General features: G+C 66.9%; 85 protein-coding genes (1 of these 85 running past the window's edge). 4 read left to right on the top strand and 81 right to left on the bottom strand.

Annotated elements, in window-relative coordinates; all coding sequences use genetic code 11:
• The 22 genes from AWB94_RS03595 to AWB94_RS03495 all read right to left on the bottom strand — a co-directional run.
• Window positions 1-47: the 5' portion of a hypothetical protein gene (locus tag AWB94_RS03595; RefSeq protein WP_085122327.1), read on the bottom strand. 283 nt of this gene lie to the left of the window's left edge; 47 of the gene's 330 nt are visible here — the first part of the coding sequence; it begins with the start codon at window positions 45-47; its stop codon lies off the left edge, out of view.
• 49 nt (window positions 48-96) lie between these two features.
• The gene (locus tag AWB94_RS03590; protein ID WP_085122325.1) at window positions 97-633 is read right to left on the bottom strand and encodes a hypothetical protein; all 537 of its coding nucleotides are present in this window, start codon (window positions 631-633) and stop codon (window positions 97-99) included.
• Window positions 634-723: 90 nt separating this feature from the next.
• A complete protein-coding gene (locus AWB94_RS03585; RefSeq protein ID WP_085122345.1) occupies window positions 724-1,779 on the bottom strand; it encodes a hypothetical protein in 1,056 nt (351 codons plus the stop codon).
• A 105-nt stretch (window positions 1,780-1,884) separates the two neighbouring features.
• On the bottom strand, window positions 1,885-2,316 hold the full coding sequence (locus tag AWB94_RS03580; RefSeq protein ID WP_085122323.1) for a hypothetical protein: 432 nt from the start codon (window positions 2,314-2,316) through the stop codon (window positions 1,885-1,887).
• Window positions 2,313-2,690 (bottom strand): HK97-gp10 family putative phage morphogenesis protein, encoded by a 378-nt coding sequence (locus tag AWB94_RS03575; RefSeq protein ID WP_085122321.1) that lies wholly within the window; start codon window positions 2,688-2,690, stop codon window positions 2,313-2,315. The genes AWB94_RS03580 and AWB94_RS03575 overlap by 4 nt, the downstream gene beginning before the upstream one ends.
• Window positions 2,687-2,941: a hypothetical protein gene (locus tag AWB94_RS03570; RefSeq protein ID WP_085122319.1), complete on the bottom strand. Its 255-nt coding sequence runs from the start codon at window positions 2,939-2,941 to the stop codon at window positions 2,687-2,689. Before AWB94_RS03570 ends, AWB94_RS03575 begins: the two co-directional genes overlap by 4 nt.
• Window positions 2,941-3,300 carry a hypothetical protein gene (locus AWB94_RS03565; RefSeq protein ID WP_085122317.1) on the bottom strand — a complete coding sequence of 120 codons (360 nt, stop codon included), beginning with the start codon at window positions 3,298-3,300 and terminating at the stop codon, window positions 2,941-2,943. The genes AWB94_RS03570 and AWB94_RS03565 overlap by 1 nt, the downstream gene beginning before the upstream one ends.
• The gene (locus tag AWB94_RS03560; RefSeq protein ID WP_085122315.1) at window positions 3,297-3,563 is read right to left on the bottom strand and encodes a hypothetical protein; all 267 of its coding nucleotides are present in this window, start codon (window positions 3,561-3,563) and stop codon (window positions 3,297-3,299) included. The genes AWB94_RS03565 and AWB94_RS03560 overlap by 4 nt, the downstream gene beginning before the upstream one ends.
• Window positions 3,560-3,949: a hypothetical protein gene (locus tag AWB94_RS03555; protein ID WP_234811607.1), complete on the bottom strand. Its 390-nt coding sequence runs from the start codon at window positions 3,947-3,949 to the stop codon at window positions 3,560-3,562. Before AWB94_RS03555 ends, AWB94_RS03560 begins: the two co-directional genes overlap by 4 nt.
• On the bottom strand, window positions 3,946-4,185 hold the full coding sequence (locus tag AWB94_RS03550) for a hypothetical protein (protein WP_085122313.1): 240 nt from the start codon (window positions 4,183-4,185) through the stop codon (window positions 3,946-3,948). Before AWB94_RS03550 ends, AWB94_RS03555 begins: the two co-directional genes overlap by 4 nt.
• A gap of 14 nt (window positions 4,186-4,199) precedes the next feature.
• Window positions 4,200-4,766 (bottom strand): hypothetical protein, encoded by a 567-nt coding sequence (locus tag AWB94_RS03545; protein ID WP_085122311.1) that lies wholly within the window; start codon window positions 4,764-4,766, stop codon window positions 4,200-4,202.
• A 7-nt stretch (window positions 4,767-4,773) separates the two neighbouring features.
• Window positions 4,774-5,187, bottom strand: a complete 414-nt coding sequence (locus tag AWB94_RS03540; protein WP_234811606.1) for a hypothetical protein — start codon at window positions 5,185-5,187, stop codon at window positions 4,774-4,776.
• The gene (locus AWB94_RS35475; protein WP_085122307.1) at window positions 5,187-5,588 is read right to left on the bottom strand and encodes a hypothetical protein; all 402 of its coding nucleotides are present in this window, start codon (window positions 5,586-5,588) and stop codon (window positions 5,187-5,189) included. Before AWB94_RS35475 ends, AWB94_RS03540 begins: the two co-directional genes overlap by 1 nt.
• Window positions 5,589-5,706: 118 nt before the next feature.
• Entirely contained in the window at window positions 5,707-7,182 is a 1,476-nt protein-coding gene (locus AWB94_RS03530) for a phage major capsid protein (protein WP_085122305.1), read from the bottom strand.
• An 11-nt stretch (window positions 7,183-7,193) separates the two neighbouring features.
• Window positions 7,194-8,228 (bottom strand): HK97 family phage prohead protease, encoded by a 1,035-nt coding sequence (locus AWB94_RS03525; protein ID WP_234811605.1) that lies wholly within the window; start codon window positions 8,226-8,228, stop codon window positions 7,194-7,196.
• Window positions 8,225-9,742 (bottom strand): phage portal protein, encoded by a 1,518-nt coding sequence (locus AWB94_RS03520; RefSeq protein WP_234811604.1) that lies wholly within the window; start codon window positions 9,740-9,742, stop codon window positions 8,225-8,227. The genes AWB94_RS03525 and AWB94_RS03520 overlap by 4 nt, the downstream gene beginning before the upstream one ends.
• Window positions 9,739-9,942, bottom strand: a complete 204-nt coding sequence (locus tag AWB94_RS34485; protein ID WP_133058209.1) for a hypothetical protein — start codon at window positions 9,940-9,942, stop codon at window positions 9,739-9,741. Before AWB94_RS34485 ends, AWB94_RS03520 begins: the two co-directional genes overlap by 4 nt.
• The gene (locus tag AWB94_RS03515) at window positions 9,939-11,588 is read right to left on the bottom strand and encodes a terminase large subunit domain-containing protein (protein ID WP_085122303.1); all 1,650 of its coding nucleotides are present in this window, start codon (window positions 11,586-11,588) and stop codon (window positions 9,939-9,941) included. Before AWB94_RS03515 ends, AWB94_RS34485 begins: the two co-directional genes overlap by 4 nt.
• 1 nt (window position 11,589) lies before the next feature.
• On the bottom strand, window positions 11,590-12,057 hold the full coding sequence (locus AWB94_RS35665; protein ID WP_234811603.1) for a hypothetical protein: 468 nt from the start codon (window positions 12,055-12,057) through the stop codon (window positions 11,590-11,592).
• Window positions 12,058-12,315: 258 nt separating this feature from the next.
• On the bottom strand, window positions 12,316-13,041 hold the full coding sequence (locus AWB94_RS35660; RefSeq protein ID WP_234811602.1) for an AAA family ATPase: 726 nt from the start codon (window positions 13,039-13,041) through the stop codon (window positions 12,316-12,318).
• Between the two features lie 8 nt (window positions 13,042-13,049).
• Window positions 13,050-13,331 carry a hypothetical protein gene (locus AWB94_RS03500; RefSeq protein ID WP_085122301.1) on the bottom strand — a complete coding sequence of 94 codons (282 nt, stop codon included), beginning with the start codon at window positions 13,329-13,331 and terminating at the stop codon, window positions 13,050-13,052.
• On the bottom strand, window positions 13,331-13,711 hold the full coding sequence (locus tag AWB94_RS03495; RefSeq protein WP_085122300.1) for an Acb2/Tad1 domain-containing protein: 381 nt from the start codon (window positions 13,709-13,711) through the stop codon (window positions 13,331-13,333). Before AWB94_RS03495 ends, AWB94_RS03500 begins: the two co-directional genes overlap by 1 nt.
• A gap of 447 nt (window positions 13,712-14,158) precedes the next feature.
• Between AWB94_RS03495 and AWB94_RS03490 the strand changes: the two genes are divergently transcribed.
• The 3 genes from AWB94_RS03490 to AWB94_RS03480 all read left to right on the top strand — a co-directional run bounded on the left by AWB94_RS03490 (window position 14,159) and on the right by AWB94_RS03480 (window position 15,412).
• On the top strand, window positions 14,159-14,395 hold the full coding sequence (locus AWB94_RS03490; RefSeq protein WP_085122298.1) for a hypothetical protein: 237 nt from the start codon (window positions 14,159-14,161) through the stop codon (window positions 14,393-14,395).
• Entirely contained in the window at window positions 14,392-14,928 is a 537-nt protein-coding gene (locus tag AWB94_RS03485) for a hypothetical protein (RefSeq protein WP_085122296.1), read from the top strand. Before AWB94_RS03490 ends, AWB94_RS03485 begins: the two co-directional genes overlap by 4 nt.
• A gap of 238 nt (window positions 14,929-15,166) precedes the next feature.
• Complete coding sequence (locus tag AWB94_RS03480) at window positions 15,167-15,412, top strand: hypothetical protein (RefSeq protein ID WP_062659680.1); 246 nt, start codon at window positions 15,167-15,169, stop codon at window positions 15,410-15,412.
• Here AWB94_RS03480 and AWB94_RS03475 read toward each other — a convergent pair.
• The 23 genes from AWB94_RS03475 to AWB94_RS03360 form a co-directional block, all read right to left on the bottom strand.
• A complete protein-coding gene (locus tag AWB94_RS03475; protein ID WP_085122294.1) occupies window positions 15,409-15,789 on the bottom strand; it encodes a hypothetical protein in 381 nt (126 codons plus the stop codon). The genes AWB94_RS03480 and AWB94_RS03475 overlap by 4 nt on opposite strands.
• Window positions 15,790-15,816: 27 nt before the next feature.
• Window positions 15,817-16,455, bottom strand: coding sequence for a hypothetical protein (locus AWB94_RS03470; RefSeq protein ID WP_085122292.1), 639 nt, complete (start codon window positions 16,453-16,455; stop codon window positions 15,817-15,819).
• Window positions 16,452-16,634: a hypothetical protein gene (locus AWB94_RS03465; RefSeq protein WP_085122290.1), complete on the bottom strand. Its 183-nt coding sequence runs from the start codon at window positions 16,632-16,634 to the stop codon at window positions 16,452-16,454. The genes AWB94_RS03470 and AWB94_RS03465 overlap by 4 nt, the downstream gene beginning before the upstream one ends.
• Window positions 16,631-16,837, bottom strand: coding sequence for a hypothetical protein (locus tag AWB94_RS03460; RefSeq protein WP_085122288.1), 207 nt, complete (start codon window positions 16,835-16,837; stop codon window positions 16,631-16,633). The genes AWB94_RS03465 and AWB94_RS03460 overlap by 4 nt, the downstream gene beginning before the upstream one ends.
• On the bottom strand, window positions 16,834-17,016 hold the full coding sequence (locus AWB94_RS03455) for a hypothetical protein (RefSeq protein ID WP_085122286.1): 183 nt from the start codon (window positions 17,014-17,016) through the stop codon (window positions 16,834-16,836). The genes AWB94_RS03460 and AWB94_RS03455 overlap by 4 nt, the downstream gene beginning before the upstream one ends.
• 16 nt (window positions 17,017-17,032) lie before the next feature.
• Window positions 17,033-17,437 carry a hypothetical protein gene (locus tag AWB94_RS03450; protein WP_133058208.1) on the bottom strand — a complete coding sequence of 135 codons (405 nt, stop codon included), beginning with the start codon at window positions 17,435-17,437 and terminating at the stop codon, window positions 17,033-17,035.
• Window positions 17,438-17,654: 217 nt separating this feature from the next.
• Window positions 17,655-19,523, bottom strand: coding sequence for a TROVE domain-containing protein (locus AWB94_RS03440; protein WP_308213640.1), 1,869 nt, complete (start codon window positions 19,521-19,523; stop codon window positions 17,655-17,657).
• 732 nt (window positions 19,524-20,255) lie between these two features.
• Complete coding sequence (locus tag AWB94_RS34970) at window positions 20,256-20,423, bottom strand: hypothetical protein (RefSeq protein ID WP_165766685.1); 168 nt, start codon at window positions 20,421-20,423, stop codon at window positions 20,256-20,258.
• Window positions 20,424-21,621: 1,198 nt separating this feature from the next.
• Complete coding sequence (locus AWB94_RS03425; RefSeq protein ID WP_085122276.1) at window positions 21,622-22,110, bottom strand: dATP/dGTP pyrophosphohydrolase domain-containing protein; 489 nt, start codon at window positions 22,108-22,110, stop codon at window positions 21,622-21,624.
• Window positions 22,111-22,259: 149 nt separating this feature from the next.
• Window positions 22,260-22,544 carry a hypothetical protein gene (locus tag AWB94_RS03420; RefSeq protein WP_133058206.1) on the bottom strand — a complete coding sequence of 95 codons (285 nt, stop codon included), beginning with the start codon at window positions 22,542-22,544 and terminating at the stop codon, window positions 22,260-22,262.
• Between the two features lie 47 nt (window positions 22,545-22,591).
• A complete protein-coding gene (locus tag AWB94_RS03415) occupies window positions 22,592-22,849 on the bottom strand; it encodes a hypothetical protein (protein ID WP_234811601.1) in 258 nt (85 codons plus the stop codon).
• On the bottom strand, window positions 22,839-23,495 hold the full coding sequence (locus AWB94_RS03410; RefSeq protein WP_085122272.1) for a hypothetical protein: 657 nt from the start codon (window positions 23,493-23,495) through the stop codon (window positions 22,839-22,841). The genes AWB94_RS03415 and AWB94_RS03410 overlap by 11 nt, the downstream gene beginning before the upstream one ends.
• Window positions 23,492-23,629 (bottom strand): hypothetical protein, encoded by a 138-nt coding sequence (locus AWB94_RS34965; protein ID WP_165766684.1) that lies wholly within the window; start codon window positions 23,627-23,629, stop codon window positions 23,492-23,494. Before AWB94_RS34965 ends, AWB94_RS03410 begins: the two co-directional genes overlap by 4 nt.
• Before the next feature lie 13 nt (window positions 23,630-23,642).
• Window positions 23,643-24,041, bottom strand: coding sequence for a helix-turn-helix domain-containing protein (locus tag AWB94_RS03405; protein ID WP_133058205.1), 399 nt, complete (start codon window positions 24,039-24,041; stop codon window positions 23,643-23,645).
• The gene (locus tag AWB94_RS03400) at window positions 24,038-24,235 is read right to left on the bottom strand and encodes a hypothetical protein (RefSeq protein ID WP_085122269.1); all 198 of its coding nucleotides are present in this window, start codon (window positions 24,233-24,235) and stop codon (window positions 24,038-24,040) included. The genes AWB94_RS03405 and AWB94_RS03400 overlap by 4 nt, the downstream gene beginning before the upstream one ends.
• The gene (locus tag AWB94_RS03395; protein WP_131805412.1) at window positions 24,235-24,549 is read right to left on the bottom strand and encodes a hypothetical protein; all 315 of its coding nucleotides are present in this window, start codon (window positions 24,547-24,549) and stop codon (window positions 24,235-24,237) included. Before AWB94_RS03395 ends, AWB94_RS03400 begins: the two co-directional genes overlap by 1 nt.
• Before the next feature lie 74 nt (window positions 24,550-24,623).
• Window positions 24,624-24,941 (bottom strand): hypothetical protein, encoded by a 318-nt coding sequence (locus AWB94_RS03390; protein WP_062659558.1) that lies wholly within the window; start codon window positions 24,939-24,941, stop codon window positions 24,624-24,626.
• Window positions 24,938-25,483: a hypothetical protein gene (locus tag AWB94_RS03385; protein ID WP_085122267.1), complete on the bottom strand. Its 546-nt coding sequence runs from the start codon at window positions 25,481-25,483 to the stop codon at window positions 24,938-24,940. The genes AWB94_RS03390 and AWB94_RS03385 overlap by 4 nt, the downstream gene beginning before the upstream one ends.
• Window positions 25,480-26,736 (bottom strand): hypothetical protein, encoded by a 1,257-nt coding sequence (locus AWB94_RS03380; protein ID WP_085122265.1) that lies wholly within the window; start codon window positions 26,734-26,736, stop codon window positions 25,480-25,482. Before AWB94_RS03380 ends, AWB94_RS03385 begins: the two co-directional genes overlap by 4 nt.
• Window positions 26,736-27,161: a hypothetical protein gene (locus tag AWB94_RS03375; protein WP_085122263.1), complete on the bottom strand. Its 426-nt coding sequence runs from the start codon at window positions 27,159-27,161 to the stop codon at window positions 26,736-26,738. The genes AWB94_RS03380 and AWB94_RS03375 overlap by 1 nt, the downstream gene beginning before the upstream one ends.
• Entirely contained in the window at window positions 27,158-27,463 is a 306-nt protein-coding gene (locus AWB94_RS03370) for a hypothetical protein (protein ID WP_085122261.1), read from the bottom strand. Before AWB94_RS03370 ends, AWB94_RS03375 begins: the two co-directional genes overlap by 4 nt.
• 480 nt (window positions 27,464-27,943) lie before the next feature.
• Window positions 27,944-28,360 (bottom strand): hypothetical protein, encoded by a 417-nt coding sequence (locus tag AWB94_RS03365; RefSeq protein ID WP_062659684.1) that lies wholly within the window; start codon window positions 28,358-28,360, stop codon window positions 27,944-27,946.
• Window positions 28,357-28,908, bottom strand: coding sequence for a hypothetical protein (locus AWB94_RS03360; protein WP_085122260.1), 552 nt, complete (start codon window positions 28,906-28,908; stop codon window positions 28,357-28,359). Before AWB94_RS03360 ends, AWB94_RS03365 begins: the two co-directional genes overlap by 4 nt.
• Here AWB94_RS03360 and AWB94_RS34960 point away from each other — a divergent pair.
• A complete protein-coding gene (locus tag AWB94_RS34960; RefSeq protein ID WP_165766683.1) occupies window positions 28,889-29,056 on the top strand; it encodes a hypothetical protein in 168 nt (55 codons plus the stop codon). The genes AWB94_RS03360 and AWB94_RS34960 overlap by 20 nt on opposite strands.
• A gap of 40 nt (window positions 29,057-29,096) precedes the next feature.
• Here AWB94_RS34960 and AWB94_RS03355 read toward each other — a convergent pair whose 3' ends face one another.
• The 36 genes from AWB94_RS03355 to AWB94_RS03190 form a co-directional block, all read right to left on the bottom strand.
• Window positions 29,097-29,669 (bottom strand): Clp protease N-terminal domain-containing protein, encoded by a 573-nt coding sequence (locus tag AWB94_RS03355; protein ID WP_133058204.1) that lies wholly within the window; start codon window positions 29,667-29,669, stop codon window positions 29,097-29,099.
• Window positions 29,662-30,102: a hypothetical protein gene (locus tag AWB94_RS34955; protein ID WP_165605407.1), complete on the bottom strand. Its 441-nt coding sequence runs from the start codon at window positions 30,100-30,102 to the stop codon at window positions 29,662-29,664. The genes AWB94_RS03355 and AWB94_RS34955 overlap by 8 nt, the downstream gene beginning before the upstream one ends.
• A complete protein-coding gene (locus AWB94_RS34950; RefSeq protein WP_165605406.1) occupies window positions 30,099-30,452 on the bottom strand; it encodes a hypothetical protein in 354 nt (117 codons plus the stop codon). Before AWB94_RS34950 ends, AWB94_RS34955 begins: the two co-directional genes overlap by 4 nt.
• Before the next feature lie 64 nt (window positions 30,453-30,516).
• Entirely contained in the window at window positions 30,517-30,741 is a 225-nt protein-coding gene (locus tag AWB94_RS34480; protein ID WP_133058203.1) for a hypothetical protein, read from the bottom strand.
• Between the two features lie 19 nt (window positions 30,742-30,760).
• Window positions 30,761-31,408, bottom strand: coding sequence for a hypothetical protein (locus tag AWB94_RS03345; RefSeq protein WP_085122256.1), 648 nt, complete (start codon window positions 31,406-31,408; stop codon window positions 30,761-30,763).
• Window positions 31,405-32,079: a hypothetical protein gene (locus AWB94_RS03340; RefSeq protein WP_085122254.1), complete on the bottom strand. Its 675-nt coding sequence runs from the start codon at window positions 32,077-32,079 to the stop codon at window positions 31,405-31,407. Before AWB94_RS03340 ends, AWB94_RS03345 begins: the two co-directional genes overlap by 4 nt.
• Entirely contained in the window at window positions 32,072-32,614 is a 543-nt protein-coding gene (locus tag AWB94_RS03335; protein ID WP_085122252.1) for a hypothetical protein, read from the bottom strand. Before AWB94_RS03335 ends, AWB94_RS03340 begins: the two co-directional genes overlap by 8 nt.
• On the bottom strand, window positions 32,607-33,722 hold the full coding sequence (locus AWB94_RS03330; RefSeq protein ID WP_085122250.1) for a hypothetical protein: 1,116 nt from the start codon (window positions 33,720-33,722) through the stop codon (window positions 32,607-32,609). Before AWB94_RS03330 ends, AWB94_RS03335 begins: the two co-directional genes overlap by 8 nt.
• A complete protein-coding gene (locus tag AWB94_RS03325; RefSeq protein WP_133058202.1) occupies window positions 33,722-34,345 on the bottom strand; it encodes a hypothetical protein in 624 nt (207 codons plus the stop codon). The genes AWB94_RS03330 and AWB94_RS03325 overlap by 1 nt, the downstream gene beginning before the upstream one ends.
• On the bottom strand, window positions 34,342-34,710 hold the full coding sequence (locus tag AWB94_RS35655) for a DUF6283 family protein (protein WP_234811600.1): 369 nt from the start codon (window positions 34,708-34,710) through the stop codon (window positions 34,342-34,344). Before AWB94_RS35655 ends, AWB94_RS03325 begins: the two co-directional genes overlap by 4 nt.
• On the bottom strand, window positions 34,703-35,170 hold the full coding sequence (locus AWB94_RS03315) for an ASCH domain-containing protein (RefSeq protein WP_085122246.1): 468 nt from the start codon (window positions 35,168-35,170) through the stop codon (window positions 34,703-34,705). The genes AWB94_RS35655 and AWB94_RS03315 overlap by 8 nt, the downstream gene beginning before the upstream one ends.
• Window positions 35,158-35,475 (bottom strand): hypothetical protein, encoded by a 318-nt coding sequence (locus AWB94_RS03310; protein WP_085122244.1) that lies wholly within the window; start codon window positions 35,473-35,475, stop codon window positions 35,158-35,160. The genes AWB94_RS03315 and AWB94_RS03310 overlap by 13 nt, the downstream gene beginning before the upstream one ends.
• Window positions 35,472-35,735: a hypothetical protein gene (locus AWB94_RS34475; RefSeq protein WP_133058201.1), complete on the bottom strand. Its 264-nt coding sequence runs from the start codon at window positions 35,733-35,735 to the stop codon at window positions 35,472-35,474. The genes AWB94_RS03310 and AWB94_RS34475 overlap by 4 nt, the downstream gene beginning before the upstream one ends.
• A gap of 154 nt (window positions 35,736-35,889) precedes the next feature.
• Window positions 35,890-36,252 carry a DUF4326 domain-containing protein gene (locus tag AWB94_RS03300; RefSeq protein ID WP_064961409.1) on the bottom strand — a complete coding sequence of 121 codons (363 nt, stop codon included), beginning with the start codon at window positions 36,250-36,252 and terminating at the stop codon, window positions 35,890-35,892.
• Complete coding sequence (locus AWB94_RS03295) at window positions 36,245-36,481, bottom strand: hypothetical protein (protein ID WP_085122240.1); 237 nt, start codon at window positions 36,479-36,481, stop codon at window positions 36,245-36,247. The genes AWB94_RS03300 and AWB94_RS03295 overlap by 8 nt, the downstream gene beginning before the upstream one ends.
• Window positions 36,474-36,725, bottom strand: a complete 252-nt coding sequence (locus tag AWB94_RS03290) for a hypothetical protein (RefSeq protein WP_085122238.1) — start codon at window positions 36,723-36,725, stop codon at window positions 36,474-36,476. The genes AWB94_RS03295 and AWB94_RS03290 overlap by 8 nt, the downstream gene beginning before the upstream one ends.
• Window positions 36,726-36,729: 4 nt before the next feature.
• Window positions 36,730-37,707 (bottom strand): rRNA methyltransferase, encoded by a 978-nt coding sequence (locus AWB94_RS03285; protein WP_085122236.1) that lies wholly within the window; start codon window positions 37,705-37,707, stop codon window positions 36,730-36,732.
• A gap of 35 nt (window positions 37,708-37,742) precedes the next feature.
• Window positions 37,743-38,864 (bottom strand): phage Gp37/Gp68 family protein, encoded by a 1,122-nt coding sequence (locus AWB94_RS03280; RefSeq protein ID WP_207626212.1) that lies wholly within the window; start codon window positions 38,862-38,864, stop codon window positions 37,743-37,745.
• Complete coding sequence (locus AWB94_RS03275; RefSeq protein ID WP_085122232.1) at window positions 38,857-39,456, bottom strand: 3'-5' exoribonuclease; 600 nt, start codon at window positions 39,454-39,456, stop codon at window positions 38,857-38,859. The genes AWB94_RS03280 and AWB94_RS03275 overlap by 8 nt, the downstream gene beginning before the upstream one ends.
• A gap of 43 nt (window positions 39,457-39,499) precedes the next feature.
• Complete coding sequence (locus tag AWB94_RS03270) at window positions 39,500-40,897, bottom strand: DNA-methyltransferase (protein ID WP_085122230.1); 1,398 nt, start codon at window positions 40,895-40,897, stop codon at window positions 39,500-39,502.
• A complete protein-coding gene (locus tag AWB94_RS03265; protein ID WP_085122228.1) occupies window positions 40,894-42,423 on the bottom strand; it encodes a DNA cytosine methyltransferase in 1,530 nt (509 codons plus the stop codon). Before AWB94_RS03265 ends, AWB94_RS03270 begins: the two co-directional genes overlap by 4 nt.
• A 152-nt stretch (window positions 42,424-42,575) precedes the next feature.
• On the bottom strand, window positions 42,576-42,989 hold the full coding sequence (locus AWB94_RS03260) for a DUF7736 domain-containing protein (RefSeq protein WP_085122226.1): 414 nt from the start codon (window positions 42,987-42,989) through the stop codon (window positions 42,576-42,578).
• Window positions 42,986-43,879, bottom strand: a complete 894-nt coding sequence (locus AWB94_RS03255) for a DUF2303 family protein (protein WP_085122224.1) — start codon at window positions 43,877-43,879, stop codon at window positions 42,986-42,988. Before AWB94_RS03255 ends, AWB94_RS03260 begins: the two co-directional genes overlap by 4 nt.
• A gap of 3 nt (window positions 43,880-43,882) precedes the next feature.
• Window positions 43,883-44,239, bottom strand: a complete 357-nt coding sequence (locus tag AWB94_RS03250; protein ID WP_085122222.1) for a YfdP family phage-associated protein — start codon at window positions 44,237-44,239, stop codon at window positions 43,883-43,885.
• Between the two features lie 68 nt (window positions 44,240-44,307).
• Entirely contained in the window at window positions 44,308-44,571 is a 264-nt protein-coding gene (locus AWB94_RS03245; protein ID WP_062660498.1) for a hypothetical protein, read from the bottom strand.
• 7 nt (window positions 44,572-44,578) lie between these two features.
• Window positions 44,579-45,484 carry an SPFH domain-containing protein gene (locus tag AWB94_RS03240; protein ID WP_085122333.1) on the bottom strand — a complete coding sequence of 302 codons (906 nt, stop codon included), beginning with the start codon at window positions 45,482-45,484 and terminating at the stop codon, window positions 44,579-44,581.
• A 5-nt stretch (window positions 45,485-45,489) separates the two neighbouring features.
• Window positions 45,490-46,512 carry a hypothetical protein gene (locus tag AWB94_RS03235; protein WP_109790500.1) on the bottom strand — a complete coding sequence of 341 codons (1,023 nt, stop codon included), beginning with the start codon at window positions 46,510-46,512 and terminating at the stop codon, window positions 45,490-45,492.
• Complete coding sequence (locus AWB94_RS03230; RefSeq protein ID WP_085122220.1) at window positions 46,509-47,390, bottom strand: PD-(D/E)XK nuclease-like domain-containing protein; 882 nt, start codon at window positions 47,388-47,390, stop codon at window positions 46,509-46,511. The genes AWB94_RS03235 and AWB94_RS03230 overlap by 4 nt, the downstream gene beginning before the upstream one ends.
• Window positions 47,387-47,725, bottom strand: coding sequence for a hypothetical protein (locus AWB94_RS03225; protein WP_131805411.1), 339 nt, complete (start codon window positions 47,723-47,725; stop codon window positions 47,387-47,389). The genes AWB94_RS03230 and AWB94_RS03225 overlap by 4 nt, the downstream gene beginning before the upstream one ends.
• 11 nt (window positions 47,726-47,736) lie before the next feature.
• Window positions 47,737-48,027, bottom strand: coding sequence for a YegP family protein (locus tag AWB94_RS35470; protein ID WP_062659555.1), 291 nt, complete (start codon window positions 48,025-48,027; stop codon window positions 47,737-47,739).
• Window positions 48,024-48,713, bottom strand: coding sequence for a hypothetical protein (locus AWB94_RS03215; protein ID WP_085122218.1), 690 nt, complete (start codon window positions 48,711-48,713; stop codon window positions 48,024-48,026). Before AWB94_RS03215 ends, AWB94_RS35470 begins: the two co-directional genes overlap by 4 nt.
• 86 nt (window positions 48,714-48,799) lie before the next feature.
• Window positions 48,800-49,432 (bottom strand): exonuclease domain-containing protein, encoded by a 633-nt coding sequence (locus AWB94_RS03210; RefSeq protein ID WP_085122216.1) that lies wholly within the window; start codon window positions 49,430-49,432, stop codon window positions 48,800-48,802.
• A gap of 4 nt (window positions 49,433-49,436) precedes the next feature.
• A complete protein-coding gene (locus tag AWB94_RS03205) occupies window positions 49,437-49,820 on the bottom strand; it encodes a hypothetical protein (RefSeq protein ID WP_085122214.1) in 384 nt (127 codons plus the stop codon).
• 75 nt (window positions 49,821-49,895) lie between these two features.
• Complete coding sequence (locus AWB94_RS03200) at window positions 49,896-50,255, bottom strand: hypothetical protein (RefSeq protein WP_234811599.1); 360 nt, start codon at window positions 50,253-50,255, stop codon at window positions 49,896-49,898.
• A 3-nt stretch (window positions 50,256-50,258) separates the two neighbouring features.
• On the bottom strand, window positions 50,259-50,465 hold the full coding sequence (locus tag AWB94_RS03195) for a hypothetical protein (protein ID WP_062659556.1): 207 nt from the start codon (window positions 50,463-50,465) through the stop codon (window positions 50,259-50,261).
• Between the two features lie 71 nt (window positions 50,466-50,536).
• Window positions 50,537-50,912, bottom strand: a 376-nt coding sequence (locus tag AWB94_RS03190; RefSeq protein WP_207626211.1) for a hypothetical protein, incomplete at its 5' end; no start/stop codon positions are given.

Raw genomic sequence — 50,912 nt, 5'->3', positions numbered from 1 at the left:
TCGTCGATCGTGACGCCGAACAGCTCCAGCAGCTCGAACGATGACATTGCGCCGGAATGCCAATCGGCAATCCGACGGTGGAAGAACCGCTGAAGGTCAGACGCTATCCGGCGCGGGAACAGCCGCCAGAACGCCAGTGCTTCCCACACTTTTGTCGTCGGCATCAGCTCGCTTCGCTACGCCGTTGCGCAGGTCCTTGAGTAGTTGCACGAGTTCGGAGGGTGATCCGCCAGCGTCTTCGAATTCCTGGTACTTGTCACCGAGGACGATTTGGGCGACCTGGATCTCGTACGGCGGCTCGACCAGCTTCGTGATGCCCTCGGCGTTGGTCTCCTGGTACGGCTCGATGTAGTCACCCACCTGCACAAACGCGCCCGTGTAGGTTTCGATCTTCGTGCCGTCCTTCTGCTCGATGATCCGGCGCTGTTCGGGGATGTTCCGGTCCGGCCACTTGTCGCACTGGTTCATCCGGTGGTGCAGCTCGGTGTATGCCCTGAGCTGCTTTGCGTTGAAGAACAACGGATTACGGACCTGGAAGTCGCTCCCGTTTTCCGTCGTGATGGTCCCCGAGCGTGCGAACGACTGGTTGGCGTCCGCTTGGGCTTGGGCGTTCTGGTCCTGGTCCTCGGCCATGTGGGTTTCTCCTCGACTACACCCCTCGGCTCTGGTTGAAAGTCCCCGGCGGGCGGTAGCCGAGGAAGACCCGCCCGCCGGGAACGATCACTAGGGCTGCGTCACCGAGTTCGACACGGCCGACACCGCGGTCACGTCGTCGTCGTCGGTCACCTCGACCTGGTAGAACGACGTGGTGGCTGTGGTGAGCCCGGTCAGGCCCAGGGTCACAAAGCCATTGGCGACGTTCGTCGAGCCGACCACCGCGTCCGTCGGAGCGGCCATGTCCTCGGTGGCCGACTTCTTGACCGCGTAGGTGTACGGCGACTTGCCGCCCAGCGGCTGCTCGAACACCAGGTTGGCCGTCGTCGCGGCCGTCGGCGTGCCGACCGGGCGGGGCGGCACGAACGTCAGGCCGGGGGTGTCGTATTCCTCCCATGCCTCGCCGGCGACCCACATGCACGAAATCAGCGGCTGCCCCTTGGTACCGATGAAGTTCGGGTCGATCAGGCGGGTGAACTTCAGCTCAGCGGCGGTCGGGTCGGTCTTGCTGCCCTGCAGGTTGCCGATCTCGGAGCGGACCGCCCGGGACAGGCCGAACGCGGTCCGCTCGGGCAGGCCAGCGGCCTTGTCTTCGTGGATCAGGATGAACTGACGTTCCACGAAGTCGATCTCGTCGGACTCCTCGACCACGTAGGTGGCGCCGGCCTTCGACGGGTGCAGGATGTTGGTCAGCGGCAGATCGTTCAGCAGCCGGTGGAGCACCCGGTTGTTCTCGAAACCGGTGAACACCACGCGCTTTTCACGCGATGTCATGTCGACGCGAGCCGGATCGATCGACTGCAGGATCTCCAGCGCATCCACGTTGGTGTCGTGCTCCTGCACGAAGCCGTCGGGGTTGACGCAGCCGATCTTGTGGAACCCGTGGTTGGCTGCCTGGTTGTACACCTGCCGGCGGTTGACGATCTTGACGGCGAGCAGGTCGTCGCGCCAGTTTCCGTCGGCTGCGAACGGGGAAACGAAGTCCCCGCCGGGGCTGATGTCCGTTGCGAGCCCGGCGAAGTCGCGGACCAGAAGCGACCACTTGCCGCCACGCCGGACACGCAGGGCGTTGAATCGGGCCAGTGCCGAGTCGGTGAGACTGACGCCGGTAGCCGGTTGAGGCATAGTGCTGTCCTTTCGGATGATGAACCCGGAGTGGATCCGGCGTTTTTGCGGCAGGGCGCCGCGCACCACAGCCCCGAATTGGGCTGCGGTGAAACTGGTTCTCGGCTAAGAGGTGGTTCGGACGTACGACAGGCCGATGGAATATCGGGCCAACCTGCAGAGGACCTGGTCGTCTGCAAAATCAATCCAGTGCGGCGACTCGACGACGTTCACATAGTCGAAGTTCACGATTCGGCCGCCGGGGATGTGGATGTCCACTTGCTCGCGGGCCAGCGTCAGCATCCACTCGTGCGTGTCTGCGCTGTTCTCCATGGCGGCTTTCTCGCCAAGGTTCTTGTCGCACAACGTCCTGACGCTGACCAGCTGGTCTGACAGCCCGTACTCGGCCCGCTCGGTGCCTCCTGGGATGTTGCGCACCAGATTCATTGGCAGCGGATCACGCGCCGGCCGGCGGCCGATCGCTGTCCGACGCAGCCCGCTCAAGTAGGCGACCAGCGCCTCTTCGACATCGTCCGGTGCTTCACCGAGCGCGCTCACCCGTCGACCTCGACGCCACCGTCGAGGGTGCCGCCGTGGCGGTGCGCCACCTTCCCGAAGGGCGCAAACTCAGGGGTGGGAGTGTCGGGCCCGAACGGCGACTTGGAATCGGGCGGGTCTGCCTCGGTGCCGTATTCGATGAACGCGAAGTACCAGAGCCGCGACCCGACCCACCACGCCGGCAGTCCGTCATGGTCGGGTCGCTTTTCCAGTTCGACAGATGCCGCAGCTCGCCCTGTGCGCACGGGTGTTTCGGCGCGGACCTCGTCGCGGATCGCCTCGGCGCCCTCTTTCGACTTCAGCTTGAGTTCAGCGTCACGGCGGATCTTCGACTCGATCTCGCGCTGAATCTCGCTGCTGGGAGTCGTCGTCATCGCTTGCGGGCGTGAGCCTTTTCAGCGTTCAGCCAGGCCTCGACATCGGCGTTGTAGGCGTTCTCGGCCGCCAGCCAGTCGGCCAGGTTCGCCCCGGCGTCGGCGCCGGCCGGGGACAGCCGGTCCACCGACTGACCGAGTGCCTCGGCGGTCGCGGCGTCGAGTTCCACCACGGCGCCGGGCTCGGTGTGCTGCACGCCCACCCCGTCGACGGCGTACGCGCACGGTTCGAGAATCTGGTACTTGGCCATTACGACACCTGCCTTTGAGAGAGGACGGTCACCTTGAACGGCGACCCGTCCATGTCGGTGTGGTGCTGCGGTCCCGCAATCACCTTGAAAGTCGCGTCGCCTTCGCGTATTTCGCTGTCGACGGTCATCGCCAGCACCGCCGGTACGGGTGGCACGGTGGACTTCCACACCATGGTTCCGACGTTGATGCCGTACTCCGCGATCTCCTTCGCCGACAGCGGACGGTGACGGCATCCCGGCACCACGGTCTTATTCTCGGCCGGCTCCCGCATGCCCAGGGTGTCGGGCGGACCATTGTCGGTGAAGTTCACGACCAGCAGCGTCTGGCCGCCGAAGGTCTGCGGGACGGGGACGGTCATGTCTCGCTGACGTCCAGTGCCCAGCCGCCGGCCCGGGTGGTCACCGCGATGGTGGTATCACCGGTGGGCTTTCCGACGAGCATGGGCTGCATCGCCAGCGCCAGGGCTTGGATCGCGCACACGGCCCACGGTTGGAAGGTCCCGCCGGCGGCCTTCTTGAGCGACCCCTGGATGTCGTCGAGGCTGGGCAGCTCGCCGCGCCGGGGACTCACCTCGGCGTCCATCACGATGTTGCCGTCGACCTCAATCTTGATGTGGCTCATGCTTCTCCCAGCGCGGCCAGCGCGCGACGGGGAATGACGACGTGGTCGCCCTTCCCGATGGTGATGGACAGGGCGGCGGGCTCGTGCTGGGCGTCGGGATGGATGTGGATGACGCGTCGGCCGTCGGGTGCATCGGCGGCGTCTTGGCGCAGCTGCAGCGCGTCGCCCTTCTCCATCAGTTCGAAGCGGGTTTCGAGCAGGTGCACCGCGGCCTCGGCGATGAGTGTGGCTGTAGCGCCGATGAATTCCTCGGCCTGCTCGTCGGACATTCCGGTGTTCCGGAATCCGGGCATGGGGATGAGGCGCTCGGGGGTCTGGTCGTCGCCGGGGTGCGGCAGGCCCGTGCGCAGACCGTCGGCGAGCATCGTCACTGCCTGGCGGTTCACGACGGGGTCCCCTTACCGGCCTTGATGTCGTTGATGAACGCGTCGAAGTCGCCCTTGATCATGGTGACCAGGTCGCCGGCACTCATGGCTTTGATCAGGTCCTCAGCGGCCTTGATCGGATCCTCGACATTGGTGTTGCCGGCCAACCAGGTGCCCACGACACCGACGCCGCGCAGGCGTACGTGTTCGGACTTAACCCACTCGGCCAGCACTTCCGCGGTGGTGGGTGCGGGCATGGTGCTCCTTGGATTCAGGTGTAGATGATGCGGCGGTAGGAATCGAGCCAGCTGGTGTTCAGGGCCTCTTCCACGTCGCGATCGGACCAGTTGTATTCGACGTCGTCGACTCGCTTCTTGGTCAGCGCGCCGCCGGAACCCCGCGCCTCCGAGGACATTCCGACGCTCAAAGCGACCTTGTCGACGCAGGTGAGGACGGCCAGGTCGAAATCTGGTGCGGTCTCGTGGCCGTGCGTCATGGTGACAGCGATGGCGCCGTACTGGTCGGTCCAACAAGCGCCGGATCGCTTGCGCACCAAACCCATCGACTTGGACACACGAAGCTGCGTCTGGGTGTCGATCGCGACGCCGTCCTCGACGATCGAGACGTTGATGATCTTGCGGGTCGGCAACGCGAGGACATGTCCGCCGTGGCCGTCCAGCTCCAGCACCTCGTCGTCGACGACCGGGGTTACGTGCCACCCGCAGTAATTGCGGGCGGCACGCAACGCCGCGTCGAACAGTCGCTGCACTTCGACGTCTTCCGCCTGCAAGCGGCCCTTGGTGTAGGCCTCGACGTCGGCGTAGCTCAGTGCAGCCATCAGGCGGTTACGCCCGTGCCGGCGGGGCGGTGGACCCGGCTGCCAGCAGGGCGACGGCGGACAGCACGCCGCCGGTTGTCGCATCCGCGGTGGTGACCTTGAGGCGTACGTACCGCTGGGTGCCGACCACGTAGCCGAGCTGGGCGACGGTGTTGCTCTTGGTGTTGTCGACCACCACGGGACCGCCCTGCACCCGGTCGGCCGGGACGTCGGACCAGTCGGCGCCGTTGGCGGAATGCTGCAGCGCGACGGTGTGTGTGCCGTCGGTGACGGCGCCCGCGGTCACCACGAACAGCGCGGTGCGAAAGTTGTTCTTGAACAGAGCGAGGTCGATCGACGCTCCGTTCACGGTGGCGTCGTCGTCGAGCGCTCCCGACGGCAGAGCGAGCACGGCCAGGCTCTGGGTATGCAGGGTGTTCATCAGTTCTTTCCTTCCTGGGGGCGCTGGCGGCGGCCAGCGGCGCGCGGTGCGGCCTGGGACTCGTGCGTCTCGGCCTTCTTGTCCGCGTCGTCACCGGCGCTCGACGCCGCGGCGGTGGTCGCACCCTGGTGCTCTTCCTCGGCCAGCAGCCAGGCCTGGACGTCTTCCTCGTACTGCTTCTCCGCGGCCAGCCATGCCTCAACGTCGGCGGCGGCCGGCTGCGGGGCTCGCCGCTCGCCGGGCGCGGCCGTGGCGGTCTCGGTGCCGGGGCGGTCCGTGCCCTGCACGGGGGCGAAGTACGACGCGTGCGTCGCCAGGATTGGATGGTCGTCGTCGACCTGCGATCCGCCGGGGTAGATCGTCCCCGCGAATTCGAAGGCATTGATGCAGCGGTGGCTCATGTGCAGCTCTTTCCTTGCGGCGGTGGGGAGCTGCGCAGCTCCCGACGCGGTTTCGGGGGTGGGGCTGCGCGGTTGGGGGCGCACCTCGTGGGAGCGCCCCCAACCGCACAGCAGGTGACTACGTGACGTTCAGAACCCGGAAGGCCGAGTCGTTCACGGAGTCGGCGCCGACACGGATCCACGCGTGCCAGCCGGCCTTGCCGACCGGACGGCCGTTGGGCCCGAACAGCTGCGGGATGTAGGACAGCGTGGTGCCCAGGCGGTCGGCGATCACGTAGTTCTGGAAATCGCCGTACGCCAGCACCAGGTTGTCCTGGCCCGCGTTGATGACACCGTCCATCGCCTCCGCGACGTAATCCGGCCGGCCCAGCAGTTCCTGCTTCCGGCCGTCGGCCAGCTGGCCCCACAGCGCGGAGCCGCCGTTGGTGTCGAACTGACGCATCTTGCTGTAGATGCCGCGGTGGGCCAGCCAGGATGCGTTGAACGCGTACCGCTGCGGCAGCGCCGCGTCCAGGTTGTGCACGTCACCGACGGCGAACGTGTCGGTGCCAGCCGAGGGCACGACCGACGGGGTGCCGGTCAGGGCGGTGATGATGCCGGTCGGCTGCCCGACACCGGAGCCGGTGACGAACGCGATGGACTCCTTGACCTCCTTCTCGAAGGCGATCATCTTCGAGATCTCGTCGGCCAGGCCCGGTGCGTCCATCTGCAGCTCGTGCGAGAACGGCACGAAGATCTGCAGCTTGTGCACCGGAATTTCGGGCTGCTCCAGCGACGGTGCGTCGTCGGAGACCTCTTCACCCTCACCGTCCCACGAACCGGTCACGCCGGCCGACGAGATGCCCTTCCAGACGTCGCCGGTGGCCTGCACTACCCGGGCGATCTGCCGCACCTGGTTGAACGAACCGTTGGCGGTGATGATGATCGTCGGGTCCAGCTGCATGGGAACCATGAAGCCGCCCTGGTTGTCCGTCAGACTCATCGCGCGGGTGTAGGCCTCACGCTCTTCGTCGTTCAGCACCGCGGCTTCACCGCGGGACCGGACGAGCTTGATGAACGCCTTCGAGTACGCCGGCGAGGTGGTGGCCAGCACGAGGCGGGCGACCGGGGTGTCGGTGTCGGCGTCCCGCTCGATGTAGCGGGTGCAGACCTCGCGAACCTTGTCGTCGGCGAACTCCATCCGCTCGACCGCGGACTTGGCTCGGGAACGCAGTTCGGATGCGGCGCTGTCGCCGTAACCCATCCGCATTTCCGAGATGTCCCACGGGTCGCGGTACTTGCCCGTCAGTTCGGGGGCACCGAAGCGCTTCTGGTCGACGATGTCGACGTCGCCACTGGGGCGACGGTCGACGCGAGCAGCCTCGTCGGCCGGTGTCGACGTGGACACGCCGACACCGGACGCGGCGCGGACCTCGGCCAGTGCGGCGTCGTGCTCGAGGTCCAAGCGGTGCTGGTGCACCTCGCGGAACTCTTCCAGCAGCGGCTGTACCGCGGCCATGTCCTCGGGCGTCTTGTCCTTCTTGTTCTTCAGACGCTCCAGTTCGTCCTGGATGTCCTTCTCTCGGTTGAGAGACTCTTTGTGGGTGCGAGCCATCGCAATAACTCCTAAACATTCGTGGGAGGCGGGGTCGCCTCCCGGGTGTTTCTGACGAGGTCGAACGCGCCTTGGAACAGCCGCTCGACAGCTGCCGCGCGGGCGGCGTCGACGGGGTCATCCGTGGCGGGTGGTGCATCGGAATGGGAGTCGGATTCGTGCTCTCCGGCCGAGTCGTCGGTGGATCGCGGCGAATCGTCTGCGTGCTCTCCGGCCGAGTCGGTGGATTGCGGCGCAGCGTTGTCCTCATCCGAGTGCTCGACGGCCCCGTCATCGGGGGTGTCTCGCGGCTCTTCATCGGACGCTTCCCCCGAAGGGGCTGGGGTCAGCGCGCGCAGCGCTGACTCCACGAGCAGCAACTTGCGTTGCTCCTCAGGCTTATTCAGGCGGTCCAGGTTCAAATGGACCGTGCCGTCGGCGGCGGTGAGCTTCGCGCGCACCGCGGCCGAAGTGCCGTCGTAGGCCGGCCACACGACGGGGCCCACCTCGGCGACGCGGACTTCCTTGAGAATGCGCAGCAGCGGGGTTCGTTCGGGCTGCTCACCGTAGTACAGGATCCGCTTGACGTCTTCGGGCTTGACCGTCTTGCCGTCCTTATCACGCCACTCGTCGCGAACAACGCTGAACCGGAAGCTCATTCCGTCGATCGCGCCGGAGGCGATCGCTTCGCGGATCAGGTCGATGATGATGTGCTCACCGAGCCGGGCCTGGACGTACAGGCCTCGGTCGTCCTCGTGGATGTCCTCGATCATCCCGATCGGGATCGAACCGATGAGTGGGTGGTGGCCGTGGTCGAACTGGAACTTGGGCGTGCGTTCGCGCAGCGACTTCCGGAACGCGCCGGGCGCGATCTGCTCGTCGAAATCGCCCTCCCACGAGTTGATTCGGGTCGGCGAGTTGAACACGGCACCGTAGCCGACGAACGTGCGGCCGTCGTTCTGCTCGTCGTCAGCAGCATCGGCGGCACGCAGGAAGGTGAAGTCGACGGACCGGACGAGGTTCTCGCGCGGCAGCTCCTTGGGCTTGGTCAGTTGGGCAGTGCTCACGGTTCCTCCTCGGTGCTGCCTGCTGGGAGTGCGGGCTGCTCGGCGGGTGTAATCAGTTCGAGGATTCGGCGCACCTCAGCGAGCGTGATGTCGGCGCCGCGGCCCTGATCGTCCTGGGACTGTTGGCCGTTCGTGCTCCCGGGTGGTTGCAGCTGGACGGAGTACCGGCCGCTGTGCTTCAGCAGACGCAGGTCGTTGGACTCGACGGCCAGCACCACCGAGTCGGGCTCGTAGCCGGCGGTGATGTACGAGTTGATGGTCGACGCCTTGATCGCGGCGATCGCGGCGGCGTCTTTCTCGTCCTCACGCAGGAACGGGACGTCGGTGGAGTCGTACCAGAGTCGCGTGCTGTCGCTGGGCACCGTCAGTACGCGTTCCATGGTTCCGGATGCGTTCTGCCACAACGGGTGGATGGTGCCGTCAGCGAATCGGCGGCGGGCCTGCGAGTAGTTGGAGTAGGTGCTGGATTCCAGGCCCTTGCTCAGGCCGGCGATGACTGGCGGGACACCAGCGGCGGCGGCGACGCGGACTTCACCGCCGCCGCGCACATTGGCGAAGTCGATTTCCTTGAGGTGAGCGCCAGCGATTGTCACCTCGGCACCCGGGTACAGGTGCAGCGTCTTGCCAGAGTTGCCAGGGCCGGCGTGCTTGTCCTCGAACTCGGCGACCCACGCCTTGACGGCTTCCTGCGTCGCGCCCTTGACACCCGAGACCCCGGCGAAGTGCCGGATGACCATGTTCGGGGTGGCCGCGTTGTCCATGTACTTGGTCTGGTGGTTCGTCATGGCCTGATCGGCTTGGATCTCGCGCAGAATCGGCGTCAGCCATGACATTCCGGCGGCTACGTCCGAAAGCGGATCGGGGATCGGCGCGAAGTGCGCGACCTCGTCTACCGTGAAGGCGACTGGTTCGATCTTGCTGTCGGACTGGTGCCAACCGCCCTCGTTGTACAGGTAGCCGATCTTCACCCAACCGACTTGCCCGTCACCGCGGTTCAGGTCGGTCGCGCGGCCAGTCTGGTTCATGTACCGGCGCTGCCCGACGATCCGGACCCAGTCCGGCCGCAGCCGCACCAGCTCGTCGCCCTGCCGCACCCAGTACGAGTTACCGGCAAGGTCGGCATCCTGGATCAGCCGAGACAGCAAGTCCTGGGTGGTGCCGCCGCCCCATGGCCGTTCCAGCACGCGCAGCTCGCGGTTACCGAAGGTGTCCGACGGCGATCCGTTGAGCATCTGCTGCCACTGGAACCGCATGCCGGAGAACACCAACTGGCGGGCCAGCATGCAGGAGAACACCACTCCGTTGGCCTGGTAGGCGCCGCGGGTGAGGCCTTCGAAGTTGTTCGCCGGCCGCTCGGTGGCCTTCCCGTCCGACAGCGTCTCCTTATAGCCGCTACCGGGGTAGCCGAACCCGCCATACATGAACGAATTCAGCTGCGCCGCATACTGTTCGAGCGTGATCTGACCGGCCCGCTCAGCGCTGACCCCGAGCTTGAACCGCGACAGCAGGTTCACTGCTGGCTACGAGCTTCCCGCGGCCGGACACGCTGGGCCACCGACTGGCCCGCGACGGGGTCGTACAGAACGACCACCGCGACGAGCAGCAACACGCCGCCAACGAGCAGACCCCACCCGACACCGAACTGCACAACAACGCCCGCGACAATGGCGGCCAGTGCGAGAGTCCCAAGGGGCAGAGCTTGTTTCGGCGTCACGACATGAATCCCCATACTTCCGTCTCTTGCGGCTGCTCGTGGAGAAGTCCCCACGTCAGGCCGATCAGTCCTTGCAGCGGATACACATCGGTCGGCGACCGGATCGGGTCCAGCACCCACGCGCCCTTGGACAGGAACTTCACGTGCGCCGACGTCGCGGCGGCGTCCAAACCTGGGTGCGGGAGGTGCCACAGCTTGCGCTGCTCCGGGTTCTTCTCGTCCCGGTCCAGCAGGTCGAACACGTCACTACATCCGACGTGCTCATCGGCACCACCCCACGGGATCACCCGCAGGTCAGCCGATTTGCCGTCGCTCAGGGTGGCGCCTTCGATCGCGTCGATCAGCGATGTCGCCGGGGCGCCGCTGGACTGCACGACGACCGCGGTGAACGTGTCCCGGTTCTCCACCAGCCACGGGACCACCCAGTCCACGCCGGCGCGGTCGGCCATGATGCCGGCGACCACGTCGCCGTCCTCGGTGAAGCCGCCCCGCGCGATGTACGCCCGCGACCGCGACATGTTCACGGCCACCGACACCATCAGCGGGCTGTCCTCGGCCGGCCGCTGAGCGTCGGCCTGCGACACCGACCAGGCGCCCTCGGGGAACGGCCCGGCGTCGGCCATCGCCACCCAGCGGCACAGCACCTCGATCTCGAACTGAATCGGCGGGTTGGCCCGCAGCGCCGCCGCGATCGCCCGGTCGGTGACGCACTCCGGAACGATGTCTGTGTGGTTCATCGACGGGTTGGCCTGCGCCCACGCGTTCGGGTCCGTGCGCTTCGCCGTTGGCGGCGCTGACCATTCGAAGAACCCCAGCACCTCGTCGTCGTCGCCGAGCTCGGAGAGGTATTCCTCCATCTCAGCGTCGAGCGCGTCCAGGACCTCGGCGTCGTCGTCGCCGTCCGGCCACCCCAGCGCGCGGTGCGCCTGCGCCCGCAGGAACCGCAGCACCACGCTCAGCGCGTCACCAGCGTTCGAGAATGCCCACGCCTGGCCACGCGGCCGGGCGTTCATCGCGTTCGTGACCGCCGACCAGGCATCCCACGACTGGTGTTCCCGCAGCTCGTCCAGCAGGATCAGATCGCCCGAGAACCCGCGCCCACCGCGGCGGGTAGCCGACGCCACCCGGTACTCGCGGAACCACGGCGTCTCTTCGGTTTTCGCCAATCGCATGAACTTCGGGTGACCCTGGTCGATCTTCTCGATCAGATCGGCCAGTTCCTCGTCGTCCTGGGCCATCTCGACGGCCTCACCCCACGCCGCCTCCGACCGGGCGAGATCCTGCGCGGTGCCGATCACCATCGGCGAGTCCTGGTCGTACAGGTGCCACAACGCCAGCACCGTCATGACCAGCGTCTTGCCGTTCTGCCGACCGACGAGCACGACGATGAACCGGAACCGGTACGAGAACAGCCCGTCCGGGCCCACCGGCGCGGTCAGCTCCAGCGCGTGGATCAGCAGCCACTTCTGCCAGGGGAACAGCCGCAGGCCCAGGATCAGCTCGGCGAACGCGATCGCCGCGTACCCGTTGGTCGTCCGGCCGATCCCGTACTCGTCGCCGGGCACCAGCGGCTGCAGCGGCTTGGTGAAGACGCGCGGCGTCTCACTGCCGAGCAGCTGCGGACGCTCAGCGGTGGCGGTCGGCACGTCAGCCCGTCGCCGACTCCGGTCGCGTCATCCGACGCACCGACGCCAACTTCCCGGTCTTCTTGTCCGCGCCCTTGCGCAGCTTGTCGACCATCTCCGACAGCCGGGCCGACGCCTGCGGGTGCTGACCGATCGCCCGCGGGTTGTCCAGCAGCCGCGCCAGCGCGTACGCGATTTCGGCCTCACCGGGCCGAGCCTCGACCGTCGAGAGGCCGGCCAGCTGCGTCCGGATCGCGGCCTCGACGGGCCCGTAACCGGCGGGGGCTGGACTGTGTGAGGGCTCCTGCGCGGGCGCCGCCGCGCGCGGACTGTGCAGCACAGCAACCGGTGACGGCTTGCTGCCGCCGGTCGCTTTCTGTTCGTTCTTTGCCTGCTTCCGTGCACGCTGATAATCGCGTTCTGCCTGCACACACAGGTCGCAGCGGCAGCCGGAGTTGTATCGGCTGCGAGTGCCATGCTCAGCAGCCATACCTCCCACCTTCCGCTACCAGCAAACAATGTCGACGGGCTAGCAAACTCTGATTTCCAGCAAATCTGACGGCCCGCCCAGGTCGGCCGCCCTCACATGTGTCCCGGGACGGCCTCCGCGAAACTCGATGGCTGCGCAGGGGTCTGGTCCTGGGCCCCCTCCTTCGACGCCGACCCACCCCCCCAGGGGGCCGGGGGCCGCGGGGGTCAGGTCCAGCAAACTCCGACGGCGACCCAGCAAACTTTCGTTCGGGCCGAGTTACCAGGCGGGCTGGACCCATTCGCCTTGTTGGGGTGCTGCCTTCGCGCCGCGAGAGCCGTTGCACTTCGAGTGCGAGGGCCGCAGGTTCGACCTCATGAAGGCGAGGTCGGGGCGGATGGCCACGGGCTGGTAGTGGTCAGCCTCGAATGCCGGCGGCGTGCGGGCCGGGGCTTCGTAGTCGATCGGCTGGTTGCAGATGTGGCATGGCCGGCCGTACGTGCCATCGGGGTTGCGGTGCCGCTGGCACTCGTCCTTGAACTCTTGGGCCAGGACGCGCCAGGCGTGGCTGGATCGGATCTTGCGGGCCTCGTCGCGCTGTGCGCCGGTGTTCTCTCGGTACCAGCGCTTGACAGCGGCCTGCATCTGTTGGGGCCGCTCGGCCTTGGCTCGGGCCAGCACGGTGTCCATGCCAGGGTCGATGGTGATGACCTCGGCGCCGAGTCGGTCGTACTTGGCGAGCAGCTCGGGGCTGGGCGTGGAGTGGATGACGTACACGTCGACGGCGCCGGATACGCCGATGGCGGTGTCGATGGCTGCCTGTCGTGCGGCCTTGGTGACGGCCTTGACGTGGACGGGGTGGTCGTGGCCGACGCCGTCGGTGCGTGGGGTGAGCACCGAGGCTATGGCGTCGTAGTCAATGGTGATGTCGCCGGGCTGGGCGTGGTTGCGGACCCAGGTGGACTTACCGCTGGCGGGCGGGCCGGTGACGACGTACAGCGCCACGGGTCTGGTCAGTCCGGGTTGGATGCCTGGGTGTCGAAGGTCTCCAGCATGCCTTCGACGTGCGCTGCGGGCGTGGAGTCGGTGAACACCACGTCGTCGGGGTGGGCAAGGGCGAAGTGCTCACGCAGCCGCTGGGGTCCGTCGATGACGCGGGGCGTGATGTTGAAGACCGCTGCCTCGCGGTCCTTGGACACCTGGCGCTGTGAGCCGTCGAGCTTGAGTTCCACCGCGATGGGGATTCGGGTGTCGCACGCGGGGTGCGGGCATGGGAAGTCGACGGTGCCGGGCATCAGACGCGCTCGGTCTTGTCGGGGCTGGCGCCGACTGTGGTCCGGAGGTATTCCTTGGCGAGGCTGGCCAGGTGTTGGCCGAGCTGCTCGGCTATACCGGGCAGGCCAGCACTGACGCCCAGGGTTCCGGGGACAGGGACACCGATGCCGGGGCGTTCGACGCGGGGCCGGACGATGGCGCCGATGGTGGCGGCCAGGGCGTCCTCGAGGTGGTGCACCGCGATGGCCTGCTCACGCGGAGCGTGCTCGGACACAGCGACAACCATCTCGACCAGCTGCTTGAAGTCCCGGCGGACGACGTCGAGCGTCCTGTGGACGTTGGCATCGGTCGGGGTGTGCAGATCGAAGCGGCGGTCGATCTCAGCCTGAGTGATTCCCATGGGCGGTCTCCTTGGTGTTCGGCTTCTCGCCGCGCGGTTGCCGCGCAGCGCCGCCCTCACCGCCAAGGAGCGGGTCGTGGGTGTGCACGCGGGGATCCGGTGCGCGGGCTTGCCCGAGCTAGGAAACGGGTTTGACGCATGCCGCGCGGCGAGAAGGTGGGGGCGCTTACCTGGCGTCGGGGAAGTACGTCAGGGCTGTGCCCGAATGACGAAAGCCCCGGAGACCGGAGTCTCTCGGGGCTTTAGGGCACAGCTGTGCCTGCCGTAGTTATAACACGTTATGCAGGGCGGATGTGGCTTGGTGGGTGGATGTGTGTGTCGGTGTGTCGTACACAGGGGGTGGGTGTGCACACGGGGGTTGCGCGCCGGTTGCGTTGGGGTGGATGATGGCGAGTATGTACGACATACCCGTTGCGCTTTGCCGGGTATGTATGACATACTGGTGTCATGCCGCAGAAAGTCATCCTCCCCGCCAGCATCCGCCGCAAGCACGGCGTCAACAAGCGCAACGCGCTCGCCGTCATGCGGAACTGCAGCGCACCGGTGGCCCAGGAAAGCGGCAGCGTCCTCTACACCGGACGCGACACCAACGGCCGTCTCACCGAAATCGGTGTCATCGACGGCCGTGAGGGCGGCAACGTCCTCGTGATCATTCACGCACTACCTCTGGAGTGGGAACGATGAGCAGCAACGACCGCGACATGGCCGACTACGTGATCGGCGACGACGCCGAAATCGAAGAGGTCGACAACCTTGACGAACGCGACATCTACGTCGACGGTGAACACCTCACCGAAGCGCGGCTGGCCGAGCTCAACGCGGCAGCAGAGCAGGAGGCCGAGCAGCGGCGGCGCGGCGGCCTGGTCCCCGGCGGCAAGTCACTCTCCGGCGACGGCAGCCACTCGCCGATCGTGCAAACCCGGGTGGCCAAGACCACCAAGCAGCACCTCGAAGAGATCGCGAAGAGCCACGGCATGGGGGTGTCCAAGTTCGTTCGGCCGGCGGTCGAGGACCAGGTGGCGTACTTCGTGCTGTGGGAGCAGTCGTTCGACGGTGCGGCCTACGAGTGGGTACGGCTCAACAAGGCCTTGCCCTTGAGCGAAGCAGAGACGACATTCGAGCACTTCCGGCAGCTCGCAGCGACCCACGGGTATCGGCGCGTGCAGATCCGACGCGGCCGCGACCTGGTCGTCAAGCAGTGGCCGAACGCAGCCTGATGATAGGTGGCCTCAGCGGGGCGACGTGGTTGGTCGCAGATTCTCCTGCGCTCGACACCGATGCGTGAGATGGTGCGGCGGTGAGCAACGTGACAGATTCGAACCCCACGGGCATAACCGAATTCGACATCCGTGACTGGGCAGCACAGCCCGAGTGGCAGCAGATTGCGCAGCTGGTCAACGGCATGGTCCGGCGCGTGGGCCGCGAGGAAGCCATCGGGTTACCGGATGAGTACGCGTGGGCCGCGCGCAGGACTACCTTGCCGATGCGCTGTCGCATCTGGCCCGCGCCATCGGCTTCATGGACTCGTGTGGGGAATGCGACCGCCGGCTCGAGCTGGATAAGCCGGACGAATGGGTCAACTCGTCGACGCCGCCATATCGCACCGAGATCGACGGAAACACGCTGCACGGCAGATATCGGTGCGCAGCCGGCCACGAATGGACCTGCGGTTACGCGTTGACGACACCGGGGCTGTTCTAACACTCACCGCGGATCTCGCGGGCCCGCTTGAGCACAGCGGCCATCATCGAGCGCTGCAGTTCGTAGTCATCGTCAAAGTCCGGCACCGATGACAGCAGCTCGGCGAACTGCGCGGTGAGCTTGGCCTTGGCGCCATGGGTTTCGAGCACCTCTTCGGCCACCCCGAGTGCGATCTTGTTGAGCGCCTGCTCGAAGGCCTGTTGCAACGGCGACGGCGGCTGATACGAGTGGTACGAGCTGGCTTTGGGTGGCTGGGTGATCAGGTACTGCAGCGCGCCTTCGATCAGGCGTTCCTTCGTGTCGGCCGACAGCGAGTCGAGGATGGCCTTGGACAGGACTGCCGACAGTTCGCCGGCGGGGATCTTCAGCTCGGTCACGGTGGTATCTCCTTGGGTGAGTAGTGGTTACACGTCGCTGAGGCGCAGCGGCAGGCGTCGGTTCTCGTAGTGCGGCATCCACCTGCGGCACTCGACGGTCAGGTCCGCTTCCCTGAGGACGTCGCGCATCGCGTCAGCCACGCTCTGGCGCCGGAGGTCGGGCCGACCGTATGTCGGCTGAGCGGACATCCACGGCTGCGTCGCGATGAGGAACTCAACGAACGGCTTGATCACGTGGCCGATGCCGACGTCGGCGTTGGGGTGCTCGGTGACGCCCGGCGCGGTCAACGGCACCCACGTGTGCCCGGTGTCCGGCGGGCACGGTCCGAGGTAGTCCCACGTCGCGGTGTGCGGGCCGGCCGCGTGGCGGTGGAAGCGGTTGCCGACGGCCGCGGCGGCCGACTCGGCGGCCGGCCCCAGCGGGACCTCCAGGCGCCACCAGCGCGAATCACTGGCGCTGTACGGCTCCCATGACCGTTCGCGCGCCGCGATGCGCTGCGCCAGCGCGAACGCTTCCAGCAGGTCCGGGATCCACCGGGCGGTGAACGCGCCGGTGAGCTGGCCCCACTCTATGGTCCCGACCGGGCGCACCGTGAGCAGGCGGACGCCGGTCTCCTGGTGGGTCAGGTCATGCCAGCCGCCGGGCCGGTACTGAGCGACGATCACCGTTCGTCCTTCCGTTCGGCGTGGGCTCGCAGCTCGTCGAGGGCGGCCTGGGCGGCGTCGAAGTCGCCGCCGTCGGCCACCAGGACGATGCGGTTGGACCTGGCGTATAGGCAGGCGGTCGCGCGGTCGACGCGGGCCCGCGCGACCCGGCCGCGTTCGATGCTCAGCACGTCGATCACCCCTTCACCTGGTCGCCGAGGTGGCCGTCGGCGTTGCATATCCATCCGCGGTGGTCGCGGCTCCAGCCGGTCGAAATGGCTTGGGCCTCAGCGTCTTGTTGGCTCGTGGCTTCGACCGTGAGGTCACAGGGGCATGGTCCGTGCCCGTCGGGGTACCAGCCGTCACACGTGAGCTTGAACCGCAGGATCTGCTGGATAGTCATGGGAGCTTCCGTTCGCCGTTGACAATGACCGTGACCGGGCAGGTTTTCCGGGTGCTCTGCACGGTCAGGACCGGGCGGCCTTGCTCGGTGTCGACCTCGATGCGGACCTCGGTGCGGGTTCCGTCGTCCTGCAGCACCACCAGCTCGGCGACCTCTCCGTCCGTGATCGCTAACCGCATCGTTCGATCACCGTCCTTACACGTCACTCAGGCAGGGCATGCACACGTAGGCGGTGCCGTAGTCGGGAACCTCCAGCGCGCGGGCGTCCTCGTCGCCGCACAGAGCGCAGGGCTGCCGGGGCTGCAGTTCGACGTGTCGACAGTGTTCGCAGCGTCGGAAGTCGTCGCGGGTGCGCGGCAGGTGCGTCCAGCCCGACCACAGGTGGTCGCACGCCGCGACCTCGGGCGGCAACGGACGCACCGGCGCCGAGGGAACCGGCGCCGGGACCGCGACCACCCTGGGTGGCTGGTACGAGCCGGGGCAACGTCCGCGGCCGGTGACTCCGTGGGCGCGCACTGTGCCGTCGGCGCGCAGCGCGTACACCCCGACGCAACCGCTACAGTCAGCCTTCACCGCGGCAGCACGTGCGGCAACGCTCATGGTCACGATCCAGCCCTGTTGGCCTTGATGATTGCCGCAATCAATTCAGGGGAACATCCCACCGCCGCAGCGAGTTTCGCGTACGTCCACTGGTCACGCTGTGTGCGCCACAGCTGCCGCACGAGTGCGTCCCGTTGGCTGCGGTGCCGCGCAGCGACCCGGGAAGCATCACCGGACTTGCGGTGATGCTCCCGGGCCTGCTGCGCTCGGGCGTCCATCAGATGACGTCCTCGTGCTTGAACACCGCGACGAGCGCCAGCGCAGCTGCCCTGGCGGCTTCGTCGTCCATGTTCGGCAGCGGGGTGCCGCGGTCGAGCGCGTCGCCGTCGTACTCGCCCGTCAGTACGTCCTCGATGATCGAAATGACCTTTTCATCGAAGGTGTCCGGGCACCGGCAGCAGTAGTCGTGCTCGTCGTGATCGCAGCACCCCACGGTCAGAGGTCGCCGCGGGAGAACGACGAAATCAGGTTCGGCACCGCGGAATCGAAGCCGACGACGTCCAGGGTCGGCCACCGAGTACCCGGTGGCGGTCATCGCGCACACCACGAGGCGGGTGTGTGGGTTGACGCGTTCCCGGTACTGGCGCAGCGCCTGGTGCACGTGGATAGGTCCGGCCCACGACTCGTTGTCGGTCAGGATGACCACGGTGTCGAACACCCGGTTGTTCTTCATGGCCCAGGTGAACGGCAGCGCGCAGTCCGTCCGGCCCATCGACTGCTCGCCGACGTAGCGGCACACGTCGTCGAGTCGGCGGCGTGGGCTGATGTCCAGCTCGGTGATGGTGTTCTCGCGGATCACCTGTTGCCGGAAGAACCCGTTGTCCTGTAAGCCGTGCACGCCGGTGAATCCGACGATCGTGTGGTCGGGTTCCGACGCTGCGGTGGCCATCGCGATGGCGGCGGCGGCCTCTCGGGCGTTCAGCGGCATGCCGGAGATCGACGCCGTCGCCATGGACGCGGAGACGTCGAGGGCGATCAGAGTGGGCTTGTTGGCCGGTTCGATCGCCCCGTACGAGGCGTAGAACGCGGCGTCGAGCGCGTCGCTGATCTTCGGGGCCGGGGTCCAGGTGCCGTCACCGCGGGCCGACTGGCCGGTCACGTAGGTGCGCAGCGCCACCAGCACGTTGATGGGGTGGACGCGGCCCTTCTTGAGGCGGTCCGGATCGGCCAGCTGGTCGGCGATCAGGGCGCCGGTCTCACCGGTGGCTAGGCCCAGGCGTGTCAGGCGGGGAAGCTGCCGCATGAGCGCGGTCTGCGGGATGCCGTGATGCAGCAGCGCCTCCCATACCGCAGCGTGGCCGAGTGCGGCGTCGGGCAGCATCTCCCAGGTCACACCGTTACCGCGGCCGATGATGTCCACCCACTCGCTCGGCAACGTCGCGTTTTGCGCCTCGGTGAAGTCCTCAACGATCGCCGGCACGCGTGCCGGGTTGACAGCAGCGTCGACCACCTCGGGGACGGGGCCGAGCGAGCCGCGGGTGACGAAGTCGAACAGGGCTCGGCGGCCGGGATCCGAGGTGACCGGGTGGGACAGTCGGAGCATGTCGCGGTGGGTCCAGCCTTCGCGCTGGCGGTACTTGAGGACCTGGTAGGCCAGCGCATCGACCGACCGGTCGAGGTACCAGTCCGCCACGCCACGCTTGAGCGCGGGGCCCCAGCCGCGGAACTGCTCGACGTAGCGGGCGAACAGGAACAGGTGGGTGCCGGTTCGTGCGACGTGGGGCAGGGCGGCCACTGCGCGGCGGCGGCCTTCGACGTCGTCGGCCGCGGCGGCGATCGCCAGGGCGAACAGTGCCGGGTTCTGCTTGGGCGCACGGCCGGCCGTGGACACTTCGAGGATGCGGCGGACCAGCTCGACGGGGTCGGTGGCGGCGGCGCGCAGGACGACCTCGGCGTTGTCCTTGGTCAGCTCACCGGCCGACGTGTAGTAGGTGCCGCCGTCAGTGCCGAGGGTGAGGAAGCGGTGGACGCGGGCCCAGTCGTCGACGGGGAACACGTAGCCGCCGGAGGCGTTCTTCACCTGCCGCGGGTCGGCCTGTTCGCGCTGCGCGGTGTGCCGCTTGTCGATGGTCTGCAGAATGTCCACGCCGGGGTCTCCTTGGTTGGGTGGTGCGGGCGTGTTTGCTTCGACCGGGAGTTTCATCCCGAATGAGAACCGACCGAAATCCGGCTCGCACCAGAGTCTTTCGAGGGCAGTGTGGGCGTGTTGTACCGACCGGCGTTCACTCGCGCCTGGAGGTTGCAAGTGGCGGGATTTGAACCCGCTCATCCAAGTTAACCGATCAATTCCGGCTCACACCGTGCTCGACGTTGAGGGTGACAATGCGGGCGTGGTGAGTGAGATCCGGACTGGGGGACTGATCACCACGAGGGTGTGCAATAGGCCGCTCTGCCACCCACCCCAACAAAGGGGTGGGACGGGATTTGAACCCGCGATCAGCTGGGGAACCGAGTCTCGTCCGGCTCGCATCGTCGTATGGAATTATGTTGTGGCTCAATGGGTGTGGGCGTGTTAGTTGCGACCCGGTTTAACATTGCAGGTTAACGGACCGCTTCCGGCTCACACCGGTTCAATTCTGTTGTGCTGTAGGTGATGTGGGCGTGTGTCTGTCGACCGGGGTTATCGCTCTACCAGCTGAGCTACCACCGCGAGGCGGTGGGCGGGACTCGAACCCGCGACCTATCCATTAAAAGTGGTAACCGATCAACGTCCGGCTCACATCTCCTGACGTGCGACCCACTGTAATGCGATACAGCACACCGCGCCAACATATTTCAGCCACCAATCCTGTCGCCCAACTGTTCGATACCGGCGCGCCTAAGAGATCCTGGCGATCGTCCAGCCACCCCGGGTCAGTTCATTCGCGACAGCCAGCGCGAACGTCGCAGGGCCATCGCCAATATTCCACGCGTCGACATACCGGACCGCCTGCCTCATGACCGCTACACGAAACGCCTTCATCGCCTCGTCCGCTTCAGTACTCACATGGCCCTCCTAACGATCCCGTTGAACTGTTCAGCGATCGACGCCGACTCCATCTGTCGGAGCAGGTCCCGCTGCCACGGCACCAGCGGCCGGCCGACGTGCTCGCACAGGTCCGCCATCCGGTCCGCATCACCGTGAGCCATCCTCGGCAACTCGATAGCCAGCGTTCGTTGACGCCGGACGTCCGCCCGAACCCGCGCCGCGGCCACGCCTGGCCACTGGCACGAGTCGCACATCCACACCCCGGAACAGCCCCGCACGGTCGGCTCATACCAGAACGCACCCGGCGCCCGGCACGCCGAGCAGATCCCGAGACCGACCCCACCTGGAATGCGCATGTCCAGTTTCCTTTCCACTGCGTGATATCCGACCCTTACGTAAGCCTGCGACCGCGCTCGTCCCACTTGCCCTGCCGAGCCAGGAACTCAGCCTTCGTGATGGGGTAGTCCTTCCAAAGTGGCCCGACATCAGGCAGCCCCAACTCAGCAGACCAGACACTCGGCATTTTGAACTCGGGTTCAGATGGGAGCCGGCACGGGTGGCAGTCGAACCCCAAGCCTTTGTCCATGACTAGAACACGTAACCGCTCAACCTCTGCGATCAGGTCTTCTGTTACCTGCGCCCGTTGCAGGAGTGTGTCTTTCGTGCGTTGCTGACGGGCTAGGGCCGCGATCCTACGGTCCTCGGCGACCTCATGCCTGCCACGTTCAATCAGATCACGTCTCACCTCGGCACCTCCGTGTCGTTCCGCACCGTGGGCTCGATGACGTTGACGTTTCACTCTCTCGCCCCCAATCCCTCAGCCAATGGTGTGCCGGTGCCGGCGCCGGGATCGGTTGCGGTGGTCTGCGATTCACGCTGCACTGGAAGCCAGGGGCCGCGTGCGTCCAGGGCAACGATCTGGCCGTCTAGGTGACGCCATCGGCCATCCTGTCCGAGCGTCGCGTTCGTCCGCCCGCTCAACCCGCGTGACGCCCCGGGGAACGTCTTCCAACAATTCGTAGCTGTCCCTCCTGTTGCCGAGTGCCGATAACCGAGCGGTGGTTCACGATTCACGTCTTATGTCAAGCTGGAACGGGATGCCGAGGTTTGCCCGGATCAAATGCCGCACAGGCATTTGGTGCAGCCCTGTCGGTCGTGCTGGTCCAAGCGGTGTAGGCATCGAAGGCAGCGCGGCCTGGTCAGCGCTCTCCACCAGTTACGTACGTACATGTTCGATGGCCTTCGTACGGTCTGCGGTGCGCCAATCCGGCCACGTCCGGGCCTCGTTGACCTCCAGCTTCGCTGCGATTGCGTCGATGATCTCCTGCGATGACGCACCCGTGCCGCACGCTCCGTCGAATGCCAGCATGATCACATCCACCCATTCCGACAGGTCGTTGTCCGAGTCGACTACCTCGATCAGTTCCTTACGGATGTGGTCGACAACGCCGGCCAGGCGGGGGTACGGGCCGAACGTGTTCTCACTCCATGCCCGCTGGCGGTCCAAGTGGTCGGCATCGATGGCGGCGGCGGGCGGGTCGGGCTCGGGGATTGTGGTGCCGTTGAGTTCCAACCCCATCGCCTGCTTGATGTCGCGCACAAGGCATCGCGTGGTGATGCTGTTGTACGAGTCGTAGAGGTCGGGATCGCGCAGAACCTCGCGGATGCGCGCCAGCTTCAGTGCGTCGTCGGTGCGGTCGGTCATGTTGTTTGCTCCTCTGTTGGTTGGTTCGCCGATAACGTTGCGGTGCGTTGATGATTCAGGTCAGGTAGCGGACTGCCAGGCACCCACGAGTCGGCGTTGCAACGAGCCACTGATATCAGCCAGTGCCATGTCCGTTTGCTCCCTGTCTTTCAGTCCGGCCAGACGGCCTGGAAGATGCGAAATGGTCCGTAGATATTGGCGCTGTCGGTCGTTTTCCCGGTCAGTTTCCAGAGCCATGTCCCGTTGCTCACGGCGAGCTTGATGATGTCGCCGTGGCGATTCCACACCGGGCCGTTGAGGGCGGATGTCAGCATCGGTTCGCCGAACCACACCTCGGGCGCGGCTTTCTCGCATTCCCACCGGCGCGGCTGCGTGCAGTACCGCAGTCGTACCTCGGGGTGCATGCCCAGCAGCTGGTTCACGGTGGTCGTCATGTCCGACATGACCCGCGATAGCCGGGCGGCCGGGGTTGGTGAGTTCGTCATGCCGAGGGGCCTGGGGTTGTCATGCTGGCGGCGATTCGTCCGCACCGGTATTCGAGTGCCCCGCAGGCCTTCCAGTACTCCAGCGTTTGAATGATCGCTTTCAGGTCCCGGGTGGTGAGGTCGTCGGTGGAGTCGATGCGCCGCCAGGTGATGTATGAGCAGACGGCCAGCCGGCGGGCGCGCTGCTCGACCTTGCCTTCGCGGAACAGTGCGAAAGCGCAGCGCACCAGCGCGGCCGGGGCCTCAGGCGCCACGGTTCCGGATCGCCCGGTACACGAGGTAGCCGACCAGGGCAGCGGTCGGTGCTGTGATGAACAGCAACCAGGTGGGTTGCATCCAGATCGTGGACCAGTAGGGCAACCAGCCGGCTATCCACGCGATCTGGAATCGCCTTGTCTGCCAACATCGTTTTGGTCGCTGGCGGGTGACGAGCGGGATGTGGAACTGGCCAGGTGCCGGTCTTGGGTTCCACACGCCGAGACCGAGACCGATCGGGACAACCTGGACGTCGAGGTGGATCCGACCGTAATCGGCGGTATACATTCGTCGCTCGGGCCAACGCCGATCGAGGAAGGAAGCATCGCTTTCCGCGGGAGCGAGGGCCCGGAATTGGAAGGTATTCGGCGTGATCGCGGTGACATCGGTGGTGGTGGCGGCCGTGGAGCCGGGGCACACGATCGGTGAGTGATCGTCGGCGGCCGAGTACTCCGGGAAATACCGTCCGGTGGCGTACATGAAAGCGACCACCGCCGTGAGTGGGAGGCCGTGCCAGTGCCGGCCGCAGTTCGGGCACCTGTCCTGGTTGACGTTGTGGTCGTAGCCGCTGCGCTGGTCGTATCGGGCGAGCTGCTCGTCGACCAGGGCGTCGATCTCGTCGACGATGTCGCGGTCGCCTTTCATCGCGCACCGCCGCGCGGGTCGGCCGCCTGTGCACGGATGGGGTACCGCAGGAACTCCAGCGGCGCGATGGTCGGCCGCCAGCCGTTGACGGACAGCACGTTCCAGGACGCGTCGTACGCGGTGATCGTGGACATTGGGTTTCTCCCCTCAGGTGTTGTTGCGGTCGGCGAGTAGCTGCCGGATGCGGGCGCGGTAGGCCTTCACGTCGCCCCACCGGTAGCGGGTGAGTTGGCCCGGTTTCCGGACGCGGGTGAATTTGCCGCGCTGCGCCCACACCCGGACTGTCTCGGGCGGTACGCCGCACTCGCGTCCGATCTCTTCGGCGGTCAGCCATTCGTCGTCGCTGCGTATCGCCAGCGTCGGCATCGGCCAGGTGATCGAGCCGTTCATGTACAGGCGGTCCAGGTCGGCCAGGGCGGTTGCGATGTCGGTGATTTCACCGGCGGCGGCTCGGACCAGCAGGGTGCGGTACGAGAGGCCGACGAAGCGGTCGATGTCCTGCTGGGTCCAGTTGGGTGGGGGTTGGAACCCGGCGTCGGTGGTCACCAGCATTCTCCTGCGTGGATCGTGTTGCAGGTATTGCACACCTTCGTGAGGTCTCCTTGCGTTGGGTCGTCGTCGGTGGCGCATGCGTTGTGCACCAGCTCGTCGTCGACGTAGGTGACGGTGTCGCCTGCACGGATTGGTTTCGGGCAGATGCCGCAGCGGCCGTCGTAGCGTGCGGTGAAGATGGCGGCCATCAGGCGTACCCCAGGGTCATGCCCATCCAGCCGTGGTCGAATGGGTCGTCTCCCACGCAATCTGGGCACAGGGACACGTCTTTCAGGATTTCGTACAGTGCTTGGTCTTCCGGCGGTAGCCGCCACGGCCCTGACATGACGTAGTGGTCGCGGTACTTGCGTCCGCACTCTGTGCAGCGGTGCCGGAGGCTGCGGCGCGCGGCGGCGTAGCGGAGGCTGCAGGCCCGCTGCTGCGGCGACTGGCTGTCGTGCGGCGGGCCGGGGTCCGGGTTGCACTGGCGGCACCGGTACAGGCCAAGGGTGTTCCAGTTCATGCAGCATGCTGGCCGGGACTGGCTGCAGCCCTCGCACCACGCGGTGGCCGGCGGCCGGCGGTGGAACCACCACATCAGAAGTAGGTCCGTTCGTGGACCTGGCCGCATCGGCACACCGCGGTGATGCGCCAGCCGCCGCCGCGGTGGTAGATCGTGAACGGCTCCCCGCAGGTGCAGGTGACGGTTTCGGCGCGGTATCCCAGGGGTCCGTCGGGAGGTGGTGGTGTCGGCCCGCACGGCATCGGCATGCTGTGGAAGCACGGGGCGGCGGCGTCCTCGGGTGGGTGGCCCTTGCGTCGGATGCAGCGGCAGCCGCACGGTGCCTGCTGCCAGCACAGGTCACGTTCCGGGACGAGCGGCTCGCCGTCTGCGTTCAGGACAGGAACGGTCATCGTGCACCGGGGCGGTGGACCGGGCAGTCAGCGGCGATGCAGGGCTGGCGCGTGCCCTGCATGGGGCAGTCCTCTTCGCCGTGCACGAACACCCGGGCAGCGCGGATCAGCGCGGCGGTGCGCTCCTCTGCGGTGGCTGCAGCGCCGACGGTTTCGGTGACGTAGATGCGAGTGTCGGGGTGGTCTTCGGCGAATCGTGGCGGCAGCAGCACATCGTCGAAGACGATGCTGTCGACACCGGATCGGATCGTCTCGTGGCGTGTTCGGCTGGGGTGATCGAACTGGGCTCGGATCAGGTAGCGGATCACGCCGCCGCCGACCAATTCGATTCGCTGGTCGGCGCGGGAATGGCGGACCCGTTCGACCGCGCCGGCGGGCAGGAACCCGTCCAGCAGCAGCGAATGGGCATGGTCGATGTAGTGCCATCCCTGGCCGACGTAGACGGCCCTCTGGCCGCGCATCGCGTCGCCGGCCACAACCGACAACGCGGCGTGCGTCTTCCCGGCCTGGCGGTCCCCGCTGATGGTGATGACGTTGTTCATCGCTTCGTGCTCCGTTCCCGCTTGCGGTGTGTCTTGTTTCGCTGCTCGGCGGCGGCCTGGTCGCGTTCGATCGCGGCGGCCTGCAGTTTCTTCTGCTGCGCGGCGGTTTTCCGTTCGTGCTCGCGGACGCCGATCTGCCGTTCGGCCGGGGTCGGGTGTGGTTGGCCGTCGGGGAAGGCGTCGAGGACGCCGGCGCACTGGGCGGTCGCGTCGCGCAGGATTTTCACCAGTTCAAGCGTCTGGTCGGGCCCGTCGGCGATGACTTTGGCGATGGCGTCGTCGGTGAGGTCGTCGAGGATGGCCGCGCGTTTCCTGAGCATGTCGAGACGCTGATAGGCCTCTGCCAGTAGGAATTTCAGCAAGTGGTCCTCCTCCTTGGATTGGATCTCGTCGGCGAGCAGCCGGATCAGTAGGCCGTGCTCGCCCTCGGTGTAGCGGGCGCCGCAGGTGGTGCAGTCGATGTCCCAGCAGCCGTTGTCGCGGCCGAGTGTTTCGGCGCCGCAGCGGTGGCATGGGACGTCGGAGGGGGTGCGTAGGTAGGACAGGCCGAGCTGCATGCCGACGTGGTGGCCGAGGGTGACGAGTTCGCGGGCGAGGTCGAGGCCGGACAGTGCGACGTGGGCGCGGGGTTGGGCGCCGTCGGGGTGGGGCGCGGTTTCGCGTGGGTCGACGCGGTCGGGCATCTGGTCGGGTAGCGGCAGCCACACCAGGTGTTCGTCCGGTGGTGCTTCGACGAGGACGTCGAGGGTGCCGAGCAGCAGCTGCGTTGACGTTTCGAGGAGCGGGTAGTCGCCGGGTGTGGTGTGGCGTCTCCCGTTCGCGGCGAGGTAGCCGCGGCCGGTGCGGCCGTCGGGGGGTGAGTCGGAGCGTGACCGGTTCGCGCCGGTCATGCCGAGGATGCTTTCGACAGTGGATGCGGCCCGGTCGACCGCTTCGACGATGCGGCGCATCAGCGCCTCGGTGGCCACGTTCAGCGGGATGTCCGGGGTGCGGGACTGGTGCACCCGCTGCCCGGACGTGGTGCTGCGGTCGCCGATCGCTGCGCGCAGCCGGAGCCAGTCCTTGGCCAGCCACTGCACCGTCTTGTGGAGCCGCCAGTAGCAGCCGTCACAGATGAAGCCGTCGGCGATGACGGCCGGCTGCGGGTTGTCCTTGTCGCGGAGGTCGGGGTTCGAGCAGCCGGGCCACCAGGCGCAGCGGTGCGGATCCCGTTCCGGCGTGACGGTTTCGGTGAGGTCGGTGGTTTCGCTCATCAGGCGTGCGTATCCCCGAGGTGGTACACCGCGGCGGCCGTTATCCAGCAGCCACCACCGTCGTCGATGTCACCGTTCCTGCAGTCTGGGCAGCTCAGGTACGAGCCGCCAGGCGTTTTGTGGCGGTGCCCGCAACGCTCACAGCGCAGCAGCTTCGCCTGCGCCTCGGCCACTACCGCGGCGCCGAGTGCGTGCAGGTTGCCGATGTGCGTGAGGACCTTCGCCACAAGCGCGATCGCGCCTTCGCCGTATCGGTGCTCGATCTCGCCGGTGGCGTCGTTGTCGCTGTGCTCGGATTCCCTGGTGTAGCGCCACCGGTAGTTGTTCACGCTGTCCACGTCGGTGCCGTTGTCGTCGTGCGTCCGGGTGATCTGGACCTTGCCGATGACGTCGCCGTTGATCCGGATGTCGGTGTACAGGCTCACTGAGCTGCCTCGGACGACGTGTCGATTTCGCCGAGCGGCAGCACGAAGTCGCGGATCCGCTCGACCATGTCCTGGGCGGCCAGGCCGAGCCGGCCGAAGGCGTCGACTATCCCCTGCATGGCATCCTCGAGGCGCAGGAGCGGGTTGGCCGGGCGGTGGTGCTCGACGCCGTCGTCGTCGATCACGCAGACCGTGATCGTCGGGTTTGTCAGCAGCTCGGCCGTGGCGCGCTTGCGCAGTTCGTCGATCGTGCGCCACTCGGCCGGGACACGGCCCGGGCGGGCCCAATTCGGAAGTCTCACTGGCTTCTCCTGTCTGAGTCGGATTCGAGTGCGCCCGCGCGGTAGTAGCCGTGCGCGTGGAGTTCGGCGTCGGGCTTCAGCCCGTCAGGCCCGAACGGTGACCAAGGCGTGTCGATCACCCGGGCGGGCAACGGCACCTGGTCGCTCGGCGCCGGCACTTCGTAGCCCGTGCAGAACCACGGCCCGAACGATGCAGCCAGACGGTGCTCGGGTTGCTTGACGTAGACGTCACCGATGATGCAGTCGATATCCGAGCGGATGACGGTGTTCCCGGGCTTGCGAATCGGTCGTCAGCGCAGCGGACATCCCACCAGCGGCGGCCGTCGCGGGCCAGCCGCACCTTGGACCCGACCGGCGGGAGGCCGGGATTGAATCCGCAGCGGTGCGGGCACAGCGGGGATCCGGTGCCGTCGGTCTTCTTGAGGTGGCCGTGCTCGCACACGGTGCCGTCGCGTTGGCCGGCGCGGCGTTCTGCTCGGTTCACTGGAATGTCTCCTGTCGCCATGAGGTTTCGCAGGTGATGCAGGTGCGCACCACCCAGGGGTCGGTTTCGGTGAGGCCGGTGGGGATGTCGATCGGGTGGCCGGCGGCGGTGGTGCAGGCCGGGCATTCGGGGTGGCTGAAGTACTGCAGCAGCACGGTGTTCGCCCAGCCGTACCAGGGCGACGGTGTCGCGTGCGGGACGACGGCGATCATGGCCAGCATCAGCGGTCGGGTGGTTTCGCGGATGGTCAGGCGGTCACCGGCATACACCTCGTCGAGCAGGCCCCACGCCGGGAATTCACGGGTCCGGCGGCTGGGGATCGCGGGGAGCTGCCACGTGCAGCCGTTGCGTTCCAAGGTGACGGAGTAGCCGGACTCCAGCATGGTCCGGATGTCGGTGGCGCTGACCCTCATCGCTCAGCCCATTCCTGCCCGCAGACGGCGCAGCGCCGGATCACGTAGGCGCCGGCCGGATCTGTGGGCACAGGTTCACGGATGGCGTGCACGGTGATCTCGGTGCAGTTCGGGCATGCGCACACCGCGGCGAAGTCCCGGGCCGGCCAGGTGCCCACCGGCTGCGGTTCCGGTTTGTTGACTTCCGCGTGGTACTGCTTCTCGGCGGCCAGCCACGCCTCGACGTCGGCACGGGACTGCGCCGCGGACACGGACCGCCGTCGCGCATCGCGGAGCTGCCAGCACCGCCACCACATCATCAGCAGGTTGATAGGCAGCGCGATCGCGGTCAGCCACGTTGCTGCGCCGACCACGACGCCGTACGTCAGCAGCGCGCTTAGCGTCGCGTGGACAACCAGCATGATTGCGGCCCCGGTGCGTGGTGCGATCGCGTTGTCCGGCAGCCGCAACCATGCGCCGCGTCGCGGCTGACCACTGGGCACCTTCGGGGCTGGGGCCGGATCGGGCTGCGGGTTGAGCGTGAGGGTGTTGACAGCTTCGATGTACATCGCGGCGACGCTGCCGTTCGACGCACTGATGGACACGTTGACGTCGCCGCCTGATTGGATGCTGACCGATCCCCGCCCGGACTTCTGGACTTGGCGCACCGTGACACCGGCGCTGCCCTTCGGCGGTTTGGGTGGTTTGCCTCTCTGAATCTGCGCGGACCTGGCCGGTAGTGGTCGACGCCCCATGGTCAGGCCTTCGGGGTGATGTTGTAGCTGAGCAGCAGGTCCCGTGCCCAGTCCTCGTGGGCCAGCCCGCTGCGGGACAGCCGGGAGAGGTCCGCGGTCAGGGACCGGAACACACGGTCGTCGCCGGCTCCCTCGGGCTCGCGATTAGCGCCGATGAGGGCGAAGACTGATTGCCGGATCACCGCCGGTGTCAGACCTAGGTCTGTGATGATCTGGACCGCGGTGCCCTCACTGAACAGCACCGCGAGTAGGAGATGCTCGGTGCCGATGAAGTTGTGGCCCAGTCGAAGTGATTCACGCAAGGACTGCTCCAGCGCGTTTCGACCGCGCGGCGTGAACGGGATATGCCCCAAGGCGGGGACCAGGCCGACACCGACGATCTCGCGCACCTTGTCGCGTATCAGCTTCAGCTGAATGCGATTCGCCAGCAAGGCTTGTGCGGCAATGCCTTCGCCCTCAGCCAGCATCCCCATCAGAAGATGCTCGGTGCCGAGGTGGTTGTGGTTCATCTGCCGGGCCTGCTCTTGCGCCAGGACGATGACGCGGCGGGATCGGTCGGTGAATCGTTCAAACATGGTCACCTTCTTGGATTTCGTCGAGTTCCTCACCCGGTAGTGCCGGGCGGATGTATTGGAGGACTGTCCGTCTGGGAGTGTTTTCGTTGTCGTCGTCGGCGACGGTCACGGCGTAGACGCGGCCTGTCTGGGTGAGTTGGACGACGGATTCGGGTCGGATGCGCCAGCTGGTGGATGCGAGCACGGTGTTGGTGTCGTAGTCGACGATCGCCACGCGGTCGTGAGTTGCGCGGATGCCGACATTTCCGTACGGCAGACGCTGCTCGATCGGCGAGGGTTCCGGAGTCGGCGGCTTGGGGAACAGGATCTCCCACGGCCACTTGCCCATCACCATCTGAACAGTCATGGCTATGAACGCGACTCCGAGAATCGTTGCTGCAATTTTCAACCCCAGAAGGTCGCTCGGCATCGAGACCTCGAAAAGGTCACTCATCGGGACCTCACCACGGGCGGCGCGGGCCGGGGTGCCGGCGCGGGGGCTGGGCGCGGTGCCTGGACGGTTGCGCGCGGGGCCGGGGCCGGGGCCGGGGCAACTTTCGGCGGCGTCCAGCCCGGCGGCCGGCCCTTGTACGTGGGCCGGTAGTTCGGTGCGCCCGGCTGAATCGTCTGCGCTGGCACGTATCCAGGGGATCCGGGGCTGCCGATCGGCTGGATGATGTACGGCACCATCAGGTAACCGCCATCACCCGTCGAGTCGTCGTCTTCGTCACCGCATCCGGCGAGCGCGAGGGCAGCGGCCAGCAGAACCGCCGCAGTCGCGCGGCTCACTTTGGTATCTGACATGGGGGGTGGTGCTCCTTGGTGATTCGGTGGTGTGACTTTCAGCTGAAACGGTTTCCTGGAGATGTCACTGTTCGGTGCGGGCCTCCCGGGCTTTCCTGAGTTCTTCGAGGGCGCGGACCTTGCCGTGGCGTGCCGCGGCGGCGTGGTCCTGGTGGGTGCAGATGTGGCCGTCGCGGTATCCGTCGGGCCCGCAGCGGGTGCAGGCGGCGATCGCTTCGGGCTCCAAATGAGGCGGCCGACCCGATGGTGGTTTCGGGCCGGCCGCTTCGGCTGCTGCTTGCGCGCTCACGCGCTCATCCGCGTACGGGTCATATGGGTCGCGCACCGCCGCCCCCGATGGATTGCCAGTCGTCGACCCGCTTCCACATGAGACCCGAACCGGGGCTGGAGATTTGCCGCACCACAAGGACATCGGCCGGGTCGATGACGCCTGCCTGTACCCGGTCGGGTCGGCCGGTAGCGACGCCGAGCGCGAAGTTCGACGCGTACACGGCGTACCAGTCGTGCGCCGGGTCGCCGCCCTCCCCGACGTTCAGGCCCGGGGTTCGTACCCAGCCGCCGCAGTCACAGCCCGGGGTGCTGCACGTGGCGCCACGGGCGCCGGCCGTGACCGTGTCACCGGTGCGGTAGTGGTCCATCCGGCCGGCCACCATCGGGCACACCTGGGAGGCGTATCGCGCGCACTGCGGGTGCATCGGCGGCTCGTCGAACGTCAGGGCGGCTACCTGTCGGGGCCCGCCGAAGAACACCAGCGGAGGCGGCCAGATCTGCTTGCCGCACAACTGGCATCGGCCTTCCAGCCAGCAGCGCTGCACCTTCGTCTGGTGCTGTGACCGGAAGTCGACGCCGCCGTCGGCGAGCTGCACATTGGCCCATGGGACGACGAACCCTGCACCGGTGGTGGGCCTGCCGGCGCAGGTGACGGGGATCGGGACCGGAGCGGTGACGGGCCTCATCCGTCGGCCTCAGCCTTCGCGCGTTCGGAGTCCTCACGGAGCGCCACCAGCACGGAGATCCGTTGCCGATGCCACACGTTGGTGTTGACCTTGGTGTCGTCCCACCGCTTGCGTTCGGGGGTGCGGTCCGGGTCGCCGCCTTTGAACGCCATCACGCAGGCGACACCGCGGCGGTACTGGGTGCCGTACACGGTTCCGCCCATGTCGCGGTTCTCGATGTACACCTCGTTGGGCAGGCCGCTGACGTAGGTGCGGACATTCGGGATGCTGGCGACGGCGGCGAAGTCCTTGTTGGCCTGGCTTTCTCGGTCGGCCTTGGTGCGTCGGCTGGGCACCAGGCGGTCGGTTTTCCTGTCGATGCGCCATCCCTCCGGCACGGGTAAGTGGTCGGGATGCTCATGCCAGTAGGTCATTTCGCGCGGCACACTGAACCCGGTCAGCACCGATCTGTCGCCGAACACCGTGAAGTACGCGTCGTCAGCCGTCCGGCCAATGGTGGCGGCCAGCGCTTCGATCTGCTCGCGATGGGCGTCGAAGTCGGCCGACCAGCGGTCGTACGCGGCGAGCTGGTCCGGGTCGGTGGTGATCCACCAGGCGGCCGGGATGGCGCCGGTGGGGATGCGGTCGCCGCCGATGAGGTCGCGGGCCTGGTCCAGGCTGTACTCAGGCATCGGTGGCCACCGGTTCCTTGACCAACCGCGCGATGCAGCGGTCGCGGTTGAGCACGGCCTGGTCGTCGACGGGGAGGTGGCCGCCGCGTCCGGGGCCGACCCAGCCGTCCAGTCCGGTCGCGTTGCCGTCGTCCCACGCCTCACCGAGCGCGGCGCGCAACCGCGTCACCTCGGCGACCAGGTCTGCATGGAGTGCATCGAAATTGCCCCAACGCAGGGCGTAGTGAGCGCGATCGACGACGTCCCACCGGTCGGTCAGGTCAGTGAGCAACGATTTGCGCACCGAGATGATCGCGCCGTCTCGGTCGATCCGGCCGCGGTTGCTCTCGGACGCGTACGACAGCCGGTGGTCGCCGACGAGCCGGATCCACGCCCAGGTGTCGTCAGCGCGCAGAAGGTGGCCGGTGATTCGGCCCTTGCGGCTGTGGTGCCACGTGCGGGGTCCACACGCCGCGTCGGGGCCGGTGACCCCGGCGTGGGGCTGTTCGGCGTTCTGCGGGGCGCAGGGCGGCGCGGCCGGGGTGGTTTCAGGCATGGTCGGTCTCCTTGGTGTCGGGTTTGGTGAGTGCTTTCCGGACGAGTTCCTGGCCACGCGCAATGGCGGCGGCCCGGTCTTGGTGGTCGCAGACGACGGTGGTGCCGATGCGGTAGCCGTCGCGGTCGCACAGCTCGCAGTTGGCGATCGCCTGGGCCTTGAGGGCGGCGGCGGCCCGGGCGGACTCGGCGGCGGCTTCGGCGCGGCGTCTGCGGTCGCGGACGGTCCAGCGTTCGTGTGCTTGCCGGAAGTTGGCGCAGGGCCCGCAGTCGGGGATCTCTGCGTCGGCGGGCAGCTGGCGGTGTTTCGCGCAGCGGTGTGGTGGTTCTTGGTCGCTGGATTTGTTGGGGGGTTCGTTGCGTGGGCCGTGAGGCTGGGTGCCGGCGGTGTCGGGTGCGCTCGCGCGCGTACCCCCAAGGTGACCACCTACGGTCTGGAGTGAACCTGAAACAGAACCATAAACAGACCCATCTCGGAAGGCTTCTGGGAACCCTTCCGGGGAGGGTTCTGTTTTCCCAGGTCGCGTGAAGGGTTCCATAAACCCTTCGGGTAAGCCTCCCGTAAAGTCTTCTTGGAAGGGTTCCGGGAAGGGTTCGGTAAACCCTTCCGCCAACTCTCTGAGATGGGTTCGTGCGTTGACACTCTCGACCTTCAGGTTCTCCCGCAAGACCCGCGCCTGAGGCGTTTCACCCCTTACGTCCGGGGTGACCATCAGGTCCAACTCGGCCGCCATCACAGCGGCGAACTTGCGGGAGTCGACGACAGCCAGCAGGCGCAGCGCGCTGAGGAACTGGTTCGGCTGCTTGGCCAGATCGTCGTTGCGGATCCGCGTCCGGATCAGCACCTCGCCGGTGTCCTCGTCGGTGTACACGTACTGCCGGCGCTCCATCCGAATCAGGGCGGCTTTCACCTCACGCTCGGACGGCACCCGGTCGCCGTCGCGCATCGCTTTGCGCCACCGCGTCAGGTTGATCGGCTGGATGCCGGCCAGGTTCACCGCCCGCTGCCCGTTCAGCACCTGAAACAACAGCTTGTCGAACACGGGCTGGTTGCAGAAGTCCTCGTCCGACCACTGCGAAAACAGGTTCTTCGCATACTCGCGAGGCATCAGGCTGGCACCTCGGCGTAATCGACGATGTGCGAATAGGTCTGCTCGTGGTGCTCGATCGCCACACGGAGGTGATCCCCCGTGATCGTCCACGCGCGCGGGCAGTCCTGGCAGCGCGCAGTGACAGCCGGTGTCTTGTCGTCTGCTGGCTTCGGTCCGGTGCGGGCGGCGGCGACTTTCAGTTCGGCGTTCGCCACCTTGCAAGGGCCGCAACGACATCCGAGATCATAGGTCGCTGCGTGGCCGTGCTCCAACGCTGGGGCTGGCGGTTCTGGCTGCTGATTCCCCTTGCAGGCCGTTGCCGTTGGCGCGCACTTCCACCCCGTCGCTGTCGGCACGAAACGGCGGCTGCCGACCCGGCCGCAGATCTCGCATGTATGTTTCACCGAGTCCTGCACACGGACCGTTTGACCGTCCTTTGACTGAGCTCGGTCCGCTGCCTCAGTCAGCTGGTCGATGATGCTGTCGACGACGGTGTCGACGATCTCGTCGGCCCGGGCGGCTACGTCGCCGACCATGCCGTGCACCAGCCCACCCACCAGCGCCACGATCAGCTCGCGGATCTGATCGTCAGACATCTTCTGAATGCTTTGGCGCACAACGTGCATCACCGATTCAGTCACTGATTCACCTCCTGACCGGCTTGCACTTCGGCCATCTCGTCGTAGCTGTCGAACAGTTCGGGCCACCCCTGGTTCGGGGTCAGGTACTCGGCGGGCAGACGGCCGGTCACCACGGCGAGCCGGACCCCGAGGTGCTCGGCGCCGGCCGCGGCGAGCCAGCCAGCGCACGCTTCGTCGCGTCCCTCAACGCTCTTGTGGCACGCAAACATCGGCGCACCGATCGGCGCCTCGGCGCCCGGGCCGCCGCTGGTCTCCCGCAGCGCGTCGTACCGCTCGGCCGGGAACGCGCCCGCCGGGGTGTCACGGCGCCAAGGGCATTCACCGCACGGGTACCGGCGGTGCGGGATCAGCGAGCAGTCAGCCACCGGTCACCGCCAGCAGCTGCTTGGTCACGTCAACGGTGGGGGTCCACAGGCCGAGGGCGCCGCGGCACGGGATCGGTTCTGGCAGCGGCCGGGGGTTCTCCAGCACCAGGTGGGTGACTTGGCGTGGGCGGCGCTGACCTGGTTCGGCGTACGAGATCCCGTACTGGCCCCACGGCGTGCAGCAGTCGGTGGCGCGATGGACGTCGACCAGGTCGACGACACCGATGATCACGCCCATCGGGAAGGACCAGCGCGGCAGCTTGCCGCCGTTCCAGGCGGGGTACAGCGCCCGGAACGCGTCGCGCAGCACTGTGCTGTTCTCGCCGCGGTCGGACCACAGCCGGCCGGCGTGGATGGCCAGCGGCCCGCGGTAGGCCCACAGCTGGGTGCGGTTCTCGATGGTCTTGCCGGCGTGGATGATGGCGCTGGCCCAGGGCTGCTGCACGGTCAGAGCGCGCACGTCACACCTCCTTGGTTGATGCGTTCGAACATGTCGTCAAGATCGGTCAGGGTCCTGGCGAGCTGGTCGGCCGCGGCTGTGGACGGCAGACCCGACCACTCGCGGCCGGTCTCCCGGGACTGCACCGACCACCCCAGCGGGGCCTGGAACACGTCCCAGGACAGGTGCGACGGCGCGAACCCCACACACGAGCAGGCTCCGGTGTGGGTGCACACCCGGTCGGAGTGCGGCGCCAGCTCGGTGCGGTGCGCGCGGCGCGGGTGGTTGCAGTGCCGGCAGTGATCGATCCGGCCGAGGAACGTCACGACAGACGCCCGTTGCCGTGAGCCTGGACGGCAGCGGCAGCCGTGGCCGCGTCACGTTCGGCGGCCTCGGCCAGCACCACGAGGCATAGGTAGCAGCCGCCCGCCGCACAGGCCTCCCGGGTCAGCCGACCGGTGTGGACCAGCGGGGTGATCAGCACGTCGTACACCATGGGCGGATCCACGCGGAGCACGGTGCCGTCGCCTTGAACGAGTGCGGCGCTGCTGCCGACCTCGCGGCGCCGCCACCAGCGACGGCGCATGTAAACGACGGTGTACTGGCCTTTCTCGCCGCGCAGGCACTCGTCGCCTCGCGGGTCGCCGTGTACCTCGTCGCACGTCCGGCATGGGTTGCAGACCCGGCAGCTCACACACGCCTCGCACGGCGGTGCGATGCCGCAGCTGCATTCGTGGCAGTCACGCATTGGCCAGCTCCAGCAGCACGTCGGCGTGGCAAGGCTGGCCGAGCGGGCACCAGCAAACGAGGTCATGGCCACGCAGCTGTTCAAGTTCTGCGGGCGTCAGCAGTGTGACGCCACGCTCTCGATACAGGGCGACCGACTCGGCTATACGCTCCTGGCGGTTACCCTCACGGTCCGTCGAGCACACGAAATGCCGCCCCCCGGGGTTGACCCACATGAAACCGCCGTGCCGCATGACGCGAAATGGGTTGCCGTACGGGGTGCCCCGGCCAACAAACCGCGCCTTCTTGCCGCACCCGCATCGGCACAACGGCGTCCGCCAGCCACGGGTGCGCCGACGCTGGATCCGCTCAGGCATCGTCGCCGTCCAGCCAGTCGAAGAACGCCATTGCGAGCCGGAGCGCGCCGCCGCACACCACAAATAGACAGATGCCCTGCAGGGCTGACATCCACAGCACCCGCGCCGGTGCCCCCGCGATGAGCAGGCCGACTGCGCTGCTCACCGAAGCGACCACGCACACGCAGGCCATCAGCACCAGCGCACGCCGGTGCGACCGTGCGCGCAGCCAGCGGCGGACGCTATTCATCGTCGGGCATTTCGCAGTTGGTCACCGTCATCGCCTCATAGGCGCGGCGGTGCAGCGACACGTGATTGGCTGTCGGGAAGTGCCGAACCCCACTGGTTCTGGCCCAGCGCTCGGCCTCGTCGGTCCGCAGCATCTCGGCGGCCTGCAGCCGGTTACGGACGCCGACAACTCGGGCCCGAACCTCGTCGGGGTGAGCCAACGGCCGGGCCTTCGACTCGTCGAACACAACAACGTAGACGTCCATCGGCTCAGCGCAGCGACGGGGTGTGCACGACGTCGAGCCCATGGCCGACAGAGGGGCGGGCCAGCTCGGGGTGGCGGGCCATCCAGTCCTGTACGTACCAGAGCTGGCCGCAGCCGCCGCCGATGTCGTCCTGGCCGGCCGGGTCGAACATCCGGGTGCTGTAGCCCGATTCGAGCATCATGGTCATGAAGTCCGACGCCAGTTGGCGTTGCCGTTCGTTGGCCGCGGCGATCGACTCGTCGCGCTCGCATATCACGCTGATTGTTGCCTGCCAGATGCCCGGCGTGAACAGCGAGACCAGGCGGGCCACGTCCTCGGCGGTGTTGTTGCGTTCGTGCACGCAGTAGTTGAAGAACGGTTGCCGGCCGGTGGCCTCGAACCACAGCTCGCCCTCGTGCGCGATCTCGGCCAGTGACAGCTTGGCCTTGAACGGCACGAGCAGATTCCGTGCGGCGTCGGTGCTTTCGTGCACGGAGAACTGCAGGCCTACGGTCGGCACTTCTTGGCTGATCAGCCGCAGGGGTGCGTAGTTCACTCGCGGCGCCGACGTCGAGATCAGCAGTGCCGCGCGCGGGTACAGGTCGTGGAGCTGGCGGATGGCCGGGAACAGGTGAGTCGGGTTGAGCAGCGGTTCACCCATCGACATGAACATGATCTGCATCCGCTCGACACGGCCGGCGTCGATGCCCTGCGAGTCCATCAGGTGCGCCGGCTGCGAGACGATTTCGTCGGTGGTGAGGTTGCGGACGAAGTTGTCACCGGCGCCGCAGAATCGGCAGCCGACCGGGCAGCCGCTCTGCGTTGAGCAGCAGATCACGGTCCGGTCCTCGTAGGTCGGGTACTTGTACAGGACCGACTCGGCGACCGCGTCGCCGGTGGTGAAAACGAACTTCTTGACGTTTTCGTCCGATGAGTTGATTTCCTTGATGTCCGACCAGATTTCGTGGTCGGTGTAGGTGTTGACGACGGGTGCAACGGACATGACGGGTCTCCTTGGTGAGTGGTTGATGTAATCGGTCAGACGGTGAGGGGTTCGGGGAACTGGTCCCAGGTGCGGCCGTCGAGTTCGCGGCCGGCGGCTTTCTTGCCCCACCGCTTCATCCCTTCGGCCAGCGACGGGGCCTCCGGTGCGCGCTCGACCGACCACGGTTTGTGGGACAGCTCCATGAAGTTCTCGACCCAGTCACCGTGGTCGTCGGTGTACAGGCCGCCGGTGAACGCGTGACTGGCGCCCAGCGCCTCGGCCCGCGCCTTGTAGTCCAGGGTGAACTCGTCCGGATCGCGGTCGATCTTCCACGGCGCCGGACCCCATTCACCCCACTGCTTGAGGAAGAACGGCACCCCAGCGGCGACGCATTGGTCGCGCAGCGAACGAGCCCACCGCGGGTTCATCGGCCGGGCACCACGTCCTGACTCGCCACCGGCGATCACCCAGTCGATCAGACCGACACCGCGCTCCTTCGCGATGCGGCGGCCGAGCGCGTTGTTCTCGGGCGTCGGGTTCTTCATGATCGGGTGCAGCCAAGCCTGCCGTAGCAGGACCTGGTAGAGCAGCGGCTCGGCACTGATGAACCGGACAGCGGCCGGGGTGTCGAGCAGTGCCGGGATCCGGATGTCAGCCCAACGCTGATTCTCGGTACTCACACCGAGCCACACATTCGGGACCGGCCACTGCCGAAAATGCTCGAGGTGCCCGCCGGCCTGTCCGCAGCCGACACCGCCCAGGGTGAACACCATCTCCCGGAACTCGGGCGATGACACCAGTGACCGCATCCGGTCGTGACGCTTCGTCAGCACCATGAACGTGTGGTCGGGGTTCCGCTTCATCACCGACCACACGCCCGCGATGAACTCGTCCGGGATAGCTTTGTGAAACAGGTCGGACATCGAATTCACGAACACACGTTGCGGTTTCCGCCACTTGAACGGATCACTCAGCACCGCCGGATGGTGAGCGGCGCCGAACCCCGGACCGGACGTGCGTGGGTCGCCGTCGCGCTGGTACTTCGGGTGTCCCATGCCTTTCAGCCGCTTCGCCATCGTCAGCGCATAGCAGTGGTCACAGCCCGGTGATACCCGGTCGCAGCCGGTGGTCGGGTTCCACACCTTCGTCGCCCACTCGATGGCGGTGTCAGCCACGGGATGCTGCCTGGTGTCGGATCTCACTGAGCACGGCCATGTTCCATCGGGCATCGGCCAGCGCATTGTGGAGATCCTTGGGCTTCGGGACGATGTCAGCTTCGACGCCGACGCGTTCCATTTCCTGCACCAGCTCGTGGGTGAACATCGGCATGAGGTGCGGGTGGTTGATCATTGGACCCCACAGTTGGCTGAGCGCGACGTGGTCGTACGCGCCGTAGTAGGCCCACAGCTCGGGGATGTCCTCGCTGACGTAGATTGGTTTTCCTTCGTTCTCGCCGATCGGGGTGATGTGGTCGACGATGAACGCGCGGACCTCGTTGGCTATTACCCACTTCGGCTTCACCGCGGCGGCCTTGAGGTCGAGCACTGTCACGTGCCGACCTTTCAGCGGAAAACGGCTTGGGACCGTGGTCGGCAGATGCGGAACCACGTTCTCCCACAGCCAGTCATGGTCGCGGATGGCGACGAAGTCGCAGTCGGCATTGACGGCGTAGTACTCGCGGCCGTCCGCGCAGACGATGCCGATCGAGATCAGATCGATCGTGGTTCCGTCTTCGAGGAATTCGGTGTCGTAGCAGTAGACGGTCATGCAGGGTTCCTTGGTTGTCGAGTTGGGTTGGGACGGAGGTGGTTCAGCCGAAGTCGAATCCGATCGCCATTGGCTTGGACAACCGCGCGGTGATCAGCGGCAGGTACTCGGCTTCGCGTTCGATCGTGATGCAGCGCATGTGCTCGTGGATGCAGGCCTCGGCCGTCGTGCCCGACCCGGCGAACGGGTCCAGCACCAAGCCGTTCGGCGGCGTGACGAGCCTGACCAGCCACCGCATCAGGTCCAACGGCTTCACTGTCGGGTGCGCAGCACCGTCGACGCTGGGCCGCTCAGACCCGGGTGCCTTGGCCTCGTACCGGAACACCGGGAAGAACCGCGACGCGCCGCCGCTGTCGCCGTCTACGGCGGGCATGGGAGCGGAACCGGCCCCGTGGTACCCCATCAGCCCGTACTGACCCGGTCGCCGGCTGCCGGACGACAGCGTGCCGCTCTGCTGGTCCAGCTCGGTGGCCTGGTTCTCGTCGAGCACGACGTTCGTCGGCCAGCGGCCGATCAGTTCACCCGGCCGTTCCTCCCGGTACCGCTCCGGGCTGGTGCGTGATTCCATCCGACCAGAAGATTCAGCTTCGCGCGCTGACCGATCGGACAAGAATGCGGTTGACCCCTTACGGCGGTTGATCGTGGCTGAGTTATCGCCGGGCACTCGGCAGCCGTCGATGTTCAGCGCGCCGGTGCCGTACTCGACCACGTTCTGCGCGACGGTGCCCGCGAACGGCTTCCGGGCGACCACGATCGGCTCGAACGCCGGCTTGAGTGCGGTGCCCCAACCAGACCATTCGCGCGCCTCCGAGGTGGCCGGCGCTGTGACGGCGCATTCAGCTTCACCGCTGCCGGTGTTGCCCAGCCCCTTTCCGTAGGTGCGGTGGTCGCCGTTGCCGTCGGTGAGGGAATAACCAGGCTGACCGTGTTTGGTGCCTATGACCTCACGTTCAGCACCAGCCGCCTTATCGAGCGCCTTAGACACATCGAGTGACTTCGGGAATCCGGACCCGTACAGCCATGCGATCGAGTCGCGCATCTCGAACCCGGCGTCCTCGATGCCGGCGGCTAGCCGGTGCCAAGTGCGCGATCCGCCGAAGCTCACCAGGTACCCACCCGGCTGCAGAACACGGCGGCACTCGAATGACCATCTTTCACACCAGAGTTGGAAGTTCCGCAGCGCGGACGGTGACAGGTCGTAGCTTCCCGCGGCCATGGCGTCGTGGGCTTGGCGGGAGTTCGGGTGCCCGCCGCGCGGCTTGCCGTCGCCGCGTCGGGATCCGAACTGGCCAGGCTGGTCCCACTCCCGGCCCATGAACGAAATGCCGTACGGCGGGTCCGTGACCACCGCGTCGACAGAGTTCGCCGGCAGCGTCTTGAGCACGTCGAGGCAATCACCGTGGTGCACGATCACCGAGTCGTCCCGGTAGTAGGCGTTCACGCCGCCACCCGACAGACCGCTAGGAGCTGGCTCAGCGCCGCGGTGGCCTGCTGCGGGCACACTCCGTTGCCGATGATGCGCAGCATGTCGTTGCGGGAGATGCCGGGCACGGCGGTTACCCAGCCGGCGGGCCATCCCTGCATCCACTCGGGGAACGCCGGCGCAAGGTACGGATTGCCCTTCGTGTTCGGCTCGGTCGGCGATGGCGCGGGTCGCGTCACCGCCACCCAACGCGCGATCGCCGCCGCGTACTTGCCCCACTGTTGGGTGCGGCCGGTCTTGTAAACGAACGTATGCAGATCGTCTCCACCCGAACCCGCTCGGTTCGCACGCGCGAGATCTGGACCGCGGTTCGCGTCCGAGGCAGCTGGTGTTGGCAACAGTGCGCCTGGGAGGTCGAGCCCGCCTTGACGATTCGGGTTGGCTCCCTTGCCGTCTCTGGCGGCCGGGGTTGGGAGTAGATCGGTGATGCTGTCGATCGATGGCCTGATCGCGGCACCATCACTGGCTGACCGGTTTCGGCCAGACCGAGATGCCGCAGTGGTCGGCAGCAGGCTTACGGTTGCCAGCTCTGCGGCAGTTCCTGGAAGCTCTCGAATTCCCGCGGCAGTTGGCCTGCTGCGATCTCCACTGCCTGCTCCAGGCTCGGTGCTGACCGGCTGTCCCGCCGGGTAGCCGCACCTCTCGATGTCCGTTCGGCGCTCACCCGGGGTGTCGGCAGCAGGTTCTTGATCTCGCCGCCAAGGTTCCGCGCATGACCGTTGCCCGTGCTCGGTTGCGTGACCGGCGTCGGTAGGAGTTGCGAGGATGAAAATTCGCTCCCGCTTGTGCGGTGCACCGACGCTGGCAGCGGAAACAGTCGTCCATTGCGTGTCATACCCGAGGTCGGCCAGGTCTCCAACAACTGTCCCGATCGCTCGCTGAACAAGTCGACGTCGCAAGGATCGGAATCGAGCCAGTGCCCGGTCTCTCTGTCGAGCCATGCGAGCGGCCTCGGATTGCTTGCGCCGCTTGTGTTCCCCATGCCACCAACCGTTTCGGATTGCCTTATCGATCTTGTGTTTGATGAGCGCCACAACGCGGCCAAGGCGTTGAACTTCCGCATCAGCCGCCTGCACCTCGGTGGGCCATGGCTCACCATCGGCGCTCAGCAGACCGCGGACGTTCTCGATAACCACGTACCGAGGTCGCAGGCCAGCGATGGCGTCGGCGAACATCGCCCACAGCCCCGACCGGGTGCCAGCCTGGATGCCGGCGCGGCGCCCGGCCGCTGACACGTCTTGGCAGGGGAACCCGCCGCAGAGCACGTCGACGAGTTCGACCGCCGACCAGTCGACAGCTGTGATGTCGCCGAGGTTCGGCACGCCAGGCCAGCGATACGCGAGCACCGCGGCGGCGGCTGGGTCGAGCTCGCACTGCCAGACGGTGCGGCCACCGAATACGTGCTCAACGGCGAGGTCCAATCCGCCGGCGCCCGAGAAGAGCGAACCGATTCTCGGGTGCTGAGTGGTAGCCGTCGGGCTCATGAGTAGATCGGTTCTCCCTCAGCTGGGCCCGTGTAGACGTGCCAGACGAGATGGGACGGGGTCACGACCGTTCCGATGAAGATCCAGTTGCCGCGGGTCCACGGGTCCCACGGCGTCGGGTGGCCGTGCGGCGATGAGCACCGGCGTCCCGGTCATTCGGCGGGGCCCGCCGCGGCCGTGGCGCCGACACCGTCGGCGAGTTGCTCGCAGAACTCGTCGACCGGGCTCATATAGGCGTAGGCGCCACCGGGCAGCGCGGACACCAGCAGCGTTTCGCCGCGGGCCGCAATGACCTTGGCGACCCAGTGCGCGAGCTTCCGGGCGTCCCCGGCCTGGGCGTTGGTCGGCTGCAGGGCTTCCAGCCACGGGTACTGGTCGACGAGGTACTTGCGGCACACGTCGACCGCGCGGGGAATCTGGTGCAGGAAGATCGGGTGTCCGGTCATGTGGCCGAGCAGCTCCTGCACGACAGCGAGGCCATGGCTGTCGCACAGCCCCGCGGTGCCGCCGGTGCTGACGTACAGCACCGACGGCACCGGGAACCGGCGGGCAGCGGCAGAAGTCACCGCTGGTCCCGGTACGCCAGCACCGGGATGTCGGTCTTGCCGACGATGGCGTTGACAGCTTCGGCCCACGCCTGACGGACCAGCTGCTGCGTCGGCTTCAGCTTGATGGCGAGCTTCAGTTCACCGTTGGAGACCAGCAGCCGGAACCACGCCTCGACCTCGTAGGTGCCGACCCATTGCGCCGGCAACGATTCGCCTTCGACCGGTGCAGCGACATGGCCCTCCCACGGCCGCAGACGCAGCGTGATGGTCTTCGGGACCTCGAGCTTGCGGGTAGCGCTGCCTGCTGAAGCCGTCGTCTCGGTGGTGTAGGTGAGTTCCTGGTCGCTCGTCGACCGTTCGATCTTCGATTCGAACTTGCCGGATTGCGAGGCGCGGATGCTGTTGATGATCTCCAGCAGGTCGGCCTGGTCGGGGTCGCTGACCGTGTGCAGCAACTCCTCGATCAGATCACCGAAGTCGTACTGGCTGAACCACTTACCGGACACACTGTGCCAGCGGACCCAGTCCGGATCATCGACCAACTGCAGCACCAGCCGGTCGTCGCGCCAACCAGCGCGCTCGGAGTCGTGATCGTTGTAGATCGCGACGACACGCCCCTTGGTGTAGTCACCCCACAGCGTAGACAAGCCCTGCGTGAGAGGCCGGCGGTCGAGCTCGTCGAGGAACGACAGCGTCTCCGACACCGTGCGGGTGCCGATGGCGCGCCGCGGGTTGGCCAGGTGCTGCGCGTCGTCGATCGTCCTGGTTTCCAGGCCGTTGGCCGCTGTGGTGCCGATGACGTGAGTCAGGCCCGGGATGTTGGTGCCGACGACGATGGCCTGCTGCGGCTGGTCGTGCAGCAGCACGTCGTCGGGCTGCACTTCGCTGGCGGACAGAGTGACGGTCATGGGTCAGTTCTTCCCTTCGGTGGATGCGTTGGTGGGTGCCCCGCCGTACTCCATCTGGAGCTGGTCGGGATCGTTGCGGTGCAGGCCGCCTTCGTCGTCGGTGAACCAGATGGAATCCCGCTTGTCCTCGGGGATGGTGGCGGTCACCTTGTCGCCGATCTGGACGACGCGGGCGTTGTTCTTCATCGGCGCGATGTCGAACTTGACGGTGACAGAGGCTTTGCGGCCGGTGAGCTTGACCGCTTCGACGGCCTCGCGGAGTAGCTTCGAGGCATTGTCGTGTGCACGGCCCTTGTCGTGGCCGAGCAGCACGGCCGCGAATTCCGTTGCATCAGCTGGTTTGTGGTTCTGCTCGGGCACGGTGATTCCTTTCGTGTGGGTGTTGCGTTGCGCTTCGCCGCCTTCCGGCGAGACGTTGAGGTCGCGGCTTACCTGCGGGCCACGGGTGTGCGGTCGTGAGGACCGCCTGTGCGGGTCGAAGTCGCGCGGCGGCCGCTGGCGACGTGCTCCAGTTCCGGCGCGTCGAACACGTGCTCTTTCAGCTCGCCGTCGTGAAGAGCCTTGAGCTGCACGCGTTCGCAGCCGTGCTGGAAGAAATAGACAGCGGTGGCGTGGCCAGTGAAACCAGTTTGGGCGTCGCGATACTGCTGCCCCAGAACGATGTCAGTTTTGAATGTCGAACCCTTTGCCATGACTGGCCTACTGCCCGGGGTTCGGTACGGCCAGAGTCGGGACGACGTTGCCGCCGATGGGCCAGCACCCGGCGGGGTTCTGGCCCTTGTCGAGTGCCTTGTTGATGCAGGTCTGGATGATCACCAGCGCGTTCGGCGGGGCCGGCGCGGTGGCCAGCTGCTCGTTGGCCTTGCGGGTCTGCTCGGCCGTCTTCACGGCCTGCTCGGCCGCGGTGGTGCGGGCCCGCTCGGCGTTGATGTCGTTGATGCGCTTCTCGGTCTCGTCGTCGTAGTCGATCGTCGGGATGGTGACGTCGAAGATTTCGACCTGGGTACCGACCTTGCCGCGCAACAGGTTCGCGGTGTTGTTGGCCAGCTCCGGCAGCGGTGAGGACTCCAGGTTCTTCGTGGCCAGCGGGTCGAACTTGGCGAACGACTCGTTGAGCGCTGCCTGCAGGTTGCGGGTGATCAGGTTGGCGCGGACGTTGTCGAATGTCTTGTAGTCGACGAACAGGGTGTCGGCGGCGTCCTGCTTGATCTGCCAGCGGATCGACACGTCGGCCAGGGCGGTGGAGTTGTTGCCCAGGCGGACCGCGATGCGTGATTCGCCCTTGTAGGTGTCGTTCTGGATCGCGGCGTCCATCTCGGTGACCTCGACCCACGGCGCCTTCCAGTGCAGGCCGTTCGAATACGTCTGGCCGGTCGGCTTTCCGAAGCTCGTTGCGATGCCGACCTGGCGGGTGCCGACGATCGTGAATGCGCCAGTCAGCAGCACGATGAGGGCGATGACGAACACCACAATGGACCCCGTGATGGTGACTTCGGGGCCGCCCTCGGATCGGCCACCCGACAGCGCTTTGGCGACGACGCCGCCGAGGAAGAGCATCAGCGCCAGAGCGCCGACGATCAGAAAGAACCAGGCTTGCCATGACATTTCGTTCAGTTCTCCTTGGTTGTTGTGAGTGCAGCGAGGACGCGGTGTGCTTCCCCGCAGGTGAGTTCGTCGAGCTTGGTGATCTCTCGCTCGACGACGGTCCCGACGTACTGCAGGGTGTCGGGGTGACTGGGGACGGTCAGGTTCCGTTCGGCAGCCAGCTGGCGCTTCACGTTGCTCAGCAGCCGGCGGGTGATTGGTGATGGATCATCGGTGGCCGGCGCCTTGTCCGATACGCGTGCGATCTCGTCGCCGGCCGCGGATGACCGCTGGACGATCGGGAACAGTTCCTCGCGGCGCACCTCGCCGCGACGGATCGAGTTCCCGGCGACGGTGAGCTGGGCCAGGTCTTGCGGGGTCCAGGTGTGGCGGTCCCGTTCGAGGCGGGCCTCGAGCTGCTGTTCGGAGACGCCGAGGTCGTCGAATTCGCGCACCAGCGCGGCGATGCGGTCGGGCAGCGGTTCACCGTTCCCGCGTTCGAGCGTCTGGCGGCAGATGTTCTGGGCCTTCTCCACGAACCAGCGGGGAAGGATCGAGAAGATCACCTCGCGGACCGCCCGGGCGCCGACGTTCTGGTTGGACAGGTAGATGTCCTGCAGGTCAGTCAGTTCGACGCGCAGGGCACCCTCGTTGCGCTGGTGCGGGTTCAGGAACGTGCGACTACTGCGGGAGTTCTTTTGCACGTCCCAGGCGAACGCCAGGACCTCGGAAACCCCCTGCTGGCCGTCGCGGTCCAGCTCCTTGACGCCGTAGTCGAGGTTGCCCCAGATTCGCGCGAGCTCGCGCGCCAGGTGGACGCTCGGTCGGAACGTTCGGTCCACTTGGTAGAAGGCCTGCTCGGCCATCTCAGGGCGCCGGCACACCGATTCCATTTCGCGTTCGGCGGCGGCGTCGTCGCGGGGGTTGCTTCGGCTGACCACGACTGCGGCTTGCACTTCGGCGATCGTGCGGTCCTGCTGGGCGGTGCTGGCCGGGGTGACGTGTCCGCGGCCGAATCTGGCCGGGACGATCTCACGGGCGGCGGTCATGATGCGATCTGTTCCTGTTCACGGTGTATGGCGTACGAGGGGTGTCGGATGGTGTGAATGCCAGGCGGGTAGCCGGGCCACTCGTTCGATTTGTGGCATTGAGCCCACAGGTTGATGGCCTTGCGGTTCAACGCCCGTCCACGGTTGACGTCGGTGGGCCGTGATTCGTGGACGGTGACCTCGTAGGGGAATTCCTTCTCCTGCGCGATGAATAGGAAAAGTGGGTCGTCGTCGATCCCGCATGCGATGACGCCGTCGCGGTACCAGGCGTCCTGGCAGTGGTATCCGTACTCGGAGACCGATTTCCAGAATGCGTGCGGCTCAGCGTTCTTCGTCGTCTTGTAGTCGACGATGATGATGCGGCTGCGGCCTGGGTGTAGCCAGTCGGTCCGCAAACGCAGCCGCGCCCCAGACAGCGGGTCGGTCCAGTATCCAGAGATCTCTGGGTCTCCCGCGGACAGCAGATCGGCGGCGTAGTCGTTGTCCCACACGGCGGCGGCCATCGCCTCGGCGGTTTCGTAGTCGCTGATGCTGATCGGCACTGCTCCACGGGCCCGGGCGTCAGCTTCGGCGGCCTGCCACATTGCGGTCTGCCGAAAGCTCTTGGTCGACTTCTGGTCTTGTGTCAGACCGTGAACTGCCGGATCGAGCACCGCGATCTCGGAGCCTTTGCCGAGGATGAGCTTATGCACGACGTGGCCGACATCCCACTCGCGCTTCTCAACTCGCTGAGCCAGCCGGAACTTCCGGGGGCTGGTCCTGAGCAGTTGGCGGGCACCGCTGGAGGACAAGCTGTCTGGGTCGTTGTGATAGATCTCCTCCGGGAGGTCCGGGTACACACCGTCTTCAAGAGGGACGGCTGTGAGCACTGCAGTCATCGGGCGTTGACCCCAGCTTTCGCGATCAGCTCGTCGGTGAGGATCAGCTCCAAACCGGACGGGAGACGGATCGGCCGCGCCGTGGATTCACCCTCGCGCAGGGTGAGCCCTACCTGGTGCGCCCAGGCCGGGTGCACCGTGAGGTGGTGGTGGATCGCGCGGCAGATGTGAACGATGTTCGCCGGGTGCCAGGGGCCGCCCTGGGAAGCGTTGCGGCGGTGATGCATATCGGTGGCCGGGTGGTCGCCGTGCCATTCGCACACGCCCATGGAGCGGCCGGATTTGATGGCGTCGCGGGTGAGTGTTTCGTTCCACTCGAACCCGTCCGCGCTCATCGGCTGTTGCATCAGCGAATGCGTTCCCACACGGGGGTGCTGGAGCTGCCGCGGCGCCGGTCGTATTCGAGGATCACCGGGAAGTCGCCCGCCGGCACGCCGTTCTTACGTGCGGCGTCGAGCGCGGACTGCTTCGCGGCGTAGGCCTGACCGGAGTCCGACAGGATGTTGTGCTGGTACCGCAGCCGCCAGCGGTGGCCGTCAGACGCGGGGTACACCGTGACGATGCGCGCACCGATCGGCAACAGCACGGTGCCCCGTTCCGCTGTCTGGCCGGGCTGGATGGTGCTGGTGGGTGTCACGATGCCTCCTGCATTCTGTTGAGCTGTCGCTCAACGGTTCTCGGTTTCTTGCCCAGGATTTGGGCGATCTGTTCGACGGCGTGTATGCCGAGGTCGTTGCGGATCTCGTTGATCCGCTCGCTGGTACTGACCCATCGCTTCTCGCCGGTATCGGGCTCGGCGCTGGGGTTGTCGATGGTGTCCTCGTCCCAAGCGAACGGGACGTCCCAGCCCTTCAGCTCGGCAAGCCGGCGCGCCTTGGCGGACGGGCCGGGCTTCATGTGGAGTTGGTTGAATAGCTCGGCGATGGTGCGCGCGCGAGCGACCGTGACCTTCGTCTGTCGGCCGCTGGTGATGGTGGTGACACGGTGTCTACTGCCGCCGAGCAGCGCGCCGACGGTCTCACTGTCCCAACCGATCGCGGCCAACGCGCGGAGGCGCCGCTGAGATCCGATAGCGCTGATCTGAGTGCCGGGGGCGAACACGGGGTGGAACAGCGCCGTGACTGGAATCGGCACAGCGAGGATCGCGTCGCGCGTCTTTCGGCTCACCCGTGTAACCCGCGGAATCTGCTGCAGCGTAGGCCTGCTCAGGCCTGTGAGCTTGCTCAGTCGACGGTGCCCCAGGCCGGCGGCGCGCAGCGTCGCGAGGTGAATCTGCGCCTCGGTGGGGTCGATCCACTCCGGTTCCCACTTCCCGTACGCCATCAGACGGCGACGGTGTGTCGCGTAGTGGTTCTCGCACCGGCCGCGCCCGGCGACGGCCGGCGCGCCGCATTCGACGCATGGGGCGCTCACTCGACCACCAGCGGTGGTACAGGCGCATTACGCTGCGCGACCATCTGGTGGGCCCGGCGGAAGCACTCTGCAGCGGCGCGGGCGTCGGCCAGTGCGGTGTGCTCGCTGTCCGGCGAGCGATCCACGGAGAGCAGCTGGCACGCTTGGGCCAGCGACGGCACGTCCCATGGTTCGAGCCCCAGCGCTCCTGCGACGTAGGACTCGACGGCGGGCAGCCGGTGGTGCCACGATTCGGGCACCAGGGGGAACTGCTCGCCATCCTCGGGCACCGCAGAGTGGATCGATCGGTGGATGGCCCGCCCGTAGCCGCTGCAGAGCATGACAGCGTCGAACCGCGGATTGGCACCACCAAGCCTCTGGCCCTGCAGCGCACGGAACAGTGACTCGTAGCGGGCGGCAGTTTCGTACGGCTCCAACGCCTGGCTGGCGAGGTCACGTTCGGCGTACCGGTTCAGCGCCATCGCCTTCGGGTCTGCGGCCGCGAGGTCCTCGGGCGACACGTACGGGACGAACGAAATCACCTCGCCGGTGTGGTAATTCACTGCGGCGACTTCGATCGGCACATGAATGTGCTCGTCCAGACCGGTTGTCTCGGTGTCGACGATCCATAGGTCGAGTACGTCGGTCACGGGGTCACCACCGGCCCATGCAGTCGACGTACGCGTACGCGTTCTGCTTGATCACGGTCCGGCCGGCGATCTTCACCTCACAGGCCAGGCCGACATCGGTGCGGGACGAGATCCGGACGCCGTAGAGCTGCCCGACTCCGGACAGGTAGCTGACCGCGTCTGCGCCGGCCGGGTGGCAGTCGACAGTGGCGGCCATCGTCGTGCGGTCAGTGGTGGGGTCTGGTTCGCGGAGGTCAACGCAGTCGGCGCCGGACCATGCGATGAGCACGGTGACCGGGACGGTGTGGGTGCGGGTGTACGCGTCCGCGTTCGGGGGGTGAACGATCGGTGCTGCGATCGCTGCGCCGATGACGGCGCAGGCGCCGAGCCGCGCGACGAGTCGGTCCATGAGTCTCCTTGGGTACGACCTGTAGGCGTCCCGGTCGAAACCGGAACGCCTACAGGCGAAATGGGATGAGGTTGGCTAGCTGGTGCGGCGGAGAACGTTGTTCACCGCAGTCTCACCGGTGGGATCCGCGTAGCTGAGCACGCAGACGATGTCGGGATGGGCGAGCGCCTGGCGGCGCTGGTCGGCGGACAGGCTGACGGCGTTGGCGATGAACTCGAACAGCGTCCAGCCGTTGCGGGCGACCCGCGCCTCGAACTGGCGGACCAGGCGGCTGACCTTCGACGGCGACATCGTCACCCCGCAGTTGGCGAGGATGCGGTGCGCAGCAGTGATGGCCTGCTGGGTCTGGTGTCTCACCTCGGCGCTCGTGGTTCCGCCGGTTGTCTGGGTGCGGTACGGCTTTCGTCGTCGCCGCCGGGTCAGCGTGGTGTCCACAGGTCAGATGCCTCCGAACGCGAAGTAGATGGCGCCGCCGAACAGGAACGGCGCCGCGGCCACGGACGCCCATGCGAGGACGCTGCCGATGCGGGCCAGCTCGGGGTGGCGGCTGGGCCGCACGGCGATGTCGTACGGCCAGGCGGACTTCCGCCATGGATCAGCGGAGGGTGCGGCGCTCGCGGCACGGCATACACTGGTGGTGCTCACCTCAGAACTCGCTTTCTGTTGTGGGTGGAGAGGTCCCGGTTTCGTTCTCAGGCGTCCGGGGCCTCTTGCTTTCACTGCCCGCCGGTCGGCGGGAAACACTCAGGGCAGCCGTCGCCGGGCCGGACGATCGTCACCAGGCCGTGCCGCTGGCAGGCCGAGATCGTCCACGGCGGGCAGTCCAGCCGGCGCTGCGCCGCGTACAGGTCATCAGGGAGGACCTGGCCGGGATCCAGCACGTCGTGGTCCTCTTCGATGCGCGCGAGCGCGTCAGCCTTCGCGACCGCGTCGGCGGGCCATGCGCGCCACCACTCATCGCGGGCCCAGTCCGCCGCGACGGCGATACGCCGGGTGATCCACTCGACGAACGCCAGCGCAGCGCCGAGCGCCAGCGGCAGACCGAAAGTGTTGATGGCCGCGGTCATGACGCACTGACCAACGACAGTTGGC

Origin of the sequence: Mycolicibacterium canariasense, from assembly GCF_002101555.1 — a bacterium.
GTDB lineage: Bacteria > Actinomycetota > Actinomycetes > Mycobacteriales > Mycobacteriaceae > Mycobacterium > Mycobacterium canariasense.
Note: the sequence above shows the minus strand (reverse complement) of the source record. Positions and strands in the feature narration are given on the sequence as shown.

Bases quoted from the DNA above. Each gene is read 5' to 3' on its own strand.
- AWB94_RS03240 (WP_085122333.1), bottom strand. From the start codon at position 45,484: ATGTCATGGCAAGCCTGGTTCTTTCTGATCGTCGGCGCTCTGGCGCTG.
- AWB94_RS34475 (WP_133058201.1), bottom strand. From the start codon at position 35,735: ATGCGCCGTCGCTGGTGGCGGCGCCGCGAGGTCGGCAGCAGCGCCGCA.
- AWB94_RS03590 (WP_085122325.1), bottom strand. From the start codon at position 633: ATGGCCGAGGACCAGGACCAGAACGCCCAAGCCCAAGCGGACGCCAAC.
- AWB94_RS03205 (WP_085122214.1), bottom strand. From the start codon at position 49,820: ATGGACCGACTCGTCGCGCGGCTCGGCGCCTGCGCCGTCATCGGCGCA.
- AWB94_RS03330 (WP_085122250.1), bottom strand. From the start codon at position 33,722: ATGCCTCGCGAGTATGCGAAGAACCTGTTTTCGCAGTGGTCGGACGAG.
- AWB94_RS03300 (WP_064961409.1), bottom strand. From the start codon at position 36,252: ATGCCTGAGCGGATCCAGCGTCGGCGCACCCGTGGCTGGCGGACGCCG.
- AWB94_RS03335 (WP_085122252.1), bottom strand. From the start codon at position 32,614: ATGCCTGAAACCACCCCGGCCGCGCCGCCCTGCGCCCCGCAGAACGCC.
- AWB94_RS35475 (WP_085122307.1), bottom strand. From the start codon at position 5,588: ATGAGCCACCGCTGCATCAATGCCTTCGAATTCGCGGGGACGATCTAC.
- AWB94_RS03340 (WP_085122254.1), bottom strand. From the start codon at position 32,079: ATGCCTGAGTACAGCCTGGACCAGGCCCGCGACCTCATCGGCGGCGAC.
- AWB94_RS03560 (WP_085122315.1), bottom strand. From the start codon at position 3,563: ATGAGCCACATCAAGATTGAGGTCGACGGCAACATCGTGATGGACGCC.
- AWB94_RS03550 (WP_085122313.1), bottom strand. From the start codon at position 4,185: ATGCCCGCACCCACCACCGCGGAAGTGCTGGCCGAGTGGGTTAAGTCC.
- AWB94_RS03425 (WP_085122276.1), bottom strand. From the start codon at position 22,110: ATGACCGACCGCACCGACGACGCACTGAAGCTGGCGCGCATCCGCGAG.
- AWB94_RS03540 (WP_234811606.1), bottom strand. From the start codon at position 5,187: ATGAACACCCTGCATACCCAGAGCCTGGCCGTGCTCGCTCTGCCGTCG.
- AWB94_RS03450 (WP_133058208.1), bottom strand. From the start codon at position 17,437: ATGAGCGTTGCCGCACGTGCTGCCGCGGTGAAGGCTGACTGTAGCGGT.
- AWB94_RS34965 (WP_165766684.1), bottom strand. From the start codon at position 23,629: ATGTCCACGATCACCGCGTACGACGCGTCCTGGAACGTGCTGTCCGTC.
- AWB94_RS03295 (WP_085122240.1), bottom strand. From the start codon at position 36,481: ATGAATAGCGTCCGCCGCTGGCTGCGCGCACGGTCGCACCGGCGTGCG.
- AWB94_RS03365 (WP_062659684.1), bottom strand. From the start codon at position 28,360: ATGAGGGTCAGCGCCACCGACATCCGGACCATGCTGGAGTCCGGCTAC.
- AWB94_RS34950 (WP_165605406.1), bottom strand. From the start codon at position 30,452: ATGTCAGATACCAAAGTGAGCCGCGCGACTGCGGCGGTTCTGCTGGCC.
- AWB94_RS03410 (WP_085122272.1), bottom strand. From the start codon at position 23,495: ATGAAAGGCGACCGCGACATCGTCGACGAGATCGACGCCCTGGTCGAC.
- AWB94_RS03495 (WP_085122300.1), bottom strand. From the start codon at position 13,711: ATGGGAATCACTCAGGCTGAGATCGACCGCCGCTTCGATCTGCACACC.
- AWB94_RS03585 (WP_085122345.1), bottom strand. From the start codon at position 1,779: ATGCCTCAACCGGCTACCGGCGTCAGTCTCACCGACTCGGCACTGGCC.
- AWB94_RS03530 (WP_085122305.1), bottom strand. From the start codon at position 7,182: ATGGCTCGCACCCACAAAGAGTCTCTCAACCGAGAGAAGGACATCCAG.
- AWB94_RS03380 (WP_085122265.1), bottom strand. From the start codon at position 26,736: ATGAGCGAAACCACCGACCTCACCGAAACCGTCACGCCGGAACGGGAT.
- AWB94_RS03545 (WP_085122311.1), bottom strand. From the start codon at position 4,766: ATGGCTGCACTGAGCTACGCCGACGTCGAGGCCTACACCAAGGGCCGC.
- AWB94_RS03420 (WP_133058206.1), bottom strand. From the start codon at position 22,544: ATGACGACCACCGTGAACCAGCTGCTGGGCATGCACCCCGAGGTACGA.
- AWB94_RS03265 (WP_085122228.1), bottom strand. From the start codon at position 42,423: ATGAGCCCGACGGCTACCACTCAGCACCCGAGAATCGGTTCGCTCTTC.
- AWB94_RS03575 (WP_085122321.1), bottom strand. From the start codon at position 2,690: ATGACGACGACTCCCAGCAGCGAGATTCAGCGCGAGATCGAGTCGAAG.
- AWB94_RS03570 (WP_085122319.1), bottom strand. From the start codon at position 2,941: ATGGCCAAGTACCAGATTCTCGAACCGTGCGCGTACGCCGTCGACGGG.
- AWB94_RS03390 (WP_062659558.1), bottom strand. From the start codon at position 24,941: ATGACCGTTCCTGTCCTGAACGCAGACGGCGAGCCGCTCGTCCCGGAA.
- AWB94_RS03565 (WP_085122317.1), bottom strand. From the start codon at position 3,300: ATGACCGTCCCCGTCCCGCAGACCTTCGGCGGCCAGACGCTGCTGGTC.
- AWB94_RS35665 (WP_234811603.1), bottom strand. From the start codon at position 12,057: ATGGCTGCTGAGCATGGCACTCGCAGCCGATACAACTCCGGCTGCCGC.
- AWB94_RS03500 (WP_085122301.1), bottom strand. From the start codon at position 13,331: ATGCCCGGCACCGTCGACTTCCCATGCCCGCACCCCGCGTGCGACACC.
- AWB94_RS34955 (WP_165605407.1), bottom strand. From the start codon at position 30,102: ATGAGTGACCTTTTCGAGGTCTCGATGCCGAGCGACCTTCTGGGGTTG.
- AWB94_RS03225 (WP_131805411.1), bottom strand. From the start codon at position 47,725: ATGAGCGCGGACGGGTTCGAGTGGAACGAAACACTCACCCGCGACGCC.
- AWB94_RS03275 (WP_085122232.1), bottom strand. From the start codon at position 39,456: ATGACCGTCTACTGCTACGACACCGAATTCCTCGAAGACGGAACCACG.
- AWB94_RS03235 (WP_109790500.1), bottom strand. From the start codon at position 46,512: ATGACCGCCGCCCGTGAGATCGTCCCGGCCAGATTCGGCCGCGGACAC.
- AWB94_RS03395 (WP_131805412.1), bottom strand. From the start codon at position 24,549: ATGAACTGGAACACCCTTGGCCTGTACCGGTGCCGCCAGTGCAACCCG.
- AWB94_RS03455 (WP_085122286.1), bottom strand. From the start codon at position 17,016: ATGCGGTTAGCGATCACGGACGGAGAGGTCGCCGAGCTGGTGGTGCTG.
- AWB94_RS03245 (WP_062660498.1), bottom strand. From the start codon at position 44,571: ATGGCAAAGGGTTCGACATTCAAAACTGACATCGTTCTGGGGCAGCAG.
- AWB94_RS03345 (WP_085122256.1), bottom strand. From the start codon at position 31,408: ATGAGGCCCGTCACCGCTCCGGTCCCGATCCCCGTCACCTGCGCCGGC.
- AWB94_RS03215 (WP_085122218.1), bottom strand. From the start codon at position 48,713: ATGGCGTACGGGAAGTGGGAACCGGAGTGGATCGACCCCACCGAGGCG.
- AWB94_RS03490 (WP_085122298.1), top strand. From the start codon at position 14,159: ATGCCGCAGAAAGTCATCCTCCCCGCCAGCATCCGCCGCAAGCACGGC.
- AWB94_RS03285 (WP_085122236.1), bottom strand. From the start codon at position 37,707: ATGTCCGTTGCACCCGTCGTCAACACCTACACCGACCACGAAATCTGG.
- AWB94_RS03485 (WP_085122296.1), top strand. From the start codon at position 14,392: ATGAGCAGCAACGACCGCGACATGGCCGACTACGTGATCGGCGACGAC.
- AWB94_RS03355 (WP_133058204.1), bottom strand. From the start codon at position 29,669: ATGTTTGAACGATTCACCGACCGATCCCGCCGCGTCATCGTCCTGGCG.
- AWB94_RS03400 (WP_085122269.1), bottom strand. From the start codon at position 24,235: ATGGCCGCCATCTTCACCGCACGCTACGACGGCCGCTGCGGCATCTGC.
- AWB94_RS03360 (WP_085122260.1), bottom strand. From the start codon at position 28,908: ATGTACATCGAAGCTGTCAACACCCTCACGCTCAACCCGCAGCCCGAT.
- AWB94_RS03290 (WP_085122238.1), bottom strand. From the start codon at position 36,725: ATGGACGTCTACGTTGTTGTGTTCGACGAGTCGAAGGCCCGGCCGTTG.
- AWB94_RS03230 (WP_085122220.1), bottom strand. From the start codon at position 47,390: ATGACTGCAGTGCTCACAGCCGTCCCTCTTGAAGACGGTGTGTACCCG.
- AWB94_RS03460 (WP_085122288.1), bottom strand. From the start codon at position 16,837: ATGACTATCCAGCAGATCCTGCGGTTCAAGCTCACGTGTGACGGCTGG.
- AWB94_RS03255 (WP_085122224.1), bottom strand. From the start codon at position 43,879: ATGACCGTCACTCTGTCCGCCAGCGAAGTGCAGCCCGACGACGTGCTG.
- AWB94_RS03385 (WP_085122267.1), bottom strand. From the start codon at position 25,483: ATGAACAACGTCATCACCATCAGCGGGGACCGCCAGGCCGGGAAGACG.